Origin of the sequence: Saccharopolyspora oryzae, assembly GCF_027853915.1 — a bacterium.
Classification (GTDB): Bacteria; Actinomycetota; Actinomycetes; order Mycobacteriales; family Pseudonocardiaceae; genus Saccharopolyspora; species Saccharopolyspora oryzae.
On sequence record NZ_JAQGLA010000020.1, the window covers coordinates 1 to 56,976 of the forward strand.

The 56,976-nt window shown below is 69.6% G+C and carries 52 protein-coding genes (1 of these 52 only partly in view); 18 read left to right on the top strand and 34 right to left on the bottom strand.

The window, feature by feature from the left end:
* Positions 1-44 precede the first annotated feature (44 nt).
* The 6 genes from OU415_RS15260 to OU415_RS15285 all read right to left on the bottom strand — a co-directional run bounded on the left by OU415_RS15260 (position 45) and on the right by OU415_RS15285 (position 6,891).
* Positions 45-1,517, bottom strand: a complete 1,473-nt coding sequence (locus OU415_RS15260; RefSeq protein WP_270949418.1) for an MFS transporter — start codon at positions 1,515-1,517, stop codon at positions 45-47.
* Positions 1,518-1,844: 327 nt separating this feature from the next.
* Positions 1,845-2,870 (bottom strand): 6-phosphofructokinase, encoded by a 1,026-nt coding sequence (locus OU415_RS15265; protein ID WP_270949501.1) that lies wholly within the window; start codon positions 2,868-2,870, stop codon positions 1,845-1,847.
* Positions 2,871-3,082: 212 nt separating this feature from the next.
* Positions 3,083-3,565: a SitI3 family protein gene (locus OU415_RS15270; protein WP_270949419.1), complete on the bottom strand. Its 483-nt coding sequence runs from the start codon at positions 3,563-3,565 to the stop codon at positions 3,083-3,085.
* 24 nt (positions 3,566-3,589) lie between these two features.
* Positions 3,590-5,743 (bottom strand): CdiA C-terminal domain-containing protein, encoded by a 2,154-nt coding sequence (locus tag OU415_RS15275; protein ID WP_270949420.1) that lies wholly within the window; start codon positions 5,741-5,743, stop codon positions 3,590-3,592.
* Complete coding sequence (locus OU415_RS15280; RefSeq protein WP_270949421.1) at positions 5,736-6,404, bottom strand: hypothetical protein; 669 nt, start codon at positions 6,402-6,404, stop codon at positions 5,736-5,738. Before OU415_RS15280 ends, OU415_RS15275 begins: the two co-directional genes overlap by 8 nt.
* Positions 6,405-6,525: 121 nt before the next feature.
* Complete coding sequence (locus OU415_RS15285; RefSeq protein WP_270949423.1) at positions 6,526-6,891, bottom strand: hypothetical protein; 366 nt, start codon at positions 6,889-6,891, stop codon at positions 6,526-6,528.
* Positions 6,892-7,725: 834 nt separating this feature from the next.
* Between OU415_RS15285 and OU415_RS15290 the strand changes: the two genes are divergently transcribed.
* Together OU415_RS15290 and OU415_RS15295 are read left to right on the top strand one after the other, a co-directional pair.
* Entirely contained in the window at positions 7,726-9,426 is a 1,701-nt protein-coding gene (locus tag OU415_RS15290) for an RDD family protein (RefSeq protein ID WP_270949424.1), read from the top strand.
* 106 nt (positions 9,427-9,532) lie between these two features.
* Positions 9,533-10,261 (top strand): hypothetical protein, encoded by a 729-nt coding sequence (locus tag OU415_RS15295; RefSeq protein WP_270949425.1) that lies wholly within the window; start codon positions 9,533-9,535, stop codon positions 10,259-10,261.
* 42 nt (positions 10,262-10,303) lie between these two features.
* Here OU415_RS15295 and OU415_RS15300 read toward each other — a convergent pair whose 3' ends face one another.
* Positions 10,304-10,804, bottom strand: coding sequence for a polyadenylate-specific 3'-exoribonuclease AS (locus OU415_RS15300; RefSeq protein WP_270949427.1), 501 nt, complete (start codon positions 10,802-10,804; stop codon positions 10,304-10,306).
* 97 nt (positions 10,805-10,901) lie between these two features.
* Positions 10,902-11,651 (bottom strand): lysophospholipid acyltransferase family protein, encoded by a 750-nt coding sequence (locus OU415_RS15305; RefSeq protein ID WP_270949429.1) that lies wholly within the window; start codon positions 11,649-11,651, stop codon positions 10,902-10,904.
* Between the two features lie 183 nt (positions 11,652-11,834).
* On the opposite strand from OU415_RS15305, the gene OU415_RS15310 reads away from it, so the two are divergent.
* Together OU415_RS15310 and OU415_RS15315 are read left to right on the top strand one after the other, a co-directional pair.
* The gene (locus OU415_RS15310) at positions 11,835-12,602 is read left to right on the top strand and encodes an alpha/beta hydrolase (RefSeq protein WP_270949430.1); all 768 of its coding nucleotides are present in this window, start codon (positions 11,835-11,837) and stop codon (positions 12,600-12,602) included.
* The gene (locus OU415_RS15315; RefSeq protein ID WP_270949431.1) at positions 12,599-13,072 is read left to right on the top strand and encodes a DUF308 domain-containing protein; all 474 of its coding nucleotides are present in this window, start codon (positions 12,599-12,601) and stop codon (positions 13,070-13,072) included. The genes OU415_RS15310 and OU415_RS15315 overlap by 4 nt, the downstream gene beginning before the upstream one ends.
* Before the next feature lie 12 nt (positions 13,073-13,084).
* On the opposite strand, the gene OU415_RS15320 is transcribed toward OU415_RS15315, so the two are convergent.
* The 5 genes from OU415_RS15320 to OU415_RS15340 form a co-directional block, all read right to left on the bottom strand.
* Complete coding sequence (locus OU415_RS15320) at positions 13,085-14,038, bottom strand: ROK family protein (RefSeq protein ID WP_270949432.1); 954 nt, start codon at positions 14,036-14,038, stop codon at positions 13,085-13,087.
* Positions 14,032-14,406 carry a hypothetical protein gene (locus OU415_RS15325; RefSeq protein WP_270949433.1) on the bottom strand — a complete coding sequence of 125 codons (375 nt, stop codon included), beginning with the start codon at positions 14,404-14,406 and terminating at the stop codon, positions 14,032-14,034. The genes OU415_RS15320 and OU415_RS15325 overlap by 7 nt, the downstream gene beginning before the upstream one ends.
* Positions 14,403-15,620 carry an ArsA family ATPase gene (locus OU415_RS15330; RefSeq protein ID WP_270949434.1) on the bottom strand — a complete coding sequence of 406 codons (1,218 nt, stop codon included), beginning with the start codon at positions 15,618-15,620 and terminating at the stop codon, positions 14,403-14,405. The genes OU415_RS15325 and OU415_RS15330 overlap by 4 nt, the downstream gene beginning before the upstream one ends.
* Positions 15,621-15,624: 4 nt before the next feature.
* Positions 15,625-16,068 carry an SRPBCC family protein gene (locus tag OU415_RS15335; RefSeq protein ID WP_270949435.1) on the bottom strand — a complete coding sequence of 148 codons (444 nt, stop codon included), beginning with the start codon at positions 16,066-16,068 and terminating at the stop codon, positions 15,625-15,627.
* 257 nt (positions 16,069-16,325) lie between these two features.
* On the bottom strand, positions 16,326-17,114 hold the full coding sequence (locus tag OU415_RS15340) for a metallophosphoesterase family protein (protein WP_270949436.1): 789 nt from the start codon (positions 17,112-17,114) through the stop codon (positions 16,326-16,328).
* A gap of 232 nt (positions 17,115-17,346) precedes the next feature.
* Here OU415_RS15340 and OU415_RS15345 point away from each other — a divergent pair, with 232 nt between their 5' ends.
* Positions 17,347-19,155 carry an AMP-dependent synthetase/ligase gene (locus OU415_RS15345; RefSeq protein ID WP_270949437.1) on the top strand — a complete coding sequence of 603 codons (1,809 nt, stop codon included), beginning with the start codon at positions 17,347-17,349 and terminating at the stop codon, positions 19,153-19,155.
* 152 nt (positions 19,156-19,307) lie between these two features.
* Here the strand turns inward: OU415_RS15345 and OU415_RS15350 are convergent, their stop codons facing one another.
* From OU415_RS15350 to OU415_RS15360, 3 genes are all read right to left on the bottom strand, one after another.
* The gene (locus OU415_RS15350) at positions 19,308-20,585 is read right to left on the bottom strand and encodes a hypothetical protein (RefSeq protein WP_270949438.1); all 1,278 of its coding nucleotides are present in this window, start codon (positions 20,583-20,585) and stop codon (positions 19,308-19,310) included.
* A 97-nt stretch (positions 20,586-20,682) separates the two neighbouring features.
* Positions 20,683-21,654, bottom strand: coding sequence for a C40 family peptidase (locus OU415_RS15355; RefSeq protein WP_270949439.1), 972 nt, complete (start codon positions 21,652-21,654; stop codon positions 20,683-20,685).
* 452 nt (positions 21,655-22,106) lie between these two features.
* Complete coding sequence (locus tag OU415_RS15360; protein WP_408641851.1) at positions 22,107-23,465, bottom strand: NYN domain-containing protein; 1,359 nt, start codon at positions 23,463-23,465, stop codon at positions 22,107-22,109.
* A gap of 89 nt (positions 23,466-23,554) precedes the next feature.
* On the opposite strand from OU415_RS15360, the gene OU415_RS15365 reads away from it, so the two are divergent.
* Positions 23,555-25,273 carry a DEDD exonuclease domain-containing protein gene (locus tag OU415_RS15365; protein ID WP_270949441.1) on the top strand — a complete coding sequence of 573 codons (1,719 nt, stop codon included), beginning with the start codon at positions 23,555-23,557 and terminating at the stop codon, positions 25,271-25,273.
* Positions 25,274-25,443: 170 nt separating this feature from the next.
* Here OU415_RS15365 and OU415_RS15370 read toward each other — a convergent pair whose 3' ends face one another.
* The 5 genes from OU415_RS15370 to ctaE form a co-directional block, all read right to left on the bottom strand.
* Complete coding sequence (locus OU415_RS15370; protein WP_270949442.1) at positions 25,444-25,869, bottom strand: PPOX class F420-dependent oxidoreductase; 426 nt, start codon at positions 25,867-25,869, stop codon at positions 25,444-25,446.
* Between the two features lie 99 nt (positions 25,870-25,968).
* The gene (qcrB, locus tag OU415_RS15375) at positions 25,969-27,645 is read right to left on the bottom strand and encodes a cytochrome bc1 complex cytochrome b subunit (RefSeq protein WP_270949443.1); all 1,677 of its coding nucleotides are present in this window, start codon (positions 27,643-27,645) and stop codon (positions 25,969-25,971) included.
* On the bottom strand, positions 27,642-28,763 hold the full coding sequence (qcrA, locus tag OU415_RS15380; protein WP_270949444.1) for a cytochrome bc1 complex Rieske iron-sulfur subunit: 1,122 nt from the start codon (positions 28,761-28,763) through the stop codon (positions 27,642-27,644). The genes qcrB and qcrA overlap by 4 nt, the downstream gene beginning before the upstream one ends.
* Complete coding sequence (gene qcrC, locus OU415_RS15385) at positions 28,760-29,566, bottom strand: cytochrome bc1 complex diheme cytochrome c subunit (RefSeq protein WP_270949445.1); 807 nt, start codon at positions 29,564-29,566, stop codon at positions 28,760-28,762. The genes qcrA and qcrC overlap by 4 nt, the downstream gene beginning before the upstream one ends.
* A gap of 88 nt (positions 29,567-29,654) precedes the next feature.
* Positions 29,655-30,266: an aa3-type cytochrome oxidase subunit III gene (gene ctaE / locus OU415_RS15390; RefSeq protein WP_270949502.1), complete on the bottom strand. Its 612-nt coding sequence runs from the start codon at positions 30,264-30,266 to the stop codon at positions 29,655-29,657.
* 95 nt (positions 30,267-30,361) lie between these two features.
* Between ctaE and OU415_RS15395 the strand changes: the two genes are divergently transcribed.
* The 3 genes from OU415_RS15395 (at position 30,362) to trpD (ending at position 32,549) form a co-directional block, all read left to right on the top strand.
* Entirely contained in the window at positions 30,362-30,799 is a 438-nt protein-coding gene (locus OU415_RS15395) for a hypothetical protein (protein ID WP_408641853.1), read from the top strand.
* A 114-nt stretch (positions 30,800-30,913) separates the two neighbouring features.
* The gene (locus OU415_RS15400; protein WP_270949446.1) at positions 30,914-31,321 is read left to right on the top strand and encodes a response regulator; all 408 of its coding nucleotides are present in this window, start codon (positions 30,914-30,916) and stop codon (positions 31,319-31,321) included.
* Positions 31,322-31,502: 181 nt separating this feature from the next.
* A complete protein-coding gene (trpD, locus tag OU415_RS15405; protein ID WP_270949447.1) occupies positions 31,503-32,549 on the top strand; it encodes an anthranilate phosphoribosyltransferase in 1,047 nt (348 codons plus the stop codon).
* Positions 32,550-32,558: 9 nt separating this feature from the next.
* Here the strand turns inward: trpD and OU415_RS15410 are convergent, their stop codons facing one another.
* The 3 genes from OU415_RS15410 to ctaC form a co-directional block, all read right to left on the bottom strand.
* On the bottom strand, positions 32,559-32,843 hold the full coding sequence (locus OU415_RS15410; RefSeq protein ID WP_270949448.1) for an Lrp/AsnC family transcriptional regulator: 285 nt from the start codon (positions 32,841-32,843) through the stop codon (positions 32,559-32,561).
* Positions 32,844-32,937: 94 nt separating this feature from the next.
* Positions 32,938-33,336, bottom strand: coding sequence for a cytochrome c oxidase subunit 4 (locus tag OU415_RS15415; RefSeq protein ID WP_270949449.1), 399 nt, complete (start codon positions 33,334-33,336; stop codon positions 32,938-32,940).
* Positions 33,337-33,378: 42 nt separating this feature from the next.
* Positions 33,379-34,335: an aa3-type cytochrome oxidase subunit II gene (gene ctaC / locus OU415_RS15420; protein ID WP_270949450.1), complete on the bottom strand. Its 957-nt coding sequence runs from the start codon at positions 34,333-34,335 to the stop codon at positions 33,379-33,381.
* A gap of 394 nt (positions 34,336-34,729) precedes the next feature.
* Here ctaC and asnB point away from each other — a divergent pair, with 394 nt between their 5' ends.
* Positions 34,730-36,658 (top strand): asparagine synthase (glutamine-hydrolyzing), encoded by a 1,929-nt coding sequence (gene asnB / locus OU415_RS15425; protein ID WP_270949451.1) that lies wholly within the window; start codon positions 34,730-34,732, stop codon positions 36,656-36,658.
* 117 nt (positions 36,659-36,775) lie between these two features.
* Here asnB and OU415_RS15430 read toward each other — a convergent pair whose 3' ends face one another.
* Genes OU415_RS15430 through OU415_RS15440 form a run of 3 tightly spaced genes read right to left on the bottom strand, consistent with a single transcriptional unit; the run spans position 36,776 to position 40,324 of the window.
* A complete protein-coding gene (locus tag OU415_RS15430; protein ID WP_270949452.1) occupies positions 36,776-37,621 on the bottom strand; it encodes a M23 family metallopeptidase in 846 nt (281 codons plus the stop codon).
* Between the two features lie 59 nt (positions 37,622-37,680).
* Positions 37,681-39,261 carry a glycoside hydrolase family 13 protein gene (locus OU415_RS15435; RefSeq protein WP_270949453.1) on the bottom strand — a complete coding sequence of 527 codons (1,581 nt, stop codon included), beginning with the start codon at positions 39,259-39,261 and terminating at the stop codon, positions 37,681-37,683.
* A 40-nt stretch (positions 39,262-39,301) separates the two neighbouring features.
* On the bottom strand, positions 39,302-40,324 hold the full coding sequence (locus OU415_RS15440) for a LacI family DNA-binding transcriptional regulator (protein ID WP_270949454.1): 1,023 nt from the start codon (positions 40,322-40,324) through the stop codon (positions 39,302-39,304).
* Between the two features lie 193 nt (positions 40,325-40,517).
* Here OU415_RS15440 and OU415_RS15445 point away from each other — a divergent pair, with 193 nt between their 5' ends.
* The 5 genes from OU415_RS15445 to OU415_RS15465 all read left to right on the top strand — a co-directional run bounded on the left by OU415_RS15445 (position 40,518) and on the right by OU415_RS15465 (position 45,626).
* On the top strand, positions 40,518-41,747 hold the full coding sequence (locus OU415_RS15445; protein WP_270949455.1) for an extracellular solute-binding protein: 1,230 nt from the start codon (positions 40,518-40,520) through the stop codon (positions 41,745-41,747).
* Between the two features lie 7 nt (positions 41,748-41,754).
* Complete coding sequence (locus tag OU415_RS15450) at positions 41,755-42,678, top strand: carbohydrate ABC transporter permease (protein WP_270949456.1); 924 nt, start codon at positions 41,755-41,757, stop codon at positions 42,676-42,678.
* A 1-nt stretch (position 42,679) separates the two neighbouring features.
* Positions 42,680-43,576 (top strand): sugar ABC transporter permease, encoded by an 897-nt coding sequence (locus OU415_RS15455; protein ID WP_270949457.1) that lies wholly within the window; start codon positions 42,680-42,682, stop codon positions 43,574-43,576.
* A 360-nt stretch (positions 43,577-43,936) separates the two neighbouring features.
* A complete protein-coding gene (gene mmuM / locus OU415_RS15460; RefSeq protein ID WP_270949458.1) occupies positions 43,937-44,833 on the top strand; it encodes a homocysteine S-methyltransferase in 897 nt (298 codons plus the stop codon).
* A 58-nt stretch (positions 44,834-44,891) separates the two neighbouring features.
* Positions 44,892-45,626, top strand: coding sequence for an SAM-dependent methyltransferase (locus tag OU415_RS15465; RefSeq protein ID WP_270949459.1), 735 nt, complete (start codon positions 44,892-44,894; stop codon positions 45,624-45,626).
* Here OU415_RS15465 and OU415_RS15470 read toward each other — a convergent pair.
* The 3 genes from OU415_RS15470 to OU415_RS15480 form a co-directional block, all read right to left on the bottom strand.
* Positions 45,623-46,816, bottom strand: a complete 1,194-nt coding sequence (locus OU415_RS15470; RefSeq protein ID WP_270949460.1) for a YncE family protein — start codon at positions 46,814-46,816, stop codon at positions 45,623-45,625. The genes OU415_RS15465 and OU415_RS15470 overlap by 4 nt on opposite strands.
* A gap of 161 nt (positions 46,817-46,977) precedes the next feature.
* Positions 46,978-48,408: an alpha-amylase gene (locus tag OU415_RS15475; protein WP_270949461.1), complete on the bottom strand. Its 1,431-nt coding sequence runs from the start codon at positions 48,406-48,408 to the stop codon at positions 46,978-46,980.
* Between the two features lie 115 nt (positions 48,409-48,523).
* Positions 48,524-49,453 (bottom strand): carbohydrate kinase family protein, encoded by a 930-nt coding sequence (locus tag OU415_RS15480; protein ID WP_270949504.1) that lies wholly within the window; start codon positions 49,451-49,453, stop codon positions 48,524-48,526.
* Positions 49,454-49,590: 137 nt separating this feature from the next.
* Between OU415_RS15480 and OU415_RS15485 the strand changes: the two genes are divergently transcribed.
* A complete protein-coding gene (locus tag OU415_RS15485; RefSeq protein ID WP_270949462.1) occupies positions 49,591-49,806 on the top strand; it encodes an RNA-binding S4 domain-containing protein in 216 nt (71 codons plus the stop codon).
* A 52-nt stretch (positions 49,807-49,858) separates the two neighbouring features.
* Here OU415_RS15485 and OU415_RS15490 read toward each other — a convergent pair whose 3' ends face one another.
* Both OU415_RS15490 and OU415_RS15495 read right to left on the bottom strand, forming a co-directional pair.
* Positions 49,859-51,460: an amidohydrolase gene (locus OU415_RS15490; RefSeq protein WP_270949463.1), complete on the bottom strand. Its 1,602-nt coding sequence runs from the start codon at positions 51,458-51,460 to the stop codon at positions 49,859-49,861.
* Positions 51,457-52,959 (bottom strand): APC family permease, encoded by a 1,503-nt coding sequence (locus OU415_RS15495; protein ID WP_270949464.1) that lies wholly within the window; start codon positions 52,957-52,959, stop codon positions 51,457-51,459. The genes OU415_RS15490 and OU415_RS15495 overlap by 4 nt, the downstream gene beginning before the upstream one ends.
* Before the next feature lie 157 nt (positions 52,960-53,116).
* Between OU415_RS15495 and OU415_RS15500 the strand changes: the two genes are divergently transcribed.
* Entirely contained in the window at positions 53,117-53,719 is a 603-nt protein-coding gene (locus tag OU415_RS15500; protein WP_270949465.1) for a TetR/AcrR family transcriptional regulator, read from the top strand.
* A gap of 170 nt (positions 53,720-53,889) precedes the next feature.
* On the opposite strand, the gene OU415_RS15505 is transcribed toward OU415_RS15500, so the two are convergent.
* Entirely contained in the window at positions 53,890-54,255 is a 366-nt protein-coding gene (locus OU415_RS15505) for a HesB/IscA family protein (RefSeq protein WP_270949466.1), read from the bottom strand.
* A gap of 246 nt (positions 54,256-54,501) precedes the next feature.
* Here OU415_RS15505 and OU415_RS15510 point away from each other — a divergent pair, with 246 nt between their 5' ends.
* On the top strand, positions 54,502-55,140 hold the full coding sequence (locus OU415_RS15510; RefSeq protein ID WP_270949467.1) for a DUF3043 domain-containing protein: 639 nt from the start codon (positions 54,502-54,504) through the stop codon (positions 55,138-55,140).
* Positions 55,141-55,538: 398 nt separating this feature from the next.
* Here OU415_RS15510 and OU415_RS15515 read toward each other — a convergent pair whose 3' ends face one another.
* A protein-coding gene (locus tag OU415_RS15515) for an AfsR/SARP family transcriptional regulator (protein ID WP_270949468.1) crosses the window boundary here: on the bottom strand, positions 55,539-56,976 show its 3' portion. It continues 1,427 nt past the right edge of the window; 1,438 of the gene's 2,865 nt are visible here — the last part of the coding sequence; its start codon lies off the right edge, out of view; its stop codon occupies positions 55,539-55,541.

Below are 56,976 nucleotides of genomic sequence, written 5' to 3' on the forward strand. Positions count from 1 at the left end.
TCCTGACAGGACGAACCGCGGTCCGACCCGCCGGAACCCGATCTTCAGCCGCGCGACGGCGTCTCGTCAACGGCTTCCCGCTGCCACTCGGCCTCGACCGCGTCGGCGTCGTAGCCGACCGGTTCCCAGCGCTTGGCCAGCAGGGCCACCAGGCCCATCAGCGGGGCGAGGGCGATCACCCAGAACACCCCGCTGCCGAGGGCCGCGCTGAGCACCGGGAAGAAGAACAGCGCCATCGTGGAACCGACCCGCAGCGTGCCCTGGTTGAAGCCGATGCCGGTACCGCGCATCTCCGTCGGGTAGCTCAGCGAGGCGAAGCTCATGAAGTGCGCACCCGGGCCGGACGCCTGGGCGAACATGAACGCGCCCAGCGCGAAGATCGCGAACAGCACGTACGCGGTGGCCGAGGGCTTGCCGATCAGCGCGAGCACCACCAGCGAAGTCAGCTGCACCGCGAAGCCCAGGAACGTCAGCTTCCAGGCCCCGGTCTTGTTGGCCAGCCGGATGCCGAGCAGCCCGCCGGTGACCGCGAAGACCAGGTTGAGCACCAGCGATGCGGTGATCGTGTTGAGCGCGCCCTGGGCGAGGATGCTGGTGATGATGATCGGCAGGCCGTAGGCGACGGCGTTGTAGCCGAAGGTCTGGGCCAGGCCGATGGCCAGCGCCTGGAACGTCCGGCCGCGGTAGCGGCGCTCGAAGAGCCGCGCGAAGTCGCGCAGGCCGCTGCGCTCCGCCTTCGGAGCAGCCACCTCCGCGTCGGGGGCGACCGCGGCGTTGACGCCGTAGGACTTGCGCAGGATCTCCGCCGCCCGCTCGAGGTCGCCCTGGTTGGCCGCCCAGGACGGCGATTCGTTCATGTACTTGTTGCGCACCAGCAGGATGACCAGCGCAGGCACTGCGCCGAAGCCGACGGTGAACCGCCACAGCAGGTCGTGGTGCTGGTCGGGCAGCGCGAAGTACAGGCCCATGATCACCAGGTAGCAGGCGCTGGTGGCCACGTACCAGGCCGGTGACCAGGCGGCGGTGCGCGAGCCCTTGCTGCCCTTGCCCCGCAGCTGGGAGAACTCGGCCAGGAACGCCATGGCCACCGGGATGTCCATGCCGACGCCGAAGCCCATCAGGAACCGGAAGACGATCAGGACCTCCATGTTCGGCGCGAGCGCGCAGCCGAGCGCGGAGACCACGAAGAACAGCATGTCGGCCATGAACACGCGGTAGCGGCCGAGCCGGTCCACCAGGACGCCGCCGAGCCAGGCGCCGAGGATCGCGCCGACGCTGATCGAGGCGGTGACCGCGCCCGCCCCGACCGGGGACAGCCCGAACTGCTGCTTGATGTCGGTGATGCCGTAGGCCAGCGAGGTCAGGTCGTAGGCGTCGAGGAAGATGCCGCCGAGCGCCAGCAGCACGATCATCTTCGCGTGGCTGCCCCGCGCGGCGCCCGAGTTGACCAGATCGGTGACGTCCCGAGCCGAGCGGATGAGCACCTGCTCCCCGCTGGCGACCGGTTGCGTGGACACAGCATCCCCTTCGCGTTGGACGATCTTGCGCGGGCGCGGAGGGAGCACAGCGCACGGGCGTGGCCCGCGTGCGGCCCCAACGCCCAGTCGCGAGGGATCAGCCTAACTGGTGGAACAGATGCGTCCACATGCTGGAACCGGGCACCGCCGTGCGGCCGAGTCCGGTGCCGGGGTGCGCAAATTCAATGGAAATCGGACGTCCGATTTCCATTGAATTTGCGGGGAGTTGTCCACAGGTGTCGGCGTGTCGGGATCTGACACGCCGGTTGGGTCGCAGTTTCAATTGAAACTGCGGCCCAACCGGGGCGAGGTGAGGGTCGGACGGGCTCAGCCGAAGAGGACTTCGGCTTCGGCGTAGCGCTCGGGCGGGACCGTCTTGAGCTGGGCCGTCGCTTCGCGCAGCGGGACCCGGACGATGTCCGTGCCGCGGAGGGCGACCATCTTCCCGAAGTCGCCCTCGGTGATCGCGTCGATGGCGTGCAGGCCGAAGCGGGTGGCCAGGACCCTGTCGTAGGCCGTCGGGGTGCCGCCGCGCTGGACGTGGCCGAGCACCACCGCGCGGGACTCCTTGCCGGTCCGCTTGGCGATCTCGTCGGCCAGCCAGGTCCCGACCCCGCCCAACCGGACGTGCCCGAAGGCGTCGCGCTCGCCGGTGACCAGCAGTTCCTTGCCGCCCTCCGGGACCGCGCCCTCGGCGACCACGATGATCGGCGCGTACTGGCGCTCGAAGCGCTGCTCCACCCACTCGCAGACCTGATCGACGCTGAACGGCTGCTCCGGCACCAGGATCACGTTGGCCCCACCGGCCAGACCGGAGTGCAGGGCGATCCAGCCGGCGTGCCGACCCATCACCTCCACCACCAGCGCGCGGTGGTGCGACTCCGCCGTGGTGCGCAGCCGGTCGATGGCCTCGGTGGCGATGTGCACCGCCGTGTCGAAGCCGAAGGTGTAGTCGGTGGCGTCCAGGTCGTTGTCGATCGTCTTGGGCACCCCGACCACCGGAACCCCGTCGTGGGTGAGCTGCTCGGCGACGCCCAGGGTGTCCTCGCCGCCGATCGCGATCAGCGCGTCCACCCGGTGCTCGGCCAGGGTGGCCTTGAGCCTGGCGATGCCGTCGTCGACCTTGTACGGGTTGGTCCGCGAGGAGCCGAGGATGGTGCCGCCGCGGTTGAGGATGTCCTCCACGCGGTCCAGGGTGAGCGGCGCGACCAGGCCCTCCACCGGGCCCAGCCACCCGCTGCGGAATCCCAGGACCTCGTGCTGGTGCACGGAAATCCCCTTGCGGGTCACCGCCCGGAGCACCGCGTTGAGACCGGGGCAGTCGCCGCCACCGGTGAGCACTCCGACACGCATTCCTGCGGGCATGGTTCTCGCCGCCTCCTCAGTGAGCCAGGTGTGATCGAGGTCTCCCCTCGACCACCAGCCTGGCACGGACTGGATCGTTGCAGCAAGTAACCGCGTATTTACCGGGCAACGGACCAGCGGTGGGAACAGGCGAGCGACGTGGTCGCTTCCGGCAGGTGCACGAACCAAGATCAGATGCCCGCTCCTCCACCGTTCGGAAATCACTCCTCGGAGAAGGTGTGGGTGGCGTGGCGGTAGCGCTGGGATACCGCCGCCAAGCGGTGCGGTGGCCACAGGTCGGCCTGCTCGCTCAGGCTCAGGTCGTCACCGCGGCGCAGCAACCAGATCTCGTCGAAGTCCGAGTGCAGCACCGCGTCACCCGGGATCCGGTCGAGCAGGCCGGAGACCAGCCGGATCATGTCGTCCTGCTGATCGGAGACCTCGCCGTCCTTGTCGAGGCGGAACACCACCGTCACCGCAGGGGTGAATCCAAGATCGCTGCTCACCGCGTTCTGCGGCCTCGGCCTGGCCTCGACGACCCTGATCCACGTTCCAAGCCTGCTCACCGCTCCCTCAATAAGCAGCTGTTCGGGAGTGACCGGCGCATCGAACAGCCCGATGGCCCGAGCGAAGTCGTGCAATTCTCCGGCGACCGTCGCCACGGGGGTCGGCGTCGCCATATCGAGATTGTAGGAAACAGCCATGTGCGCCGTCCTTACTCCATGGGGCTAAGGAAAGAAGCGGAGCACGTTGCCCTGCTTGTCGATCAAGAGGATTTCCTTGAGCAGTTTGATCGGCGAGGCGCGCAGCTGGGCGCTCAACGCATTCAAGTCGAGGCTGCTATCGGTCAAGTTGAGCACTATTCGATCCGCTTGGCCGGAGTTGACCTTGTGCTGGATGGCGTCGACGACGTTGCGGGCGTTGCCGGTTTTGGGCGCGTAGCAGTCGAAAAGCTTACCTTCGATTCGGTAGTCGGGATTCTTGCCACCGGGAACGGTCGGGTTCTGCTCGACCTCATAGCCCGATTTGGCCAGTGTTCTGGCCGACTCGTTCTCGCGCTGCAGCGAGCGCTTGGTCGCATCGTCCATACCCTCGCGGATGCGGGACGGGCGACCGCTTGGCTCAGCGTTCGGGTCCGGGGCACGCGAGGGTTCGCTAGGTTCGGCTGGTTCTGCGGGTTCGGCGGGTTCGACTGGTTCACCGGGCTCGGCTGGTTCGAGGGGCTCAGCCGTTTCGAGGGGCTCAGCCGTCTCGAGAGACTCAGCCGTCTCCAGGGACTCGGCTGTCTCGAGAGACTCAGCCGTCTCGAGAGACTGGGCTGTCTCCAGCGACTGGGCTGTCTCCAGAGACTCAGCAGTTTCGAGGGACTCGGCTGTCTCTAAGACCTCGCCGATCTCGAGCCCCGCGGCGATTCTTTCGGCGATGAGGTCGCCGATGAGCGCGGCGCCGATCAGGACGAGGGCGATGGCGGCCAAGGCGAGCGCGATCTTTACGCCGGCCGAGCAATCGCTGAGCGTGGAGCAGTTGTCGGCGGCTGCCGACTGGACGTTCGTGGCCAGTGCGACGCCGGTGATGGTCACGGCGGTCACGGATCGGTACACCCAGCGGCGGACCGCCCTAGGAGGGTCGCTGCTCGTGTCCGTCCGTGCCGGCCCGGGCGGGTCGGCTGGTGTTTCCGGTCCGTAGCGCGGGGGCGTGACCGGTGGGGAGGTGCGCGGAGCTGTCGGGCTAGGTCCGGCCGGGGGTGCCGCCTTGGTGGTGGGCGCTGGTGGCGGTGCCGGCATCAGCAGGCTTGCCGCGGCGAGCGAGAGCAGCAGGACCACGATGGTGGAGACGAACGAGGTCGCTCCGCGCTCGGCGGCAGGCTCGACGAACAGGGCCGCGAGCAGATAGCTGATCGCCACGGTGGCTGCCAGGCGTGCCAGCAAGGGGACGCGCCGGATCAGGGCGGGGTAGACCGGGATTCGGGGGATCAGCAGCACGCGGGCGTAGAGGATGGCGCACAGCGCCAGCCAGACCAGCATGCCCTGGGCAGCGCTTGCTATGAGCCCTGCCATCAAGAGCGTCAGAAACGCCGCCTGGATCGGCACCGCAGCGATGCGCCGCATCGTGCGGGTGCCGCTCTGCCCGTGGTCTTGGCGGGGGGCCGTCGGCGTGATGGGCGCCCGGCCGACCGCGAGCATGGTCAGCACACCGCGGCAGAGACCGGCGCAGAAGGACGCGACGGCCAGCGCGGCCGCGTGTTGTTGCAGTGGTTCGATGGCGGCGGTGGCCGGGGTACCTCCGCTGAAGGTCCACAACGGACGGATCAGGAAGGCCGTTGCCTGCGCCCAGCCGTAGGTGAACACGGCCAACAGCACCGCGCTGAGCGCCAGTTCCGTCGTTCGCGCCACACCACGGCGCGCGCGCAAGGGAGCGGGGGTGCGCAGCGCCAATGCTCTGGCGAGCACAGGCACCATGATCAGGAGCAGCGCGAGCACGAGGTAGGACACGGCCAGCGGCAGGTAGCCCTGCACCAGGTGCTGCGCACCGGAGCCGGCGAACCCCGGCAGTGTCGAGCGATCTACCAGGGCGAAGTCCGCGAGCACGAATCCCAGCCATGCCCAGCAGCCCAGGCCGGAGCCGAGCCCGGCGACCACGGCGAGGACTCCGATCGCGATGGCCGAGTAGGTGTAGGTGGGTCCGGGGTGCACCGCGCCCAGCAAGGCGCCCACGAGAAGCGCCGCGGGGGGCATGACAACCGCCGCAGGCGGCCACGCACGCAGGTAATCACCGTCGCGCAGGGCGAAACCCAGCGTCATCGACATCCGGCTCACCGCGGCGGGCAGTCGGACCCACTCGAAGTCGGCGATTCTGGCGATCCCGGATCGAGGTTCACCCATGGTGGCCTCCCGACGGCGCCGAATCGAGCTGCGCCCGGCGGTCGAGCAGGCGTCGGGCGAGAACGCCGAGGACGGCGCCGTAGATCACGTGCCCCGCTGCGGACACGGCGAGGAACTCCTGGAGCACGGCGATCCGCAGCCACGCCGGGTACAGCAACGCCATGCACAGTTCGAGCGCGATGCCCCAGGCGATACCGGTGAGCGCACCTGGGCGCCAGAACACCAGCGCGTACACGATGCCGAAGCACACGCCGTTGGACAGGTGGTAGAGGAAACCGACGGCGACCGCGGCGCCGACGGGTGCGCCGCTGCCCAGGAACAGCTCGCCGAACAGGCGAATGACGTGGAACGGCTGGAATGACAGCGAGAAGATCGAGGCCGCCCCGTAACGGGCGAGGTCGTAGGCGACGGTGGCCACCGCACCGGACAGCGCGCCGACACCCACTCGCACTCCCACCTGCCGGCGAACCCGCGGTCGCAACCGGGGCAGGAGCAGCAGCCACACGCCAACGCCGAACAGCACGATCACCCCTGCGGCGAGGGGCAGCGAGATCCCGGCGAGGATGTGGACGGCCAGGCCTGCGCCACCGGCCAGCGGAAGCGAGGCCAGCAAGAACGCCCACCAGGACGTCGGCCGTTGTCGCAGGACCGGGCGAGGCACCAAAAGCCCACCTCCCACCGAGGCTTCACCCGTGATCGGCCAGAGCCGGTACCGCGCCCAGGACAAGACCAGGGTCAAGCGTCGTGCTGGGACGATCACAGATTGAAACGAGCCACGTTTCCTAACCCTTCGGCGTGGAACGGTGCTGTGCCTGCTTGGCCTTCATCTCCTCGCTCGTCGACGGCAACCACCACAGCACCAGAAGCGCGACTCCGACGAGCACGCCGAGCACGCCGGTCCCCACGCCGCTGACGGCGTTGAAAAGGCCACCGAGCACGCTCAGCGCTGCGAGTACGGTCAAGACCATGCGTCCCGCCGGCAGCCCTTGGGTGCCAGCCATCCAGGCGCAAACGGCAACTCCCGCCTCCAGCAGGATGATGAACAGGCCGCCGGCCGCGCCGAGCGCGAAGAACGAGAACAGCGAGATGATCACGGTGATCAGGCCGAGGACGATCCCGAGGCCAGCGGTGATGAGACTGACCCACATCGCCACTTCGAGCGTCGCCGGGTTCCCCGGCGGCCGCGGCGCAGCGGGCTGTGCGCCGTACTGACCAGGTGGGCCGTACTGACCAGGTGGGCCGTACTGACCAGGTGGGCCGTACTGCTGCCCACCGGCGTCGAACTCACTGCCAGGTCGTCCCTCCACGGGTTCGGACGGGGCTGGTCCTTCCAGGGGCTCGGACGGAGGCTGCGTCGCTGCGCCCGCTTCTGGCGGAAGGCCTGGTAACTGGTGCTCGACGTGCTGCAGCCGACGCCCGTCGACCCAACCCGGCCAGCCGTTCGAACACACGATGTGAGCCCACCCGTTGTCCTGCTGCTCCGAGACTTGAACCGGCAGCCCGGCATCGAGGCGGGCGACGGGACCTTTCGCGGGATCGGGTTCATCCCAGGCCGGCATGCCCCCGTCGGGGACGGTGTGGGTGGGGTTGAATGGTTCAGCCATCATGGCCTCGTTCGGTGTCCGGCCGGTGGCCTCGGGTGTGCTGAGGCAACCCGGCTCGAGCAGATGTCTTGACCATGCCTCAGCCCTCCTTTCCGGGCTCCTAAGCGCACTTTCCGTCCGGCACCCACCAGTTCCGCAAGGGTCGGAAGCCCTTTTCGCAGCCGTGTCCAACACACCGGCGCTTCAGATCGGATGCGCGCGAAATCAGACCCTCCGACGGTCCGCGGTACACCGAGACGGCGACGCTCTTCGCGTTCCCCGGGGAGTGACGTTCGGCCCTTCCTCCTCGCCTGGTCACGGCTTCACATGGAATCAGCCTGGTGAGAGCCGCTTCCGGTGGAGAAGACGTTTGCTCGGGGCGGCTCGTGAAGATCTTCGGTGGCGCGCTCCTACCAGGAATTCCGGGCCATGGACGAGGTGGCCGCCATGCAACTACCCGCAGAATTCCGACGCGCCGAAGCCGAATACGCCTCCCTGAAGCAACAGGTCGCCGCCGGACAGATGAGCACGGCGAAGTTCGAAGCCGCTCTGCTGGAAACGATGGTCAAGCACGAACACCGCTTCTGGATGCTGGGCGCGAACAGCGGCCGCTGGTACGTCCACGGCGACGCCGGATGGGCGGAGGCGGAGCCGCCGACGATTCCCTCCGCCCGCACCGCGGAACCACCGGCACAGCCGCCCGCGATGCCCGCCACTCGCACCGCGGAACCGGCGGCGACGCCGACTGCGGGCACCGCCATCGGCCCGCCACACCGCACTCCGAGCCCACCGCCCACCGGACCCCCGCCCGGCCCGGGTGCCCCGCCTTCGGAGCCCGCCGTCCACGCATTCGCCGAACCGAGCCCACCGTCCGTCCAGCCGCCGTTCTGGCCCCCTCCGGCGCAGGCGGGAGCGGGGGACGTGTGCGTCTCGTGCGGGATCCGGGCGGGTGCCGGGCCGACGTGCCCGGCCTGCCATCAGGTGCACGGACTGCCCGCCGGTGTCCGGCTTTCCAGCCGCGGCAAGCGGTTGGTGGCCTCGTTGCTGGAGCCGGTGTTGTTCGTCGTCACGCTCGGCATCGGTTGGTTCGTGTGGATGCTGATCGCGTGGGCGCGGGGAACCACTCCCGCGAAGCAGTTGCTGCGGATGAGGGTGATCTGGGTCGCCAACCGGCGCGCGGCCACGTGGGGGCGGATGTTCCTGCGCGACTTCTTCGCCCGCGGCGCCGTGCTGACGGTCATCGGCATCCTGACCCTCGGCATCGGCTGGCTGGTCGCCATCCTCATGATCTTCGGTCGCACCCGTCGGCCGCTGTGGGACCGGATGGCGTCGACGCTCGTCGTGGACGGTTACGTCGACAATCCGCCGCAAGCACCCCCCGCGCTGGCGGATGGGGAAGCCGCGTCGTACGCGCGCAAGGACCGCATCCTCGCCGTGGCCGGGGTCGCCTCGGTCGTCCTGCTGATCGCCGGGGACGCCCTGTTCCAGCAGATGCTGGCGAACCACTTCCTGCGCCCGTTCGGCCCGGCCTCGGGCTACGCCGGCCTCCAGGCCAACCCGGAGTTCACCCCGCCTGGCCCGGCCGCCCCGGTGCCCAATCCGCAACCGCCGCCCCCGAGCCCGACCGCGGTCGTCCCACCCGGGCCACCCCCGACCGGGCCTGCGGCAGTGCCACCGGTGCAGGCACCCGCGGATATGTCGGTGAGCGTCGCCCCCGAGGTCGCGGCGCAACCCGGGGCGATGGCGGCGGCGACCGGACTGGGCACCTACTTCGCCGGTATCGACACGGGGAACTTCGACCTGTCGTGGGCCACGTTGACCCCCGGCGAGCAGCACCGGCTCGGCGACAAGACCGCTTGGGTGAACGAGCTCCAGCAGACCCGGGACACCGATGTGACGGTCTACCGCCTGCAGCGAGCCCCGGACGGCACCCAGCAGGCTTCGGTGCGGTTCACCAGCCACCAACCGGCCCGGTACGGACCGGACGGCGACACCTGCGACCACTGGGACCTCACCTACACGCTGGTCCCGAGGGGGAACATCTCCCTGATCGACGAGGTCGCACCGACGCACGGAGGAAGCGGGCACACCACCTGCTGACCACGAACGCGCCCGGGGAGGTGCCGATCACGCAGCCGACTCGACCCGATGCGCTCTCGGGCACGCCCTGCCGCGACCGCGCATCGCGGGGAAGGAGGGGAGCACCATGGGAGCATTCGACGTTCGCTCGCGGCAGGTGGCCCCGAGTTCAGTGGCCTACCTCTACGGCGACCTGTTCATGGTCGACAGGTCGCGGAAGGGCCCCGGTACGGCGTACGAGGTCGAGGCTTCGGGCGTCAAGGTGCCGGAAGGCCCGTTCTCCACTGAGTTGATCACGATCGCCCTGTGGGCGCTGCAGGACGCGGGTGCTGTCCGCATCGAGGGCCACGAGCACCGAATGCTCGGGCTCGCCCTCAGCCGCCGGGTGCGCATCATCCGCACGACCCCGCCCGGCGAACAACCGGTGCACAACGGCCTCGAAGCGATCTTCATGCGTCGGTTGGCCTCCGCGAAGGCCGCCGAGAAGGGCGAAGAGCTCTCGGCGTTGATCCGGGATCTGATCCCCACCAAGCATCAGCGCCCCCACAGCGTCGTGTTCAGGATCATCAAGAAAGACCTGGCGGCACTGGGCCTCGAGACGCCCGTCGAATTCGAGTTCCAGCGGATGTGGGGCCTGCGCAGCAGCGAGAAGGCTGTCGCCTACCAGCCCGTCATGGAGCGGATCCACGAGCTCGAACCCGATGCGCGCGCCCTCGCCCAAGCGTGGCTCACCTTCCGGCGCAAGGAGCCCGCCCTGGTCGACCTGATCATCAACCGGCTCGAGGAGACCCTCGGCAGCCGGATGGTGGACGATCCCAGCTCGCTCACCAACAAGACCTGGGACGGCCTCACCTAACTAACGGGGCCGAGGAGACAAACCCAGCCCCGTGGCACTCGTCTACCAGATGAAACCGCGCTTGCGGCGGACGTCCTCGATGACCTTCCAGCGCTCCAGGTTGTGCTTGGCGTCGGCGAGGGCGTCGTGGGCGTTGTCCGGCGCTGCGGGCAGCTTCGGCTTGCCGACGTCCTCCCAGCGCTGCCGGAGGTCGCGGGTGAACTTGGGGATCCGGGAGGGCAGCATCGGCATCGCGCCCCACAGCTGGGCCAGCGCCACGTGGTCGTAGGCGGCGTACCAGGCCCACAGCTCGGGGTTCGAGCCGCGCGCGGTCATGAAGGCGTAGAGGTCTTCGCGGATCCGGGCGCGGGAGCGCCAGCTCTTGTCCGAGGGCGGCGGGAGCTGCGGCAGCACGTGCTGCCGGACCCAGGCGCCCGCGCGGGACGCGTCGAACTCGGTGGACACCGCGTAGAACTCGCGACCGTCCTCGCCGACCATGCCGATCGACACCAGCTCGATGGTCTGCCCGTCCTCGATGAACTCGCAGTCGTAGAAGAACCTCACCTGGTCAGCGTAGGTGGGCTCGCCCAGGGCGGATGTTGCGGGGCAGCGCAGTCGGCCGCGGTCGGGCGGATCTCGTTCGACAGCCCGGAAAAGCGGGTCAGCCCGCCTTCGACTCGGGCACCCGGCCGCTGGAGCCCGTCGGCTTCCAGCCCGCGACGTGCTTGCCCTGCGCGGTCAGCTCGTCCTTGACCTTGGCCGCGTAGACGTCGACGTACTCCTGGCCGGACAGCTCCATCAGCGCGTACATGATCTCGTCGGTGATCGAGCGCTCCACGAACCGGTCGCCGGCCATCCCCTCGTAGCGGGAGAAGTCCAGCGGCGGCCCGACCTTCACGACGACCTTGTGCGGGTACCACATCTTCGAGCCGATGGGGTTGACCTTGTCGGTGCCGAACATCGCGATCGGGATCACCGGCGCACCCGACTCCAGCGCCATCCGCGCCACGCCGGTCTTGCCCTTGTACAACCGGCCGTCCGGCGAGCGGGTGCCCTCCGGGTAGACGCCGAGCAGCTTGCCCTCGCGGAGCAGTCGAACACCGGTGTCCAGCGCGGCCTGCGCCGCGGCACCGCTGGAGCGGTCGATGGGCACCTGGCCGACACCGGAGAAGAAGTACTTCTTGAACTTGCCCTTCACGCCCTTGCCGGTGAAGTACTCGCGCTTGGCCAGGAAGGTGACCCGCCGGGGCATCATCAGCGGCATGAAGAACGAGTCGGCGACCGCGACGTGGTTGCTGACCAGGATCGCGCTGCCCTCGGCGGGAACGTGCTCGACGCCTTCGACCTTCGGACGGCAGAACAGCTTCATCAAGGGCCCGAGCAGAATGTGCTTCATCACCCAGTACATCACCGCGCGGCCGCCTCCCCTGCCAGCAAGATATCGCTGCTCAGCGTACGGAGCGCGCGCGAGCAGCACAATGCGATCTCGCTGATGGTGATCTACCGGACTCCGAGATCGGCGAGGCCGTCCCGTTCGTCGGTCTCGCATGCGACCATGAACCGTACTGGCACGCCGATGCTTTGGGAGGCTGCAGTGCCCGTGCTCTCCGGCGCCGAGCCGTTCTCGCACGACGGATCGGACGACATCGGCGTCCTGCTCTGCCACGGTTTCACCAGCACCCCGCAGAGCATGCGGGCCTGGGGCGAGCACTTGGCCGCGGAGGGCTTGACCGTCCGATGCCCGCTGTTACCCGGGCACGGAACCCGCTGGCAGGACCTGAACCGGACCACCTGGCAGGACTGGTACCGGGCCGTCGAGGACGAGTTGGCCGAGCTGCGCGGGCGCTGCTCGTCGGTGTTCGTGTTCGGCCAGTCGATGGGCGGCACGCTCACCCTGCGGCTGGCCCAGGAGCACCCGGACATCGCCGGGATCGTGCTGGTCAACCCCTCGGTTCTGACGGAGCGCAAAGCCGCTCGGATGCTGCCGCTGCTCAGCCGGGTGCTGCCGTCGCTCGGCGGCATCCCCGGCGACATCGCCAAGCCCGGCGGGTTCGAACTGGCCTACCAGCGGCTGCCGCTGCGGGCGATGGCGAGCCTGCAGCAGCTGTGGGGAGTCGTGCGCCCCGACCTCGGGCGGATCCGGCAACCGGTGCTGCTCTACCGCTCCGAGGTCGACCACATCGTCGAACCGGTCAACTCCTCGGTCGTGCTGGACGGGGTGCGCAGCGAGGACCTCACCGAGGTCGTGCTGACCGACAGCTTCCACGTAGTGACGTTGGACCACGACGCACCGCGGGTGTTCAGCGGTAGCGTCGAGTTCCTGCAACGGATCCACCGCGATCGGGTCGAGGAAGTCGTATGAGCACGCGCCGCGACAACGCCGACGGGCCGGAGGACATCGACGCCGCCTTCGCCGAGATCATCGCCGACCTGGAGCGCGACGAGAACTTCGCGCGCTGGCCCGAAGACCGCGAGCCGGCCGGGGAGGACGAGCGGCCGGACACCGCCACCGAGCCGAAGCCCGTCGAGCCGACCTCGATCGAGCCCGCGGACAGCGGTCCGCGCGACTGGACGCCGACCACCGCCGAAGAGGACGAGCACTACGTCCCGCCGGAGCCCCCGCCGCTGCCGACCCCGCGGGTGACGACCCTGGCCGGGATCGCGGTGATCGTGGTGGGCGTGCTGTTCGCCCTGGTACCCGGTCTCGCCGGGCTGTCCGGCACGGTCACCCTCCCGCTGGGCCTGGTCCTGATCAGCGGTGGCATCGGCTGGCTCCTCCTCCGCCTCCGCCAGCCTCCGCGGAGCTCCGACGACGACGGCGCCCAGGTCTGACCGGTCACCCCTTCAGCCTCCGGACGGAGCTTTCGGCGTGGCCAGGGCGTGTTCTCGGGCCAGTGTTGCGGCGCCGATCATGGCCGCCGGGTCACCGTGATGGGCGACGACCACCTCGGCCAGGGGCCGGTGGCCCGCTCCGGTCATCGTCGCCGCGTAGTGCTCGCGCGCCGCGTCGAGGTAGAGGTGCGCGGAGCTCGAGACGCCACCGGAGATGACCACGACTTCCGGGTCGTAGACGTCGGCGACCAGCGCCAAGCCCTCCCCCAGCCAGCACGCCAGGTCGTCCACCGCGCGCCGGGCCAGCGGGTCCCCGGCTTCCGCCGCGCGTGCGACGTCCACACCGGTCAGCTCGGCCAGCTCCCGCAATGCGCTCGGCTCGCTGCTGTCGCGCAGCATCTCGCCCGCCGTGGCCGCCAGCGCGGTGCCGCTGCAGTAGCGCTCCAGGCAGCCGCGCTTGCCGCACGAGCACTGCCGACCGCCCGGGACCACCCGCAGGTGCCCCAGCTCGGGCGCCACGCCGTGGGCGCCGCGGAAGACCTGGCCGTCGATCACCAGCGCCGCACCGATGCCCGTGCCGATGGCCACCAGCGCGGCCACCCGCGCACCGGTGGCCGCCCCGAAGCGCTGCTCGGCGATGGCCGCCGCGTTGGCGTCGTGCTCGAGCACGACCGGGAGCCCGAGTTGTTCGGCGAGCTCGTCGGCAACGGCGACCTGCCGCCACGCCAGGTGCGGCGCGAAGCGAACGACACGGCGGTCCTCGCTGACGAACCCCGCCACGGCGAGCCCGACCCCGGCCACCGGGTACCGGTCGGACAGGGCGCGCACGGTCGCCGCGATCGCCGCGTTCAGCTCCGGGCCGCTCTTCGGCGTGGGAACCCGGCGGGTTTCCAGGATCTCGCCGTGCGGGTCGACGACGCTGGCGCGCACGCTGGTGCCGCCGACGTCCACTCCGATGGTCAGCACCGCGCCTCAGCTTCGTCCAGCACCGTTCCCCCGACCCGCTGCACGCGGATGCGCTGCACCTTGGCGGGCGCATCCGGTTCGGGTTCTGCTTCCGCGGGCTGCGGCGCCGGTTCGGCCACCGCCTGCCGCAGCAGCTGCACGATCCCGAGCAGCTGGTCGTTGAGCTCCGGGCGGTGTCCGCGCACCAGCGCCACCGCCGCGCACAGCGGGCACCAGCCGCAGCCGCGCTCGCCTGCTTCCGAAGGCGGTTCCGAGGCCTGGTCGCAGCCGCGCAGGTACTCCTCGGCCTTGCCGGCCACGGCGTCGAGCAGCAGCCGCAGCTCCTCGACCAGTTGCTCGTGCTTGCGCGTTTCGTCCACAGCTCTCACCGCATCCACTGTTCCGGATCGGGCCGGAACCGCACGGTCAGCCCGTCGTCGCCGGCGATCGCCGAGGTCACGACGCAGCGCCGGAGGACCGCCGGCAGCGCGACCAACCGGCGGCGACCGTCCACTGTGATCGCCAGTTCATCACCGATGCGGGCCAGGTCCAGCTCCGCCGCGGGGTGCAGCGGCAGCGCGATCTGCAGGGCGTACTCCGCGTCCAGCGACCGCCCACCACCGGTGACCCGCATGGCCGGCGCTGCCGCACCGCCCTCCAGCGGGTCCTCGTCGCCGTAGAGCTCGGCACCGAGTTCCGCCAGCGCGTCGGTGCCCACCGGCTCGGCGGCGCGGTGCTCCACGACGCGCAGGGGCAGGTCGGTCGCGGCGCGCACGGAGTCGAGGACGTCGTCCTGCTCGCGGCGCCGGGTGCGCAACCACTGCGCCGCCGCGCCGCGCGCCGATCCCGGGTGCGGCACCACGCGATTGGCGATCAGGCCGTCCACCCGGATCTGCTGCAGCGCCAGCGCGGTCACGGTCCGGCGGGTTTCCGCGGCGACCACCGATTCCGGGGTCAGCACCAGCCGCACGCCGGTGCCCGGATCGGTGAGCATTTTCTTGAGCGCGGCGAGGCGTTCGGCCAGCCGACCCAGTCCGTCGGCGACCGCGTCCCAGCGCTGCACCTGGTCGCTGCCCGCGATGCCGGCCAGCAGTCCGCGCACCGCGCGCCGGTGCGCCGGGAACAGCCGCTCCAGGTAACCGGCCAGCGATTCCGGCAGGGCGAGCAGCCGCAGGGTCTCCGCCGTCGGACCGCAGTCGACGAGCACGGTGTCCCAGATCCCGCTGGCGGCCAGCCGGTGCACTTCGGTGAGCGCGAGGAGGTCCTCCACCCCGGGCAGCACGGTCAGCTCTTCGGCGTCGACCTCGTCCACCCCGGCGCCCTGCAGCATCGTCCGCAGGTGCTCGCGCAGCTCCCGCCAGGTGCCGTCGACGAGCGCGCGGGTCTGCACCTCGGCCGCGTGCAGCACGGCGCGGGAACCGTCCACCCGCACCTCCGCGGGCTCCGCGCCGAGCTCGACGCCGAGGGCGTCGCCCAGCGAGTGCGCCGGGTCGGTGGAGACCACGAGCACCTTCCCACCGGCCCCGGCCACGCGGGCGGCGGTGGCGGCGGCGAGGGTGGTCTTGCCCACCCCGCCCTTTCCGGTGAACAGCAGGATCCGCAACGGCTTACTCGGCGTGCTCCACCCGGCGCTTGAGCTCCTTGAGCGCCGTGTCCATGATCATCTTCTCCGCCTTGCGCTTGAACAGCCCGATCATCGGGATGGCCAGGTCCACCGCGAGGCTGTAGGTGACCTCGGTGCGGTCTTCGGCCAGCGGGTTGAGCCGGTAGCTGCCGCGCTGCGCCTTCTGCACCTGTCCTTCGGTGAGCTCCCAGCTGACCGACAACCCGTCGGCCGCCCAGTCGTAGACGTTGACGTAGGTGTCCTTGACCACTCCCGCGTCCAGGACGAAGCGCACCTGCCCGGCCTTGCCGTCCGAGGTCTGGGAGAGCACCTCGGTCTCCTTCACCGCCGCCGCCCACTCCGGGTAGGCGGCGAAATCCCCGATGACGTCCATGATCCGCGCAGCGGGGGCCTCGATCACGATGGACTGGGTGGACTGATCGACCATGCGCTGCAGGTTACCGGTCGAGGCAGACCTCAGTGCCCCCGAGGAGGCAGGTTGTCCCGGAGAAGTGTTCTCCGCACTCCTTTTGCGTGGCGGTGCGGGTAGCGGAACCTCAGACGCCGTCTGAGCTGCGGGATCCCCGACTCATGTATGACCAATGCACAGCGCTGGGGCTGTCCTCGTCAGACGACGCCTGAGAACCCGCGGCGGCGCAAGCGCCGAGGGCGGGCTAAACGCCTCCGGCGTTTCAAAAAATTTCTTCACCACTGGATGACGTACGGGCGGCCGGTGCGCTTGAAGTGCCCGACGTTGACGCATTCGGTGCGGCCGATGCGGACCCGCTGCGCCAGCGGCTGGTGGACGTGCCCGAACAGCGACCAGCGCGGCTGGTCGGTGGCGATCCGCTCGGCCAACGCCGCCGAGCCCAGCTCCGGCCGGCGGGCCATCACGTCGTAGGTCAGTTCCGGTACCGCGGGCGGCAGGTGGGTGCAGAGGACGTCCACTTCGGGCAGCTTCGCCAACGCGGCGTCGTAGTCCTCGGCGGTCCGCAGGTACGGCGTCCAGGCCGCGTTCTTGCGCAGGACCGCGCCCGGCGGGAGCACGGTGCCGCCGACGAAACCGAAGGTCAGGCCGTCGATCTGCACGCTGTCGCCGTCGAGCACCTGCACCCCGGCCCCGGCGAACTCCGGCCACAGGTGCGGCGCGTCGACGTTGCCGGGCGTGGCGTAGGTGGGGGCGGGCAGCGCGCCGAACAGCTCGGCGTACTGCTCGCGCACGGCCTCCTCGACCACCTTCGCCGGGTCGTCCAGACTCCCCCAGAGGGAGCGCACGTAGGCGCCGAACTCCGCGAGCTGCGGGCCGCGCCGCAGCTCGGCGAACCGGGCCACCTTCTCCGCGCCGAACACGCGGCCCAGGATCCCCCGGCCGTGGTCGTGGTAGTCCACGAAGTCGATCAGGTCGCCGAGCACCACGAGCGCATCGGCTCCATCACCCGCTCGCTTGAGCGCCTCGACGTTGCCGTGGACATCCGAAACGACGTGGACGCGCATCCAACTCCCATTCCCCGGCGGCTGCTGACCGAATCTAGACCGTTCTGAAACCTCCGCCCACCACCCGTGGCCCGAACAGCGCAATGCGGATCACCGACCGGAGTCGCTGGACCGATTCGGGTGGGTTCTAGTCTGTGCTGGCTGCTGCGGCGGGGACAAAGGGGACTACCGCTCAGTAACTATCAGCGTTAGGTTGTGCCCCACGGACTGGCGTGTTTTCGGAGGTTTCGACGTGCGAGAGTTCAGCGCACCAGCCACCACGGCGGTGGCCGATGACGAGAACCTCACCGACATGGTGTGGGCCAACGCGGAGCGCTTCGGGAGCACGGTGAGCTTCCGGCGCCGAGTGGACGGCACCTGGGTCGACGTCACCGCCGCTGACTTCGCCGCGCAGGTCCTGGCCGTGGCGAAGGGCCTGATGGCCAGCGGCTTGCAGCCGGGCGACCGGGTCGGGCTGATGTCCCGGACCCGATACGAGTGGAGCCTCCTGGACTTCGCGATCTGGACCGCGGGCTGCGTCACGGTCCCGATCTACGAGACCTCCTCGGCCGACCAGGCCGAGTGGATCCTCACCGACTCCGGCGCCAAGGCCGTCTTCGTGGAGACCGAAGCGCACCGCACCGAGGTGGACAGCGTCGTGGACCGGCTGCCCGAGGTCTCCCACGTGTGGCAGATCGAGGGGCCGAGCAGCGGCGGCGCGGCGGCCGCGGTGGACGAGCTCACCGCGCTCGGCGCCGAGGTGGAGGACCGCGACGTGCACCTGCGCCGTCGCGCCGTGGCGGCCGACGACCTGGCCACCCTGATCTACACCTCGGGCACCACCGGCCGCCCCAAGGGCTGCGTGCTGACCCACCGCAACGTGCTCGCCGAGGTGCGGGCCGACATCGAGGCGTTCCCGCAGCTGACCAAGCCGGGCAACTCGATGCTGATGTTCCTGCCGATGGCGCACGTGCTCGCCCGCGCGATCACCGTGATGTGCGTCTACGGCCGCGTCACCCTCGGGCACACCGGCGACGTCAAGGACCTGGTCAACGACCTCGGTTCGTTCCGGCCGACGTTCGTGCTCGCGGTGCCGCGGGTGTTCGAGAAGGTCTACAACACCGCCAAGCAGAAGGCGCACGGCAGCGGCAAGGGCAAGATCTTCGACGCCGCCGAGGACACCGCGGTCGCCTACAGCCGCGCCATGGACGCCGGCAACGCCGGGCTGGCGCTGAAGCTCAAGCACCTGGTGTTCGACAAGCTGGTCTACGGCAAGCTGCGGGCCGCGCTCGGCGGCCGGTGCATCGCGGCGGTCTCCGGCGGGGCTCCGCTCGGCGAGCGGCTGGCGCACTTCTTCCGCGGCATCGGCGTACCGGTGCTGGAGGGCTACGGGCTCACCGAGACCACCGCGGCGGCCGCGGTCAACGTGGAGACCGCGTTCAAGGTCGGCACCGTCGGCAAGCCGATCGCCGGGACCACGGTCCGCATCGCCGACGACGGCGAGGTGCTGGTCAAGGGCGACGTGGTGTTCCGCGAGTACTGGAACAACCCGCAGGCCACCAAGGAATCCCTCGAGGACGGCTGGTTCCACACCGGTGACCTGGGCTCGCTCGACGAGGACGGGTTCCTGCGGATCACCGGCCGCAAGAAGGAGATCATCGTCACCGCGGGCGGCAAGAACGTCGCCCCGGCGGTGCTCGAGGACGCGCTGCGGTCGCACCCGCTGATCAGCCAGTGCATGGTGGTCGGCGACAAGAAGCCGTTCATCGGCGCGCTGATCACCCTCGACCAGGAGTTCCTGCCGTCCTGGCTGGCCAACAACTCCCGCCCGGAGAACACCTCCCCGGCCGACCTGGTGGACGACCCGGACGTGCGCGCGGAAGTGCAGAAGGCGGTGGACGAGGCGAACAAGTCGGTGTCCCGGGCCGAGCAGATCAAGCAGTTCCGCATCCTGCCGACCGACTTCACCGAGGCCAGCGGCGAGATGACCCCGAGCCTCAAGCTCAAGCGCAACAAGGTGGCCCAGAACCACGCGGCCACCATCGAGGCCATCTACTCCTGATCCCTGCGCCTGTCTGAAGCACTCATTTTGCTTATCGGTGCGGGTGGCGGAACCTCAGCGCCCGCCCGGACTCCGGGTGCCCGACTTGGCTCCAAGACCCGTGAGCGTTTTGGGTTGCTATGGCGACCCGAAGTGCTCACGGGTCTTTTGCGTCAGCCGAAGGTTCCGGGGAGGGACTCGGCCCAGTCGGCTTGGAGCTGAGCCGTCGTCTGGCCGGTTTCCTCGCGGAGGGCGGCGTCCACTTCGGCCGGTGAGCTGAGGGCCGCTATCCGGTGGTACAGGCGCACCACGTGCTGTTCGCCGAAGCGCTCGACCAGGTGGCGGACGAACGACCAGGACTGCTGGTAGGCCAGGTCCCGGCCGCGGTCGGCGTGGTGGAACTCGTCGTCGTCCGGCAGCTGCTCGGGCAGTCCACCGGCGCGCACCTGGCGGACCAGCTCCGGCGCCACCTCGCGCGGCGGCACCCCGCTGCTCCGGTAGCCGACGTAGTCGGCGAAGCCCTCCCGCATCCACATCGGCGAACCGTCCACTGTGTACGCCCGCGCGGCGATGTGGGTGATCTCGTGGCGCAGCAGCGCCTTCAGCGCGGCGTCGGACAACTCGTCGGCGGCGCGCGGGTCCAGCACCACGCGCGGCCCCTCCACCCGGCGCGCCGCGGTGTCCACCCGATCCGCCACGGCGACCGCCGCGATGCCGTTCAGCGCGAACCCGGGCCCCACCACCGCCCTCAGCTCCTCGCGCGAGTCCGCGATCAGCACCCCCACCCGCTGGGACCAGCCTGTCCCCCACACCTCGGTCACATCGCGGATCACGGCGTCGAGCTGCCGCGCCACCCGCTCGACCGGTTCCCGGCGGTGCCCGATCACCAGCCCGCCAGGGGTCCGCACGGCGTGGCACGGGCCGAAGTCCCAAGGACCGCGCCACCGGTGCGCACCCGCGTCATCGGCCACGTACCAGGAACCGCCCCGGCGCACGAAGGACTGCTCGACCGGCTGCTCGGTCGGCACGCTGTCCACCCCGGCCAGCGCGTAGCGCAGCGAAACGCCCGGCGCCCAGGTCTCGCCGGTTCCGGTGGCCGGCGGCTCGGTCTCCGCCTCCAGCCGGTACGACCACTCGGTGAACGGGATCGCCGCCAGGTTCCGGAACCACTGCAGCTGCCGCTGCCGGAAGTCCGCCGGGGCCTGCGGGTCCACTGTGGCCGCGAACGCCGACTCGTCCCGGGCCCGGATCGCGGCCGCGCGCTGCGCCAGCAGCTGCCGCACCGCGGATTCGTGCGAAGGCACGGGATTCGCCAGCCGGACCTGCCCCAGGACGTGGGTCGTCCCCGGTGTCGCGGGCAGTCCGATCGCCATCACCCCGGCCAGCACCGCACCGGAGGCGGTGGCCGCCAGCCACCCGCGGAAGCTCCCCGAGCCCAGCACGGAGCGCATGTTAGAACCGAGGACATTTCGGACATCGCCCGGGTCCGCGGAAAAGCAGTCGGGGCCGACGCGCAGTGCGCGCCGGCCCCGATCAGGTCAGCGAATCTCAGCCCGCGACACGGCGGATCGAGTTCACCGGACCGATGCTCTGGTAGCTCGACACCTTGACGACGTCGCCCTCGGTCGGGGCGTGCACCGCCTTGCCGTTGCCGATGTAGATCGCCACGTGGCTGACCGGGCTGTAGTAGAAGATCAGGTCGCCCGGCTTCAGGTCGCCGGCGGACACCGCCCGACCCTGGTTCACCTGGGTCTTGGTCGAGCCGCCGAGGCTGACGCCGGCCTGCTTGTACGCCCAGTAGGTCAGCCCGGAGCAGTCGAAGCTCGACGGCCCCTTGGCACCCCACACGTACGGCGAGCCCTGCTTGCCCAGCGCCGCGTTGACGGCCTGGATCGCGGCACCAGCACCCGCGATCGAGCCGACGCCGGTCTCGCCGTCGGACTTCAGCGAGTCCTGCTCCGCGCCGGAGAGCTCCTTGTAGCGCGCCTGGACCTTCTTGATCTGCGCGTCCATCTCCTTGGACTTGTTCTGGAAGTCCTGGAAGATGCGAGCGGAGTCGATCTCGGCCTGCGCAGCCCGGTTGCGGGCGTCCTGCGCGGCGCGCTCAGCGGCCTCGGCCTGGCTGCGGGCCGAGGAGAGGGCCTTGACCGCGTCGTTGTTGTCCTTCGCCAGCGCGTCCAGAGCGGAAGCGCGGTTGAGGAAGTCCTCCGGCGTCTCGCTCACCAGCAGCGCGGACAGCTTGTTCAGCCGGGCGCCCTGGTAGGAGGCGTGGGTCAGCTGGTCGACCTGGCCGCGGAACTTCTCCTCGTCGAGCCGGGCCTGGTTGGCGACCTGCTCGGCCTGCGCCGCCTCGTCGTTGGCGCGCTTGAGCTCGTCTTCCTTGGCCTGGTGGTCGTCCTCGGCCTTCTTCGTGTCCTCGGTGAGCTGCTCCGCTTGGTGCTGCAGCTCGCGGACCTGCTTGGCCGCGTCCGAGGCGTTGTCGGGAAGTGGTGGGTCTGCGAGAGCCGGTCCGGAGGACATACCAACGACGGCGACGACCGCGGTCGCGGTCAGTGCTCCTCGCAGAGATCGCTTAAGTCGGTGCGACGCCACGTCGCGCACTGCTCCTTCTGCTTCTCCACCCGCTTACCTTCCGGATGCCCCCGTATCCGGCTTGGCCGACTCCCCGACAAGTCGTTCAGCGGTGCCCCGCGGGCCGCCCGTTCTGGGCAACTGATCGCCGCGAGGTCCCGAGTAGGTTACGAAAGGTGAGGCCGGAGGTCCAGAAGCGGGGTCCAAATTTTGTGCATGTCGGCACAAGACCTCTAACGGAGGAGAGTCGCTTGCTCACTGTGACGAACATTCCAGTCGCATAAGCTGGAATTGTGAAGATCACCGTCACCCGATCGAGAGATCCACTTCACCGACGTGATCGATTATGAGATCGGCCACTCCCGCCCGATCGCCGAGCGGTCGATCCGGTCGCCGAAGGGTCAAACCCTGTTCAACCGCGCCAACAACATCGCCGAGGGGACCGCGTAGGCACCGCGCCGCTGCACCGAGGTGACCACTGCCCGGTCCGAGGTCGCCACCACCACCTGGCGCCCCTTCGGCTCGGCCGAGACCAGGTCCCGGATCACGTCGTCGGCCTGCACGCCGGGTTCGCTGAACAGCACCCGCACCCCGCGCGGCCCAGCGGTCGGCACGGCCAGCACGTCAGCGCCGTCGAAGACGACCGTGACCTCCGCACCGGTCCGCGCGGACAGCGCCGCGAGCTGGTGCGCCAGCCGGTCGCGCTGATCGGACAGCGGCAGCTCCGGATACCCGGTCTTGGTCACGTTGTAGCCGTCCACGATGAGGTGCACGGCGGGCAACCCCAGCAACCGGTCCAGCGCGGCCACGTCCGGAACATCACCGGTCGCCCCCGAATGCGCCCGCACCCGCTGCACGACGTCCGCGGGCCGCGGCCCGCTCCCGCTCGCGCCGAGCTCCCGCCGCAGGCCGCCCACGGCGCCCTCCAGCGTCTCCAGCAGCAGCGCCAAGCGCACCTCGTCGCCCTGACGGGCTTCTCGGGCGCTCTGCCGCGCCACCTCGACCTCGGCGCTCGCGCGCTCCGCGCGCCGCCGCTCCTCCTGCGCTCGCGCCCGCTCCCGATCGCGCTCCGCGGCGATCTCCGCGATCGCCGCCTCGCGCTCCGCGCGCATCGCGGTCAGCTCGCCGTCCGCCCGCTCCGCGGCGTCCTTGGCCTCCTTGAGCCGCACGCCCTGCTCGCGGAGCCGCTTGCGCAGCCGGTCGGCTTCGGAGCTGGTCTCCTCCCCCACCCGGTCCGCTGCTCGGCGGGCTTCGGCGAGCTCGCCGCGCAGCCGGTCCGCTTCGGCCGTCAGGCGTTCGACCCGCGCCACCGCGGAGTCGCGCTCGCTGCGCAGCTGTCCCTGCTCGGTGCGGAACGAGATCAGCTCCGCGTAGTGCGGCGCGATCGGCGAGCCCTGCAGCGCCGCCGCAGCGGCCACCACGATCGGGTCCGGGTCGTCGAGGGCGAGCGCTCCCGGGCGGTGGTTGTGGCACCAGTCCACCACCGCGGTGCGGAACACCCCGGAGTCCCGCAGTGCGGCGAGCAGGGCTGGTTGCCCGAGCTTGGCGCGCTTGGCCGGGGCGAACTTGACCACCGGGCGCAGCTGCGCGGGGACGTCGGTGTGCCGCATCTCCCCCAGCGCTCCCGCGGCCAGTTCGGCGAGCCGGGCGCGCAGCGGCGCGGCCAGCTCGTCCCACTCCACGGGCGACCCGACACCGGTCTGCTGTGCACTGTCCACAGCAGACTCCTCAGGTTCTGGGGTCTCTCCCGACCCCGGCATCGGTGGCGCCACCCCCACAGGCTAATGGCCGGGTGCCCAGGTGCCCGCATCCACCGCGCTGTCGGTAGCGGGACGTAACGTGACCGCCGATGTCCGCGCACCCGCAGTTGTCCTTCGACGAGATCTTGACCAGCGAGGAAGTCCCGCTGCACGAGGTGACCTTCGTCGTCGTCGACCTGGAGACCACCGGTGGTGATCGCGGGCAGGACGCGGTGACCGAGATCGGTGCGGTCAAGATCCGCGGCGGCGAGGTGCTCGGCGAGTTCGCCACCCTGGTCAACCCGGAGCGCGGCATCCCGCCCGCGGTCGTGACGATCACCGGCATCACCGAGGCGATGGTCGTCGACGCGCCCCGCATGGATTCGGTGCTGCCCGCGTTCCTGGAGTTCAGCCGCGGCTGCGTGCTGGTGGCGCACAACGCGCCGTTCGACGTGGGGTTCCTGCGGGCCAACTGCGAACGGCTCGGCCTGCGCTGGCCGAAACCGCAGGTCGTGGACACCGTCCGGCTGGCCCGCCGGGTGCTGACCAGGGACGAGACGCCCAACTACAAGCTCGGCACGCTCGCCCGCGTCCTCAACGCCCGGACCGAACCGGTGCACCGGGCGCTGGACGACGCCCGCGCCACCGTCGACGTGCTGCACTCCCTGCTTGAACGCGTCGGCGCGCTCGGCCTGCGGACGCTGGACGACCTGCTCAGCCACCTGCCCGACGTCACCCCGCAGCAGCGCGGCAAGCGCGGGCTCGCCGACGGGCTGCCGAACTCGCCCGGGGTGTACCTGTTCCGCGGTCCCAAGGACGAGGTGCTCTACGTGGGCACCGCGACCGATCTGCGGCGCCGGGTCCGCCAGTACTTCACCGCGGGTGAGCGGCGCAGCCGCGTCAAGGAGATGGTGGCGATCGCCGAGCGCGTCGACCACGTCGAATGCGCGCACCCGCTGGAGGCCGAAGTCCGCGAGCTCCGGCTGCTCGCCGCGCACCAACCGCGCTACAACCGCCGTTCGAAGAACCCTCAGCGCGCCTGGTGGGTGGTGCTGACCGACGAGCCGTTCCCGCGCCTGTCGATCGTGCGCACCCCGAAACCGGACGCCCTGGGCCCGTTCAACTCCCGCAACGCCGCCAGCGACGCCGTCGAAGCGCTCCAGGAGGCGACTGCGGTGCGCCGGTGCACGGAACGCATCTCCGCGCGCGACCCGCGAGGACGGCCGTGCGCCTTGTACGAACTGGGACGCTGCGGTGCGCCCTGCGCGGGCCGGCAGAGCGCTGAGGAGTACGAGCCCGAGGTGATCTCCATCCGGGAGGTCATCGGCGGCCGCAGCTCCGTTCTGCTCGAACGCCTGCGGGACGAGCTCGACCGCCTCTCGACCGCCCAGCGCTTCGAGGACGCCGCCGCCCACCGCGACCAGCTAGCCGCACTGGTGCGCTCGCTGGACCGCGGACAGCGGCTGTCCGCGCTGACGGCCGTCGAGGAGCTGATCGCGGCCCGGCCGGACGGTCGCGGCGGCTGGCACCTGTCGGTGATCCGCCACGGCAAGCTGGCGGCAGCGGGCAACGCCCGGCGCGGCGTGCGCCCGATGCCCGTCGTCGACCTGCTGCGGGCATCGGCGGAAACCGTCATCCCGGGTGCAGGACCACTGCGCGGCACCACCGCCGACGAAGCACGGATCGTCTACCGCTGGCTGACCACCGGCGGCACCCGCATGGTCCGATGCTCCACCCCGTGGCACGAACCCGCGGGTGCGGCAGGCTCCTGGCAGACCTGGCTGGACAAGGCCATCAACGGCCGAACCGCCTACGCCGCCATCGACTGATCCGCCGACCGGCACGACGCAATTTCAATGGAAATCAGACGTCCGATTTCCATTGAAATTGCGGAAGAACTCCACAGACCGGGCGAGTTGTCCACATCCATCGGCGTGTCCGGCGCCCGACACGCCGTGGGAGCACAGTTTCAATTGAAACTGCGGAACTCCGGGACGGGTCAGGCGGTCATGTCGAGGCTGGCGATGACCTTGGTCGGGCGGATGCGGACCACCAGCTCGCCCGGCACGCCGTTGCGGCGGCCGAACTCCTCGGCCCGGTCCTCACCCATGTAGCGGCCGCCGAGGCGGGTCGCGGTCCGCAGCAGCTCCGCCGGGTCCTCGGAGGTCTCCGCGATGCCCTGGACCTGGACGAAGCCGAACGGCGGCTCGGGCAGGTCCGCGCACAGCACCACCCGCGGATCCCGGGCGATCGCCCGCCCCTTTGCGGTGTCCTTGCCGGTGTTGAAGACGATCTCGTCGCCCTCCAGGAAGAACCACACCGGCGCCACCAGCGGACGTCCGTCGCTCGCGGTGAAACCGAGCATGCCGGTGCGGGTGCCTGCCTCGAGGAAGGCGCGGATCTCGGGATCGCTGATCGAAGTCACCCGGCCAAGGTAAGCGCCCGCTCCGACATCCGCGCAACGAAGAGACCCGGCACCCCATCGGGGCACCGGGTCTCGTTCGGTGACTCAGCAGCTACCGGCTCACTCGGTGGGCTGCTGCGGCTTGCCCGCCGTGAGCTCGCGCTCCTCGGCAGCCTCGGCCTCGGCCGCGGCCTGGCTCTCGACGGCTTCGTGCCGCGCGCGCTCCAGGGCCGTGGTCTCGTCGACCGGGTCCGGGCGGAGCAGGCTGCCCTCGACCGGGCTGCCGGCCGCGCCGAGCTTGTTCATCTTCTTCGGCACCGGAGCACCCTGGTAGGGCAGCGCCTCCGGGTGGCCGTGGTCGTCCACCGGGCCGAGCGGCTGGTGGACCTCGATGAACTCACCGTGCGGCAGACGCTTGATGATGCCGGTCTCGACGCCGTGGTCCAGCACCTCGCGGTCGCTGTGCTGCAAGCCCAGGCAGACCCGGTAGGTGATGTAGTAGGCGATCGGCGGCAGCACCAGCAGACCGATGCGGCCGGCCCAGGTCATCAGGTTCAGCGAGATGTTGAACTGGAACGCCACGATGTCGTTGGCACCCGAGATGAACAGCACGCCGAAGAAGGTCAGCGCCATCACGCCCAGGCTGGTGCGGACCGGCACGTCGCGCGGCCGCTGCAGCAGGTTGTGGTGCGCGTCGTCCTTGGTCAGCTTGCGCTCGATCGCCGGGTAGGCGAACAGCGTGGTGAACATGACGCCCATGCCGATGACACCGGCGAAGAACACCGGCGGCACGGTGTACGGACCCAGGTACAGCTCCCAGGCCGGCCAGACGCGCAGGATGCCGTCCGCCCACATCAGGTACCAGTCGGGCTGCGAAGCCGCCGAGACCTGCGAGGCGTTGTACGGCCCGATGTGCCAGATCGCGTTGATCTGGAAGACACCCGCCATGATCGCGCAGACGCCGGTGACCAGCGCGAAGAACGCGCCGCCCTTGAGGGCGAAGGTCGGCATGATGCGGACGCCGACGACGTTGCTCTCAGTGCGCCGCACGCCCGGGAACTGGGTGTGCTTCTGGTACCAGACCAGCGCCAGGTGCGCCGCGACCAGGCCGAGCATGACGCCCGGGATGATCAGCACGTGCAGCACGTACAGGCGCGGGATGATCTCGGTGCCGGGGAACTCCCCGCCGAACAGCGCCCAGTGCAGCCAGGTGCCGAGCACCGGGATCGACAGCACGATGCCCGACATGGTGGCGCGGATACCGGTACCGGACAGCACGTCGTCCGGCAGCGAGTAGCCGAAGAAGCCCTCGAACATGCCCAGCATCAGCAGCAGCGCGCCGATGGTCCAGTTGGCCTCACGCGGGCGCCGGAACGCACCGGTGAAGAACACCCGGAACATGTGCAGCATCATCGCGGCGACGAAGATCAGCGCCGCCCAGTGGTGCAGCTGCCGGACGAACAGACCGCCGCGCACCTCGAACGAGATGTCCAGGGTGCTCTCGAACGCGCGGGACATCGGGATGCCCTGCATGTTCTGGTACACGCCGTTGTAGACGACCTCCTCCATGGAGGGGTCGAAGAACAAGGTCAGGTAGACGCCCGTGACGATCAGGAGGATGAACGTGTAGAGGCAGATCTCCCCGAGCAGGAACGACCAGTGCGTGGGGAAGACCTTGTTCAGCTGCCGCCGCATGCCCTTGGCCATCCGGTAGCGCGAGTCGAGCTCGTCAGCCGCCGTGGCGATCTTGCGGTACGCGGCGCTCTCCGATTTCGTCGGTTGGGTGATCGAGCTCATGCGTTACGCTCCCAGTAAGCCGGACCCACCGGTTCGATGAAGTCGCCCTTGGCCACGAAGTAGCCGTTCTCGTCCACCGTGATCGGCAGCTGCGGCAGCGCCCGCGTCGCCGGACCGAAGACCGGCTTGGCGTAGGTGTTGACCACGTCGAACTGCGACTGGTGGCACGGGCAGAGCAGGCGCCCGGTCTGCTGCTCGAACAGCGAGGTCGGGCAACCGACGTGGGTGCAGATCTTCGAGTAGGCGTAGTAGTCGCCGTAGTTGAAGTCCTCTTGCCCCTTGCGCTTGATCGGCTTGCTGCCCGGGCGGAGCCGGATCAGCATGACCGGCGCGTCGCCCTTGCGCAGCGAGGTCTCCAGCTCCTCGGTGTCCCGCATGGACTCCCGGAACGGGTAGACCGTCTCGAAACCGCCCGCGTCGATGTCCTCGGGGCGCAGCAGCGAGACCTCGTGCTTGTTGCCGGTGTCGCGGCGCAGGTAGGTCTTCTCGCCGGTCTCCGACAGCCAGCCGGTGTGCTGCAGCGACTCCGGACCGGTGGTCGCCCACGGGTTGCGGACCAGGCCGCCGACCGCGAACACACCGGCGCCGAGGCCGAACGCGCCGACGCCGAAACCGGCGGTGCGCTTGATCATCGACCGGCGGGCGATGCCGCTCTTGTCGCCGGCGTCGGCCAGCAGGGCGGCGGTCGTCTGGCGGTCGACCTCGTCCGAGCCGTGCCCGTCGTGGCGCTGCTGGACGGCGACCTCGTGCGGGATGAACTTCTTCTGGTACTGCACGACGCCGATGCCGACGGCCAGGATCGCCAGGCCGAAGAAGAAACCGATCAGCGGGTTGTACAGCGAGTAGATGAAGTACCCGCGCTCGTCCGACGGAGCCACGTAGCTCCACGGCCAGAAGACGAAGACCGCGATGAACGCGAGCGCCGACAGGCCGGACAGGACGAACCAGCCCGCCACGTTGCGCTCCGCGCGGCGCTCCGCGCGGGTCCCCTTGACGGGGAACTGCTCCGTGTACTCGACGAGCTCGACGTCATCGAGCTTCAGGCCGAGCCGCATCTTCTCGTCGCGGCTCATCTCGGCCAGTTCGGCCTCTGTGTATTCGTTGTTCTGCTCACTCATGCCCTGGCTCCGATCCACAGGGTGAGGCCGATCAGCGCGCCGATGCCCACCACCCAGGCGATGACGCCTTCTGGTCCCGGACCATAACCACCCAGGTCGTTGCCGCCGGGATTGTTGTTCCCGTTGGTCACGGACTTGACGTAGGCGATGATGTCCTTCTTCTCCTCCGGGGTGAGCTGCCGGTCCGAGAACTTCGGCATGTTCTGCGGCCCGGTGAGCATCGCCTCGTAGATGTCCTGCTCGGTCGAGTCGTGCAGGTTCGGCGCGAACTTGCCGGACGACATCGCGATTCCGCGTCCGGTGAAGTTGTGGCACGAGGCGCAGTTGAGGCGGAACAGCTCCGCACCGCGGGCGGGGTTCTGGCCCCGCAGCGCCTCACCGGCCTGCTTCGGCGACTCGGGTCCGCCGCCGTAGGTCTGCACGAACGCGCCCAGCGCGTCGATCTCCTCCGGGCTGAACTTCGGCGGCTTGCGCATCGCCTGCGCTTCCTGGCGCACCATCGGCATCCGGCCGGTGGAGACCTGGAAGTGCACGGCGGCTTCGCCGACGCCGACCAGGCTCGGCCCGCGGTCCTTGACGCCCTGCAGGTTCGCGCCGTGGCAGGTGATGCAGGCGTTGTTGTAGAGCTGCTCGCCCTGCCTCACCAGAGCCGGCTCCGCAGCGGCGTGCGCGGTCTGCGGCTCGGGAGTCACGACGGTGTACAGCCCACCGGCACCCACCAGCGCGATGCCCAGCGCCAGCACACCGGAGATCCGCCGCTTGAGCTTCGAGCCCGCGCGGTTCCGTTTCTTGTTGGTGGTCATGAGAGCGGCAACCCTTGCTGTCCGGTTCGGGGTGTTCGGTTTCGTCCTCGTTCGGAGAAGCCGATCGTGGAGACTCGGCCCCTGGTCATCATGGGACGAGGTAGATCACGGCGAACAGGCCGATCCACACGATGTCCACGAAGTGCCAGTAGTACGACACGACGATGGCTGCGATGGCCTGCGCGGGCGTGAACTTGCTCAGCTTCGTCCGGATGATCAGGAAGACGAAGGCGATCAGCCCGCCGATGACGTGCAGGCCGTGGAAGCCGGTCGTCATGAAGAAGACCGTGCCGTAGGCCGACGACGCGATCGTGGTCGCGTGTTCGGTGACGAGCGTGTAGTACTCACCGGCCTGACCGAGCACGAAGATCGCACCCATGATCAGAGTGAGGACGTACCACCGTCGGAGACCGAACACGTCGCCCCGCTCTGCCGCGAACACGCCCCACTGGCAGGTGAACGAGGACAAGACCAGGATGACCGTGAACGGAAGGGCGTAAGCGAGGTTCAGCTCGGTGGGCGGTGGTGGCCACGGGCCCTCGTGCTGCGCCTTCACCGTGAAGAACATGGCGAAGAGCCCAGCGAAGAACATCAGCTCGCTGGCCAACCAAACGATGGTGCCTACGCTGACCATGTTCGGTCGGTTCAGCGAGTGCACGCGTTGACTGATTGAGGGCGCTGCCGTTGTCACGCGACGCATTATGTCTTGCAGCTTTTCCGCTCGCGCCTTCGGGTCCACCAGGTCTGCCGAGGGGTGATCGGATCGCAATCCGGAGGTGACGCACCGTGAAAGGCATCGGCGCCCGGCTGTCGGCTTTCCTGACCGCCCGACGCGACCGCCACAAGCCCGTGATCAGCGCCGATGACCCCGCCCTCCGGGTCGTGGTGGTCGCCTACGACGAGGCCGAGGCGGCCTCGGCGGCACTAGCCCGAGCGGATGAATGGCAACCCGGACTACCTGCGGTGCTGCGTCACCACCTGACCCTCCCCGATCGCACGATCGAGGAAGCCCGGGCGCTGCTGGCGGCTGACGGCTGGGAACTGCGCCCCGGCGGGCGCGGCGCCGAGGACGGCGGCACCGAGCTGACCGCGGTGGTCGCGCTGCGTGTTCAAGAACTCGACGCGTTGCATTGCTCACAGGAGAGCTCGCGGATGGCCGGGCTGGCCCAGCGGCACGGCGGGCAGGTCCACGGCTGGGACGCGCTGCAGCCCGGGCCGGGCGCGGCGAGCTGATCGATTTCGCCGGGCGACTACTGCTCGTCCCGGTCCGGCCGATAGCATCCGGGGAAGTTCGCGACCTCGCCAGGCCCACCGCCCGGGCGTCCCGCAGACACCGAGGAGTCGTCGATGAGCGCACCGACCACCAACGTTCTCGTGTTCAGCCACCGCCCCGAGGTCCGGGAGGCGATCATCACAGCGATCGGTCGGCGCCCGGCACCGGACCTGGGCCGGCTGAACTACGTGGAGGCGGGCACCGTCGCCGACGTGCTCAGCGAGGTCGACGCAGGCAACGCGGACCTGGTGATCCTGGACGGCGAAGCGCAGCCGACCGGCGGGATGGGCGTGTCCCGGCAGCTGAAGAACGAGATCGACAACTGCCCGCCGGTGGTCGTCGCGGTGCGCCGCAAGGACGACCGATGGCTCGCCACCTGGTCGCAGGCGGACGCGGTGCTGGTGCACCCCCTCGACCCGCTGGCCGCGGCCGAGACCGTCGCCGAGGTGCTGCGCACCCGCGGCAAGCCGGTCCCGGCCTGACCTCCCTCCCCCCGCGCGGCCGAGGCCCCGGAGGAGGACCGGACCGCTGGAAGCGCCGCCCGGATTACCGGCGGCCAGGTCCGGGTATCGAAACTCCAGACGACGACGTACCGGCGAGCCCCGGGCCCCGGCGCCGTTGGCGGTCGTCGCTGATCTAGCACGGAGAAGAAGCGTGGGAACCATGGCGGGAAACTGGGCGGGACTGCTGGGCCACCTGGTCGCGGGTGAGGACCTCTCCGCGGAGGACACCGCCTGGGCGATGGACCTGATCATGGCCGGGGAGGCGACCCCGGCCCGGGTCGCGGCGTTCGTCGTCGCGCTGCGCGCCAAGGGCGAGACGCCGACCGAGGTCCGCGGCATGGCCGACGCCATGCTCGCGCACGCCCGCCGGCTCGACATCGCCCAGCGGGCGGTGGACATCGTCGGCACCGGTGGCGACCGCTCCGGCAGCGTGAACATCTCCACCATGGCGTCGATCGTGCTCGCCGCCTCCGGCATCACCGTCGTCAAGCACGGCAACCGGGCGGCGTCCTCGAAGTGCGGCACGGCCGACGTGCTGGAGGAGCTGGGCGTGGCGATCGACCTGCCGCCGGAGGGCGTGCGGCGCTGCGTCGACGAGGTCGGCATCGGGTTCTGCTTCGCGCCGGTGTTCCACCCCGGCTTCAAGCACGCGGGCAGCGCGCGGCGCGAGATCGGCATCCCGACGGCGTTCAACCTGCTGGGTCCGCTGACCAACCCGGCCCGCCCGGTCGCCGGCCTGATCGGCTGCGCCGATCGGCGGATGGCCCCGGTGGTGGCCGAGGTGTTCGCCGCCCGCGGCAAGTCCGCCCTGGTGGTCCGCGGCGACGACGGCATGGACGAGATCACCACCACGGCGCCCAGCACGGTCTGGGTGGTCCACGACGGCACGGTCCGCGAGGAGCGGATCGATCCGCAGACCTTCGGCATCCCCTACGCCCGCCCGGAAGACCTCCAGGGCGGCGATGCGGCGGTGAACGCCAAGGCGGTCCACGACCTCCTGGCGGGCACCAAGGGCCCTGTGCGCGACGCTGTGCTGCTCAACGCCGCCGGGGCCATGGTTGCCTACGAAGGCCCCGGAGAGCGCCTGGACGAGCAGCTCAGCGCCGCGTTGAAGCGCGTCGGGGAATCGATCGACTCGGGCGCCGCAGCGGACCTCCTGGTCCGCTGGGCCGCCAGTTCGACGGCGCTGCGCGCCGAGCTCCGCTGACCGGAGCGGTCACTCCTCCTCGAGGCCGATGGAGAAGGCGGCCTCCGTGTCCCTGCGCGAGTAGGAGCGGAAGGCGATGTGGGTGTCGGTGTCCAGGACGCCCCGCACCTTGTTGATCCGGCCCGGGACGATGTCGGCCAGGTCCTCGTGGCGGCGGACGCGCAGCATGGCGATCAGGTCCACGTCACCGGCGCAGGAGTAGACCTCGTCAACCCCGTCCAGGTCGGCGATCTCCTGGGCCGCTTCGGCGAGGCGGTCGGCGGCGGTCTGGATCAGCACGATCGCGGTGATCACGGGAAGAACCTCCTGCTGCTGGGTGCGGGAACGATGCTAGACCGACGCAGGCCCCCGAGTCCGGGGACTCGGGGGCCTGCGTCGCAGTTGTCCGTCAGTGGTTGCTCTGGCCGGTGTGGTACTCGAACACCAGCCCGGCGACCATGATCAGGATGAAGCCGACGGCCAAGACGATCATCCACACGTGGAAGAACGCCAGCGCCACGGCGGCGAACCCGGCGGCAGCCGCCAAGCCGACCGGCCAGTAGCTGCCCGGGCTGAAGAAGCCCAGCTCACCGGCACCGTCGCTGATCTCCGCGTCCGGGTTGTCCTCCGGGCGGTCCTCGATCCGGCGCGCCACGAAGGAGAAGTAGCTGCCGATGATCAGCGAGAGACCGCCGACCAGGACCAGCGCCACGGTGCCCACCGGCTCCTTGGACCAGAGCCCGTACACGATCGCGGACAGGAAGAAGAAAACGGTGATGATGTTGAAGATCCGGGATTCGATCTTCATGGAGTCCTCGCTCTCACGCCGTACGCCCTGTCGAGGGCACCGCTACTTGGTCCCGACCTGCTGACCGGAGGGTGCTCCGCCGGTGCGTTCGGTGTTGAACGGAACGCCGGTCACCGCGTACGGCTCGCACAGCTCGCCGCAGTCCTGCCGCTCCTGGCCGAGCTTGGTCAGGGCCTCCGACGCGGTGTAGGGCTGGCCGGTCTGCGGGTTCACCTGCGTGCGCAGCTGCATGTACCGGTCGAACTTGTCCGGCGACAGCGCCCGGACCTCGAAGTTCATCATCGAGTGGTAGGTGCCGCACAGCTCGGCGCAGCGGCCGACGAACGAACCTTCCCGCTCGATGGTGTTCTGGAAGACGTCGTCCTGGTTGTTCTTGTCCGGGCGCGGGAAGGTGTCCCGCTTGAAGTGGAACTCCGGAACGAAGAACGAGTGGATGACGTCGGTGGCGCTCAGGTGGTACTCGACGCGCTGGTCGGTCGGCAGGACGAGCAACGGGATCTCGCTGCTGCTGCCGACGGTGCGCACCGGCTGGCCGTCCGGCGTCTTGTAACCGGGGTAGTTGAACTCCCAGTTCCACTGGAACGCGACCACGTTGACCGTCTGGTCCGGCTTCGCCGGCTTGGCCAACACGTAGTTCTGCGTGACCGCCGTGAAGTAGAACAGCACGACGACCAGCACGAACGGGATGGCCGTGTAGATCATCTCCAGCGGAAGGTTGTACTGGAACTGCCGGGGCAGCTCCTCGTCGCCCTTCTTCTTGCGGTGGAAGGCGACCGACCAGAAGATCAGCCCCCACACCAACACACCCACCACGAGTGCCGCGATGACCGACCAAGTCCACAGGGTCCGCATCGATTCGGCCTGCGGGGTGACACCCTCCGGCCAACCGAACCGCAAGACCTCGTCGGTCGTGCAACCCGTGGCCGCGACACCAACCAGGCCGATCAGCCCAGCGACTTTGACCAGCCGTGGCACTCGGGTCCCCTCCTTCAGGCCCACTGCGCGACGCCTCCTCGTGCAAAACTCACCGGTGCGGCCAGATGAAATGTGCCCAGCTCGGGAGCTGGACACCCGGATCGGCCGCCGGAATCCTGCGCAGAGCCTAGCCCAGGTGTAGCCGCGATACTGCTCCGGGGGCGTCGATCGCCGGACTCGTTCGCGCGAGCGGTCACGCAGCGGAACCCCGGCCACCGCCTCCGCTACGACCTCCGGCGCCCGCGCACGGCTCGTCCCTGCGGAAACCCGCCGGTGGTCGCGAGGCGGGCCCCACCGGTTCGTGCGCCCGTGCCCCGCGCGTGCAGCGCGCGGGCGAGCGGACGGCATACTGGGGCGAGCCTTCGGGGGGAGGCTTGGAGAAGACGACACCGCCGACTCGAAGAGGTGCACCAGACGCGTGTGCGGCCTGCTTGGACTGATCTGTCCCACAGAAGAGAACGCCGGATTCGCGGAGACCGCGGTGGCCAACGCGCTGCCGTGCCAGCGACACCGGGGACCGGACGAGAGCGACACCTGGCACGGCGGTGAGGTCGTCTTCGGCTTCAACCGGCTGTCGATCATCGACCTGGAGCACTCCCACCAGCCGCTGACCTGGGGCCCGCCGGAAACCCCGCAGCGCTACACCATCAACTTCAACGGTGAGATCTACAACTACCTGGAGTTGCGGGCCGAGCTGATCGAGCGGTTCGGGGCGCGGTTCGCCACCGACGGCGACACCGAGGTGATCGTCGCCGCCTACCACTACCTCGGCACGTCCGTGGTCGGCCGGCTGCGCGGCATGTTCGCGTTCCTGATCTGGGACAACGAGCGCAAGGTGGTCTTCGGCGCGCGCGACCCGTTCGGCATCAAGCCGCTGTTCTACGCCGCCGGCCCGGGCGGCACGGCCTTCGCCAGCGAGAAGAAGAGCCTGCTGAGCCTGGCCAGCACGCTGGGCATCGCCGAAGAGCTGGACCACAAGGCGATGCAGCACTACCTGCAGCTGCAGTACGTGCCGGAGCCGGAGACGCTGCACCGGCAGATCCGCCGCATCGAGTCGGGCACCTCGTTCACCGTGTCCCCCGGCGGCCACCTGGTCACCGAGCGGTACTTCCAGCCGAACTTCAGCTCCCGGCCGGTCAACACCGACGCCGACGCGCGGCGGCTGCACAACGAGATCGTCGACGTGATGCGCGACTCGGTGGCCAAGCACATGCGCGCGGACGTCACGGTCGGCGCGTTCCTGTCCGGCGGCATCGACTCCACCGCGATCGCGGCGCTGGCCAAGGAGCACAACCCGAACCTGATCACCTTCACCACCGGTTTCGAGCGGCAGGGCTACTCGGAGGTCGACGTGGCCGCCGAGTCGGCCGCGGCGATCGGGGTCAAGCACGTGGTCCGCACCGTCTCCGCCGAGGAGATGATGGAGGCGCTGCCGCTGATCGTCTGGTACCTGGACGACCCGGTGGCCGACCCGGCGCTGGTGCCGCTGTGGTTCATCGCCCGCGAGGCGCGCCAGCACGTCAAGGTGGTGCTCTCCGGTGAGGGCGCCGACGAGCTGTTCGGCGGCTACACCATCTACCGCGAGCCGCTGTCGCTGGCGCCGTTCGAGAAGGTGCCGGGCGCGCTGCGCAAGGCGATGGGCAAGGTCTCCAGCGCGATCCCGGAGGGCGTGCGGGGCAAGGACCTGCTGCGCCGCGGCGCGCTGAGCCTGGAGGACCGCTACTACGGCAACGCGCGGATCTTCCGCGACGACCAGCTGCGCAACGTGATGCGCAGCTTCGACCCGGGTGTGTCGCACCGCGACGTCACCGCGGGCCCGTACCGCCAGTCGGCGGGCTGGGACCCGGTGACCCGCATGCAGCACGTGGACCTGTTCACCTGGCTTCGCGGCGACATCCTGGTCAAGGCCGACAAGATGACCATGGCCAACTCGCTGGAGCTGCGGGTGCCGTTCCTGGACCCGGAGGTCTTCCGGGTCGCCAGCACGGTCCCGCTGGAGCAGAAGATCACCAGCGAGACCACGAAGTACGCGCTGCGGCAGGCGATGTACCAGGTCGTCCCGGCGCACGTGCTCAACCGCCGCAAGCTGGGCTTCCCGGTGCCGATCAAGCACTGGCTGCGCGACGAGATGCACGACTGGGCGCGCAACATCATCCAGCAGTCGCAGACCGACCACCTGCTCGACCGCACGGCGATCCTGCAGCTGCTCGAGGAGCACCGCTCCGGCGTGCTCGACCACAGCCGCCGCCTGTGGGCCCTGCTGGTGTTCATGCTCTGGCACGCCATCTTCATCGAAGGCCGCCTGTCCCCCGAGGTCCCGGAACCCCACTACCCGGTCCGCCTCTGACGACGTTTCGAAGCGAACGGCCCGTTCACCCCTACCCGAGGTGGACGGGCCGTTCGCTTTCCCCGGTCGTGAGTGCTGAGCCGTGCTCGAGCCCTGCTTCGCACTCACGACCGTTGGTCAGCCGCAGTGTTCGAAGGGGCTTTCGTAGGCGTTGGAGCCGACCGAGCCGCCCCACTTCACGCAGGTCGCTCCGGCCGCTTGGCGGACCGGGCCCGCGTAGTAGGTGAAGTTGCCGGAGTCCGTCGTCCTCGTCTTGCCCTGGACTTCCAGGAAGGCCGCCGTCGGGGACGCCGTGCCCAGCGAGGTCGACTTCAGCGTCACCACGCAGTTGTTCTGGTTCGAGGCGTTGTAGAGCAGGTAGACCGTGCCCGCTCCGGACAGGCCCTTCGAGTTGATCACGCTGTACCCCGAGCCGCACACCTCGGTCGGCGTGTACGGGTTGCCGCCGCAGTTGTTCTTGCTGGTGAACGACGTCTTGTCGTAGTAGGGCACCGCGACGCCGTTGAGCACCGCCTTGACCGCGACCCCGTCCTGGCGCTGCTCGTAGTGCAGGTGGGGGCCGGTCACGCCGCCGGTGGCGCCCGCCGTGCCGATCTTCGCGCCGAGGGGCACCTGCTGCCCCACCGAGACGTTCTGCGTGGACAGGTGGGCGTAGCGGGTGCGCCAGCCGCTGCCGTGGTCCAGCTCGATCCAGCGGCCGTAGCTGGTGCTGCCCTCGTCGGCGACCCGGGTGACCGTGCCCGCCGCCGAGGCGAGGACCGGCATGCCGGTGATGCCGGACTTCTGGAAGTCCACCGAGTTCGCCGGGTTGTGGCCGCTGAACGTCGCGGCCGTCACGGTGACGCCGCATTCGAAGGGGACCTGGAAGTTCGGCGCGGCGGACGCGGGCGCCTGCCCGAGTCCGACCACGCCCAGCGCTGCGAGCGCGAGTGCCGCCACGCCCGTGCCTAATCGTCGGAACATGAACCACCTCCAGCTGCAAGGGGATTCATGCGACCACGCCAGAACCGGGAAGAACAGACCTATTGGGCGGATTCTTCGTGAATCTTCCCCAACCACACCGCGGTCGCGCCCGGGAGCACGCCGTCCCAGGTCGTTTCGGCATCGCTGCGGCACAGGATGCGGCCGGGCAGGTCCAGGGCGACCGGTGCGGTGCCGAAGTTGGTGGCGCACAGGAAATCCGAGCCGCGGCGGAAGATCAGCACGTCCTCCGGGGCGTCGACCCACTCCAGCTCACCGTCGCCGAGCGCTGGGTCCTCGCGCCGCAGCGCCAAAGCATCGCGGTACGTGCGCAACACCGAGCCTTCGCTGCGAGCCTGCACTTCTGCGGTCAGCGCCGCCCAGCCCGCCGGCGCGGGCAACCAGCTCTCCCCCGCGCTGAAGCCGAAGGGCGGCTGATCGCCGGACCACGGGATCGGCACCCGGCACCCGTCGCGGCCCAGTTCCTCGCCACCGGAGCGCTTCCAGATCGGGTCCTGGCGCGCCTCCTCGGGCAGGTCCACCACCTCGGGCAGGCCGAGCTCCTCGCCCTGGTAGACGTAGACCGAGCCGGGCAGCGCGAAGCTGAGCAGCGCCGCCGCGCGGGCCCGCCGCGAGCCGAGTTCGCCGCCGCCGTAGCGGGTCACCGGGCGTTGGACGTCGTGGTTGCCCAGCACCCAGGTGGTGGTCGCGCCGACTTCCGCCGTGGTGGCCAGGGATTCCGCCACCACCTTCCGGAACTCCGCCGCCGACCAGGGCGCTTCCAGCAGCGCGAAGTTGAACGCCTGGTGCAGTTCGTCGGCGCGCACGTAGCGGGCCAGCCGCTCGCTGGTCGACGCCCAGGCCTCGGCCACCCCGATGCGCGCGCCCTGGTAGGAGTCGAAGAGCTGCCGCCAGTCGCGGTAGATCTCGTGCACCTCGTCCTGGTCGAAGTACGGCAGCTCCCCGCGTCCCAGCAGGGAGATCTGCCCGTCGCGGCCGGTGTCGGGCAGGTCCGGGTGTTTGATCATGCCGTGCGCCACGTCGATCCGGAACCCGTCCACGCCCCGGTCCAGCCAGAACGCCAGCACCTTGCGGAAGTCCGCGCGCACCTGCGAGTTCCGCCAGTTCAGGTCGGGCTGCTGCGGGTCGAACAGGTGCAGGTACCACTGGCCGTCGTCGATCCTGCTCCAGGCCGGGCCGCCGAAGATCGACTCCCAGTCGTTGGGCGGCAGTTCGCCGTGCTCGCCCCGGCCGTCGCGGAACAGGTAGCGGTCGCGCGCCGGGCTACCGGGCCCGGCGTCCAGCGCCTCGGCGAACCACGGGTGCTCGTCGGAGGTGTGGTTGGGCACCACGTCGACCAGGACCCGCAGGCCGAGCTCGTGCGCGCGGGCGAGCAGCGCGTCGAAGTCGGTGAGCGTGCCGAACATGGGGTCCACACCGCAGTAGTCGGCGACGTCGTAGCCGCCGTCGGCCATCGGCGAGGGGAAGAACGGGGTCAGCCAGACGGCGTCGACGCCGAGGTCCACCAAGTGCGGCAGCCGTTCCCGGATTCCGGTCAGATCACCGATGCCGTCGCCGTTGCTGTCGGCGAAGCTGCGCACGTAGACCTGGTAAACGACGGCGTCACGCCACCAACTCGACATTCGCTGCGCCTCCTGCGTGGGTGTTCGGGCCCGGCGCCGTTCAGAGCGACCGGGTGGACTCTCGGACGATCAGGTGGGGCCGGAACATCCGGCTGAAGTCGGTCGAGGCCCGCACCGGCTCGTCCGGGTCGAGCTGCCGGGTCAGCTCGTCGACCGCCGCGGCGGCCATGTCGTGGATCGGCTGGGCCAGCGTGGTCAGGGCGGGCTGGCAGTAGGCGGCCAGCGGGATGTCGTCGAAGCCGACCACCGAAAGGTCCTCCGGCGTGGCCGATCCGCGCCGCTTCGCCTCCCGCATCGCGCCGAGCGCCATGACGTCCGACGAGCACAGCACCGCCGTCGGCCGCGGTCCGTCGAGCAGTTCGCCCATCGCCTGCGCGCCGCCTTCAGCGCCGAACGGCGCGTGCGCGACCAGGTCCGCGCGCGGCTCCACACCGGCTTCTTCCAGCGCCGCCGCCCATCCGGCCCGCTTCATCCGGGACGGCAGCGCGCGGGCCGGACCGCTGACGAAACCGATGCGGCGGTGGCCGAGCTCCAGCAGGTGCCGCGCTGCGGCGTAGCCGGCCAGGTGCTCGTCGACGGTGATGTCCGGGACGTCGAGGCTCGGCGCGCTGCCGTTGACGAACACCATCCGGACGCCCTCGGCGCGCAACTCCTCGTAGTAGCCCCGGGTTCGGCGCTCGTCGTTGTCCGGGTTGGCGATCTCCGGCGACACGAAGATCATGCCCTCGACACCGCGGGCGACCAGCATCCGGACGTATTCCTTCTCGGTCATCGCCGCCCGCGTGTTGCACAGCAGCGACGAGTAACCCGCCAGCGAGGCACGGCTTTCCAGCGCTTCGGCGAACGCCGGGAAGATCGGGTTGGACAGCTCCGGCACCAGCAGGCCGATGACGCCGGTGCGGCGCAGCGCGCCGGTGCCGCGGGCGGTGTGCGGCATCTGGTTGAGCACTTCCAGGACGCGCTGGCGGGTCTCCTCCTTGATCCCCGCCTTGCGGTTGAGCACCCGGCTCACGGTGGAGACGCTCACCCCCGCCGCCTGGGCGATATCGGCCAGACCCGCCACTGCTCGACTCCCGTCGCGCCGGAACCACTGCTCCCGCAATCCTGCACACGATCGAAAGATTTTGCAAACACTTCGCGACATCGGCTCGCGTCCAGATCTCGCCAGATTACTGAACATCTTGACTTGCATCACATCTCGGGTATGCAATTTGACGCCGGATGTTCGCAAATTTTTGCAAACAGGAGGTGTGGGCATGAGATCGAGGGCCACGGTCGGCGTCGCTCTGGGCCTGATCGGTGCGATCGCAGCCGGGTGCGGCGGCAGCAGCGGCAACCCCGACGAGGTCGTCTTCTGGGACACCAGCGGATCGTCGGAGAGCGGCGTGTTCCGCGAGATCGCGGCCGACTGCGCCCGCACCGGCGGCTACCAGGTGCGCGTCGAGGCGGTCTCGTTCGACCAGACCCTGAACAACTACAAGACCGCAGCGCAGGGCGGGCAGGGCCCGGACGTGCTGCGCGCCGACGTCGGCTGGGTCGCCCAGCTCGCCAAGGCCGGGCTGATCAAGGACCTGTCGGACACCCCGCTGGCCGCCGATACCGCCGACTTCCTGCCCACACCGCTGGAATCGACCAAGCACGAGGGCAAGACCTACGCCGTCCCGCAGGTCACCGACGTGCTCGCGCTCTTCTACAACAAGGCGCAGCTGGCGCAGGCCGGCGTCCAGCCGCCGAAGGCATGGGACGAGCTCGAGGCGATCGCGCCGAAGCTCGGCGGCGATCGGGCTCTGTTCATCAACAACGACGAGTACTACGCACTGCCGTTCCTCTACAGCCACGGCGGCGACCTGGTCGACACCAGGACCCGGACCATCACGGTGAACTCCCCCGATGCGGTGCGCGGCCTGCAGACGGCCAAGGACCTGCTCGACGCCGGGGCGGCCCGCACCGCGCTCGACCAGCCGAACTCCTACACCACAATGAAGGCCGCCTTCACCTCCGGCGACGTCGCGATGGTCGTCGACGGGCCGTGGGCGGTCGCGGAATACACCCAGTCCGAGCAGTTCGCCGACCCGGGCAACCTCGGCATCGCGCCGGTCCCCGGCTCCGGCACCTCACCGGTCGGCGGCCACGACTACGTGATCCGGCAGGGCAGCGACGCCACCGAGAACTCGGTCAAGTTCATCCAGTGCATGAGCAGCACCGAGAACCAGGCGAAGATCGCCGCGCGGCTCGGCCTGCTGCCTACCCGCCAGTCCGCCTACGACGACCCCGCGGTGAAGCAGAACCCGGTGGTTTCGGCGTTCCGGCCGCTGGTGGCCGACACGCACGACCGGCCGTGGATCCCGGAGAACGCCGAACTGCTGGAACCGCTGCAGACCGCCTACGGCGACATCCTGTCCGGGCGCAAGGAGACCGGTGCCGCGCTCGACGAGCTCGCAGGCACCTACAAGACCTCAGTCCTCCCCGACTACACGCAGCGCTGAGGTCGCCATGCGGTTCACGAAAGTGCTCGCACGGCACTGGTTCGCCTACGCGATGGTCCTCCCGGTGGTCGCGGTCCTCGCGCTGCTGGTGGTGCTCCCCCTGGTCCAGGGGCTGTTCTTCGGGTTCACCGACATCAACGACACCAACATCGCCAACCCGGTGCTGGACCGGGATGCCAGTTACGAGTTCGTCGGGCTGGCCAACTTCCTCCACGTGCTGTCCGGGGATCCGGCCTACGGCTCGTTCTGGACGACGCTGGCGCGGACCGTCGTCTGGACCGCGACGTGCGTGTTCTGCCACTACGCGATCGGCCTGGGGCTGGCGATGCTGCTCAACCGGCAGCTGCGGTTCCGCGGGCTGTACCGGGTGCTGCTGATCCTGCCGTGGGCGGTTCCGGTGTTCATCAGCGCGTTCGCCTGGCGGTACCTGTTCAACTCCGAGTACGGGCTGATCAACTGGGCCCTGGAGTCGCTCGGGCTGCCGCCGCAGGTGTGGCTGGGGCAGTCCGACCTGGCGCTGGTGTCGGTGATCGTGGTGAACGTCTGGCTGGGCGTGCCGTTCATGATGGTGGCGCTGCTGGGCGGTCTGCAGTCCATCCCGTCCGACCTGCACGAAGCGGCCGAGATCGACGGGGCGACGCCGTGGCAGCGGTTCGTGCACGTGACGCTGCCCGGGCTGCGGCCGGTGTCGAGCTCGGTGGTGCTGCTCGGGGTGATCTGGACGTTCAACATGTTCCCGGTGATCTACCTGATCACCGAGAACAACCCGCACACCCGGATCCTGGTCACCTACGCCTTCGAGCGGTTCTTCTCCGGTGCGACCAGGGATTACGCGCTCGCCTCGACCTACGGCGTGCTGATCCTGTCGCTCCTGCTGGTGTTCGCCGCCATCTACCGCCGCGCCATGCGCCGGCAGGGGGAGGTGCTCTGAGATGTCCATCGACGCGGCCTCGCTGCGCGCCACGACCGCGACGACCCGGACCGCGGTGCGGCGCAAGCGATCCACAGCGGCCAGCATCGGGCTGCACGCGGCGCTCGTGGTGGCGTCGCTGATCGCGGTGTTCCCGGTGTTCTGGGTGCTGGTGGTGTCGTTCAAACCGGACGACAAGGCGATCGAGCCGACGCCGACGCTGTTCGCGGACTCCACAGTGGACAACTACTGGGACGTGCTCTCCGGCGCGAAGGGATCGTTCCTGAGCTGGTTCGGCAACTCGGTGCTGATCGCGGCGCTGACCACCGTGCTCGGGGTGCTGCTGGCAGCGACCACCGCCTACGCGGCCAGCCGCTTCCGCTTCCCCGGTCGCGGCTGGCTGCTGCTGTCGTTCCTGGTCGTGCAGATGTTCCCGTTCGCGGTGCTGATCGTGCCGCTGTACAACATCCTGCTGGCGCTGGGGCTGCAGGGCAGCGCGCTCGGGCTGGTGCTGGTGTACTGCAGCACCGCGATCCCGTTCTGCACCTACATGCTCAAGGGCTACTTCGACGGGATCCCCGGCGAGATCGACGAGGCGGGACGGGTGGACGGGCTCTCGCCGTTCGGCGTGTTCTGGCGCCTGGTGCTGCCGCTGGCCAGGCCGGGGCTGGCGGTGACGGCGTTCTACTCGTTCATCGTCGCGTGGAGCGAAGTCGCCTTCGCCTCGGCGTTCCTGTCCGCCGAGGACCGCTCGAAGACCCTGGCGGTCGGACTGCAGGTCTTCGTCCAGCAGAACCGGGCGGAGTGGGGCCACCTCGCCGCGGCATCGGTCCTGGTGGCGATCCCCGCGGTGGTCGTGTTCTACCTGGTCCAGCGCTTCCTCGTAGGAGGCCTCACCGCAGGCAGTGTCAAGTCCTGACCCGGAGTTCCGCAATTTCAATGGAAATCGGACCTCCGATTTCCATTGAAATTGCGGACGTTGTCCACAGGACCCGGAACCTGTCCACAGGTGTCGGCATGTCGGGACCCGACACACCGACGCACGTCGGTCGACCGCTCGAGCCCGTCCCCTCGCCCTGCCCGAGCACACCCGGCACACCGTTGTCCAGTGAATTTCACAGTTTCAATTGAAACTGCGATCCGCCGTGGGTGGGGTGCGCAGTTTCAATTGAAACTGCGGTTCGGGCGGCGGAACGCGAGGAACCTTCCGGTGGAGTCGGGCGGTGCGAGGTGGATCGCGTGGTCGTGCGGGGTGGGGAGTCGCACTACGCTGGGTGGCATGAACGCGTTCACGCTGGGTGGGGCGACCACGATCCTGGACGGCGGTCTGGCCACCGAGCTGGAGGCGCTCGGGCACGACCTGTCCGATTCGCTGTGGTCGGCCCGGCTGCTGGCCGACTCGCCGGAGGAGATCGTGGCCGCCCACGCCGCGTTCTTCCGCGCCGGGGCCGAGATCGCGACGACGGCCAGCTACCAGGCCAGCTTCGAGGGTTTCGCCGCGCGCGGCATCGAGCGCGAGGAGGCGGCGAAGCTGATGCGCCGCAGCGTGGAGCTGGCCCGGCTGGCCGGTGACGTCGAGCCGGGTCGGCACCGCTGGGTCGCGGCGTCGATCGGCCCGTACGGCGCGATGCTCGCCGACGGCTCGGAGTACCGCGGCCGCTACGGCCGCACCAAGCGCGAGCTGCGCGACTTCCACCGCCCGCGGATGGAGGTGCTGGCCGAGTCCGTCCCGGACGTCTTCGCCCTGGAGACGGTCCCGGACGTCGAGGAGGCCGAAGCGCTCGTCGACGCCCTCGACGGGCTCGACGTCCCGGCCTGGCTGTCGTTCACCACCAGCGGCGACCGCACGCGCGCCGGACAGCCGCTCGCGGAGGCCTTCGCGGTGGCCGAGCACGCGGGGATCATCGCGGTCGGCGTCAACTGCTCGGCCCCCGAGGACGTCCTGACCGCGATCGAAATCGCTTGCGGGACAACGACGAAACCCGTCGTGGTCTACCCGAACAGCGGCGAGGACTGGGACGCGCAGAAGCGGAGCTGGACCGGACGCCCCCAGCTGTCGCCCGCCCTGGCGCGCACCTGGCGCGATGCCGGCGCCAGCGTGATCGGCGGCTGCTGCCGGGTCCGCCCGGAGGACATCTCCGCGATCGCCGAAGCCCTGATCGACCCGGAGCGCTGAAAACCGGTTGCCGTCGAACGGCAGCGCGCTCCAAGCTGGGATCGGCGAAGGAGCGCGCATGGAACCGGAATTCGATGCTGAAGGCCTGTTCGACGACGACTACCTGTACTTCTACCAGGACCTGATCGATCCGCGCAGCGATGCCGAAGCGGACCAGATCTGGGACCTGCTCGGCCTCGAACCGGGGGCGGAGCTGCTGGACCTGGCCTGCGGGCACGGCCGGCTGGCCAACCCGCTGGCCGCGCTCGGCTGCCGGGTGACCGGCCTGGACAGCGCCGGAACGTTCCTGGAGCACGCCCGCGCCGACGCCGCTGCCCGCGGTGTCGAGGTCGACTACCGGCTGGGCGACATGCGCGAACTGCCCTGGACCGACCGGTTCGACGCGGTCATCAACTGGTTCACCGCGTTCGGCTACTTCTCCGACGAGGGCAACCGCGAGGTCCTGGCCCAGGTCCACCGGGCGCTGCGCCCAGGCGGGAGGTTCGCGATGGAGCTCAACAACCTCGCGAACCTCCTCCCCCGCTACCAACGCGACGTCGTCCGCACCCGGGGCGAGGACATGGCGATCGACGAGCACCACCTGGACCCGGTCACCCTCCGCTCCCACGTGCGGCGAACGCTGATCCGGGGCAGCGAGCGGCGAACGGTCCGCTACTCGGTCCGCCTGCTCACCGCCCCGGAACTGCGAACCTGGCTGGCAGAAGCCGGTTTCCGCGAAATCGAGATCCTCGGCGAGGACGGCGAAAGGCTGACCACCGATCATCGCCGGATGATCGTCACCGCCCGCGCCTAGCCGGCCAGGACGTCGGTGGGGACGGCGTAGCCGCGGACCCGTTGCGGGTGGTCGCCGACCGGGATGCGGGCCACTTCGGTGGATCTGTCGAAGTCGACCACGGTGATGTCGTCGCTGTCGCTGTTGGACAGCACGCAGTACTGGCCGTTCGGGGTGGCCGCCGCCCAGTAGGGCTTCTTGCCGGTGGGGATCAGGGCGTCGGTGGTCAGGCTCGGCACCGAGACTATGGCTGCGTAGTCCGACACCGTGCCCGCGTCGCACAGCTTCGTGCCGTCGCCGTTGAGCGCCAGCCCGTGGTGCGCGGAGTCCAGCGGGTACTCGTCGCGGCGGAGCTTCTTCGCGTCCTCGGACAGCGGCAGGTGCACGGTGCGGGTGATCCGCTTCTCGACCAGGTCGTACTCGACGAACCCGTGGTGGAAGGACAGCTGCGCGTACATGGTGCGCCCGTCGGGCATCACCAGGAACGGGCGGATCCCGACCCCGAAGTCGATCGTGTCGGTGACCTGGTTGGTCGCGGTGTCCACAATGGTCAGCCAGCGGTTGCCCTTGAGCGGGTCCAGCGCGGGATCGTCGGGCATGATCACCCGGCCGATGGTGGCGTTGTAGAGCGTCCGGCCGTCGGCGGAGTACCTGTTCTCGTGCGGGAAGTCGCCGGTCGGGAAGTTGCCGACGACGGTGCCGGTGGCGGGGTCGAGCAGCTCCACCTGGTTCGCGGTGGTGGCCGACACCGCCAGCTGGGAGCCGTCCGGCGACAGCGCCATGTGGTCGGAGCGGTAGCCGCTGACGTCGGTGCGCCACACCTGCCTGCCGGAGTCGATCTCGTAGGCCGCGACGTCGCCGAGGCTGGGCCGCGAGACGTACATGGTGCGGCCGTCCGGGGACACCGCGATGTCGTCGACCAGCTGGTCGTGGCCTTCGCCCGCGGTGTTGCGGATGACGGCCATCGCGGCGTGCTCGTCGGGCGTCATCTCGGCGAGCCGCTGCTGGAGGTCGGGGACGACGTCGATGCGCTGGTACTTGCCGAAGTGCTCGGCGTCGACCAGGTCGACCGTGCCGTCCCAGTTGTTGCCGACGAACATGACGTCCCGCTGCGGCTCGGCGGCCGCCGGTGGAACGGGAGCGAGCGCGATCAGCGCCGCGACGCCGATCGCGCTCAGCCTGGAAATCCTGACACCACGCGGAGTCCGCATCCGAACCGCCCTTCTGCCGCCAAGTGGACAACCCACCCAACGAATATGAGACCGATTCAGATATGGTCCGGCGCCAATTCGGCCGGTCAAAGCCGTGAGCACTTTCCGGGGCTATCACCCCACAAAGTGCTCACAGCCCCGCTGACCTGGCCGAACAGTCCTCAGAGCTTCGCGCCGACGTGCAGCGCGATGCCGGAGTTCGGCGCGACCGCGGCGTCGAACCGGCCGTCCTCCCCGACCTCGACGGTCGCGCCGGTGCACGACCCGTTCACCAGCTCCCCGCTCATCACGTCGCAGTAGGTCCCGGCCGGCAGCGAGCTCTGGAAGGTCTGCGACAACTCGCCGCCCTCCCGGTTGAGCGCCACGAATCCCTTGTCCCCGCGCCCGAAAGCGACCTGCCCGCCGCCGTTGTCCCACCAGTTCACCAGGTCGGTGCCCTGCACCGCGCCGTGGAACCCGGCCATCCCGGCGATGATCGGCCGCCGGTGCTCGCACACCCACGCGGAATCCTCGCAACTGGCAGCCTTCGTCGTCCCGTCCGCCTCGGCGGGCGGCCCGGCATCGGCGTCGTCGAAGGCGAAGCTGGAGATCAGCTGCGGAGTCCCGTACGGGTAGGCGAGCTCGAACGCGACCGACAGCTCGTAGGTGACGCCGTCCTTGTAGGTCAGGATCGGCGAGCTGCGCTGCGTGTCGTGGTTGTCGATGAACACCACGGCCTGATCGCTGGGCAGCGACATCCGCTCCGGCAGGTTCGCCAGCTGCGCCAGCGACCCGTCCCGGAAGGCGTTGGCGACCACGCCGTAGTAGCCGAACTCGGTGACATCACCGTTGCCGGTGTACTCCCCCGCCGTCGTCGTGCTGTCCCCGATCACCTCCTGGAAGACGTACGGCCGCGCGCCGGTGCCCGGAACGTTCTGCAGCGCACCGAAAACCGCGCCGACGTCCTCCGGCGGCATGTGCTTGACCCCGTCCACCCGGAACCCGGAAACCCCCATGCCCACCAGGTCGTTCAGGTAGGCGATCTGGGTGTTGCGCACGTGCTCGGACTCGGTGGCCAGGTCCGCCAGGCCGACCAGCTCGCAGTTGCGCACCTCCCACTTGTCCTCGTAGTTGCCGATGTCGCGGCGGCAACCGTGGAAGTCGGCGTCGGAGTACACGCCGGGGTAGTCGTACTTGTCGTAGGTCGAGCCACCGCTGCCCGGCCCGCTGGCGTCCGAACTGCCGGCGCTCATGTGGTTGACCACCGCGTCGACGTAGACCTCCACGCCCGCGTCGTTGCAGGTCCGCACCATCGAGGCGAACTGCTCGCGGTCGCCGCGGCGGCTCTTCAGCTGGTAGCTCACCGGCTGGTAGTCCTGGTACCAGGGATAACCCTTGTCGCCGAGCACCACGTGCTCCTGCGGCGGTGACACCTGGACGGCACCGAATCCCTTGGGGCCCAAGAAGTCCGCGCACTCCCGCGCGATGGATTCCCACGGCCACTGGAACATCTGGACGATCGGTCCGCGCACCGGAGCGGACTCGGCGGTCGCGGCGGGCACCATCGACGCTCCGCCGACCGCCGCGGCGAGCGCGAGCAACACCAATCGCATGACAACCTCCTCAGCGTGGAGCGGTCGTCATCGATCACATTTTCTTGCGCGAGTTAAGTCAACATTCCAGCAGAACCTGTCATGAACTGGTCAAATCCCTGCAAAATTTTGCAGACTAGGCCAGCAGCGATGCCACTTCCACCGCCGCCGCGGCCCCGTAGGCGTCGGTGAAGCGCCGCAGCGCGCGCCCGTGGTCGAGGCTCCACTCCTGCGTCCCGGTCACCTCCAGGACGTGCACCGCGATCAACGACCCCAGCTGCGCGGAACGCTCCCACGACAGTCCTGTTTGGACACCGGCGAGGAAGCCCGCCCGGAACCCGTCGCCCACCCCGGTCGGATCGACCCGGCCGCGGTCCGGAACCGCAGGCACCAGCAGCCGTTCGCCGTCGCGACCCACGACCTCCGCACCCGACGCGCCGAGCGTGGTGATCCGGACGCCGACCCGGTCCTGCACATCGGACTCTGTCCACCCGGTCTTCTGCAGCAGCAGACCCCACTCGTACTCGTTGGTGAACAGGTACTCCGCGCCGTCGACGACCCGCCGCACCTGCTCGCCGTCGAGCCGCGCCAGCTGCTGCGACGGGTCGCTGGCGAACGGGTAGCCGCGCTGGCGGCACTCGTCGGCGTGCCGCAGCATCGCCAGCGGATCGTTCGGGCTGATCAGCACCAGGTCGACGGCGGCGCGCGCGAGCACCGGCTCCAGCTCGACGTTGCGGGCCTCGGCCATCGCCCCGGCGTAGAAGGACGCGATCTGGTTGAACTCCTCGTCGGTGGTGCACACGAACCGCGCGGTGTGCGCGACCTCCGAGACGTGCACGCCCGAGCAGTCCACGCCGTTGCGCTCCAACCAGGAGCGGTAGTCGGCGAAGTCGTCGCCGACCGCGCCGATCAGCACCGGGCGTTGCCCCAGCAGGCCCAGCGCGAAGGCGATGTTGGCCGCCGCTCCACCCCGCCGCACCACGAGGTCGTCGACCAGGAAGCTCAGCGAGACCTGCGCCAGGTTGTCGGCGACGAGCTGGTCGGTGAACCGGCCGGGGAAGTGCATCAGGTGATCGGTGGCGATGCTGCCGGTGACGGCGACGGGCACGACGACCTCCCAGGTGTCGCAGCAGGTGAGCGCACGCCGAGGGTAACGCCGCCGGGGGCGCCCGGCCGCCGCGCGCGACGGCGGACAATGGGCGCATGCGCGATGTGGAGATCCGGGACGACATGATCCGGCTCGGTCAGCTGCTGAAGCTGGCGGGCCTGGTCGAGGACGGCGCGGAGGCGAAGGAGGTCCTCGAAGAGGGGCTGGTCGAGGTCAACGGCGCGGTGGAGACCCGCCGCGGCAAGCAGATCGTCGACGGCGACGAGGTCGTCCTCTGCCCCGAGATCATCCGGGTCGTCACCGCAGGCTGAATGCCCCTCGTGAGCGGCGATGGTCGTAAGCGCGACCATCGCCGCTCACGCCTCAGAGCGCTTCGTGCACGATCCGGCCGTCGACGATCGTGCAGGCCACCGGCAGTTCCGGCAGGTCCTCCGGGGCGCAGGTCAGCGGGTCGCCGTCGAACACCGCCAGGTCCGCCCGCATGCCGACCCGGATCCGCCCGGACACCTGCTCCTCACCCGCGCCGTAGGCGGCTTCGGTGGTGTACCCGGCGAGCACCTGCTGCGCGCTGAGCGCCTGTTCCGGCAGCACCGGCGCCCGGTCCGGCTCGGCGACCGGGCGGCGCAGCCGGGCCCCGGCCATGATCTCCCGCGGGTCGTAGCCGGCGATCGGCCAGTCCGAACCCAGCGCGACGTGCCCGCCCGCGGCGAGGACGTCCCGGTACCGCCAGGCCCGTCCGCAGCGTTCCTCGCCGATGCGCTCCGACCAGTTGTCGCTGTGGTCGGGCAACGTCCAGTCCATGTGCGTCGGCTGCATGGACGCCACCACGTCGAGCTCGGCGAACCTGGTGACGTCGGCGTCCTGGAGCAGTTCGACGTGCTCGATGCGGTGCCGACCGCCGGCAGCGCGCCCGGCCGCGGCGTAGGTGTCGAGCGCGTAGGACACCGCCTTGTCGCCGATGGCGTGGGTCCAGCACGGCAGCCCCAGGTCCACCGCCCGCTGCACGGCTTCGGCGTAGGCCCGCGCCTCGCGCCACACCGGGGCAGTGCCCTGGCCGTGCGAGTCCGGGTGGCACAGCCACGCGCTGCCGCCGTCGATGACGCCGTCGAGGAAGAACTTGATCGCGCCGGTGCGCCACATCCGACCGGGCCGGTTCCGCAGGTCCTGGACGATCTCCAGGGTGTCGTCGACCGTGCCCGGCAGGCACCACGGCGCCACCACGGTCCGCACGGTCAGGTCACCGCGGTCGTCGAGCAGCTCGAAGAGCTCGTCGGTGCCCGGCCAGATCGCCAGGTCCAGCATGTGCGCGCCGGTGATGCCGACCGCGTTCTGCGCGCGGTGCAGGTCGGTCACCCGCCGCGCGAGCTCGTCCATCTCCAGCGGGGGGACGGCGGAATCGCCGAGCCGCACCGCCAACGTCTCGTGCAGCTCGCCGGTGGGCGTGCCGTCCGGGTCGAGCACCACCTCAGAGCGGTCCGCGAACTCCACCGGGCCGGTGATGCCTGCCTGCTGCAGACCCCGGGTGTTCATCAGCGCGGTGTGCGCGTCGATCAGCGTCAGCAGTGCCGGATGATCGCCGATGGCGTCGTCGATGTGCTTGCGGTGCAACCAGTCCGGGCGGAAGGCGTTGTACTCCAGTCCGTAGGCGATCAGCCATTCGTCGCGCGCCAGGCGGGCGCTCTCCGCACGCAGCTTCGCCTGGAGCTCACCGAGGTCCACCACGCCGGTCAGGTCGAGACCGCGCATGTCGGCGACGCCGTGCACCGGGTGCTGGTGGGAGTCGACCAGACCCGGCGTGACCGTGCGCCCCGATCCGTCGATCACCTGGGTGCGCCGTCCGATGTGGTCGCCGACGTCGTCGCCGACCGCGCAGATCCGGCCGTCCCGCACCGCCACCGCACTGGCCGGCCGTCCGTCCATCGTGATCACCCGAGCACCGGTGATGACGAGGTCCGCAATGGTCACGATGCACTCCGATCTGCGAAGGAACTGCTGCTGACGACCCGGTCCCGCGGCTTGGCCGTCACGAAGTAGACGAGTCCGATGAGGAGGATCAGCGCGGTGCCCAGCGGTGCCGCCCAGACCTGGTACCAGGGGGCGCCCACCGGTGCGAGCAGCTCGCGGGGCCAGGTGATGTTGACGAATTCGAACCCCAGCCACAGCACGGCGCCGAAGTTCAGGACGGTGCCCATCCGCCCCAGCTGGACGTGCCCGCCCGGCACCCACGCCCCGCGCAGCCGCGCCACCAGAGCGGCGACGGCGACCAGCAGGAAGGTCAGGTAGAAGGCGGAGGTGCCGAAGGTGATGACGCTGCCGATGGCGGCGCTGTTCAGCACCAGCAGCAGTCCGACGCAGGCCACCGCGGTCACCGCGATCGCACCGCCGATGGGTGCCTGGTTCTTCCGGCTCACCACCCGCAGGAACTTCGACAACGGCAGCACGTCGTCCCGCGCGACCGAGTACAGCGCCCGCGCCGTCGACCCCTGCGCCGCCATCCCGCAGGCCAGGAACGCGATGATCACCACGACGACGAAGGGCTTGGCCGACCAGTCGCCGAAGGACGCCACGACCGCGGTGGTCACCGGGTCGGCATCGGCCCCGGCCACCACGCTCGCCGGATCCGGGTGGGTGAGCACCACCGCGAAGGCGTTGAGGATCACCAGCAGACCGACGCTGAGCAGCGCGATCCAGACCGCGCGCGGCACGTGCCGGGTGGCGTTGCGGGTCTCCTCCGAGGTCGACACGCAGGCGTCGAAACCGATGAACGCCCAGCCGCCGACGGCCACCGCCGCGACGAACGCGGCGAGCCCGGAGCCGTCGAAGAGGGCCTCGGTGCCGAAGCTCTCGGTCAGGATCGACCACGGCTGCGTCCGGAACACCAGCAGCAGCGCGACCCCGACCAGCACCGAGGCGATGGCCTCGGCCACCACGCCCATCGCCAGCGCGCGGCGCAGCACGTCCACGCCGAGCACGTTGGTCAGCGAGCACACCACGACGAACACCGCCGCCGCCACGACCAGCTGGTTCGGCGTCGGGGCGACGCCGACGAGGGTGAAGACCCACGGCGCGGCCAGGTAGGCGATCGTGGTGTTGGCCAGCAGGCTGGAGCACATCGAGATCCAGCCGGTGAACCAGGCGTAGGACGGGCCGAGCAGCCGCCGGGTCCACTGGTAGGCGCCGCCGGAGATCGGGAACTCCGAGGAGAGCTCGGCGTAGAGCGCCAGCAGCAGGCACTGCCCGACCAGGCAGACCGGCAGCGCCCACACCCACCGGGGTCCGGCGATCGTCGCGCCGACCAGCACCACCGCGTAGAGCCCGACGACCGGGGAGATCGTCGCGAAGCCCATCGTGACGTTGCCGAGCACGCCCAGACCGCGCTTCAGCTGGGGTTCGTATCCGAGCTCGCGCAACCGCGCGGAATCGTCGTCGGTGTCCGAATCGTTCCTGGTAGCTGGGGTTTTCACGCCTTCGCCCTCCCTTGGACGGGGCCAACCTAACTAAGTTAGGCAGGGACTGTAGGCGGCCGCGAGGAGTTTGGGAAGACCTCGGTCGCGGCGGGATCCCGGCACCCGCCCCGGCTCGGGAAGAATGGGCGCGTCCGACGATCGCGGAGGAGGACCGGTGACCCAGACCAGGCGCGGCTCGCTGACGAGGCACGACATCGGCCTGGCCGCGCTCGCGGTCGTCGACGAGGAGGGCGCCGAAGCGCTGACCGTCCGGCGCATCGCGGCCAAGCTCGGCGTCCAGGCGCCGTCGCTGTACTCGCACGTCGACGGCAAGGACGACATCCTCGAGCTGATCACCGAGATCATCACCGCGGACATCCCGGCCCTGGAGCTGAACGCCGCGAACTGGCGCGACGGCCTGCTGAGGTGGGCCCGCACGTACCACGCGGCGTTCGCCAAGCACCCCAACGCGGTGGGGATCATCGCCCGCCGCGCGGTGACCATCACCGAATCGCGACAGGCCTACGAAGACGTCGTCGCTATGCTCGTCGAGGCGGGCTTCGCCCCGGCGGCAGCGCTGCGGGTGGTGCTCGGCATCGACTACGTGATGCTGGGCTCGATCCTCGCGCCGTTCTCCCCCGCCTTCGACCAGCCCCTCGGCGAGGACTACCCGGCCCTGCGCAACGCGATCCGCGCCACCGAGCCGTCCGAGGTCGACGGCACCGCCTTCGGCGAATCGGTCCAGGCCTACGTCTCAGGCCTCCCGAACCCCGCCTGACGACCAGCCCACCGGCCCCCGCCAGACCGCAGTTTCAATTGAAACTGCAAATCCCACCCACGGCAGATCGCAGTTTCAATTGAAACTGCGGGCATCCGCCCTCCCCCGAACAGCAGGAAGGCCGGCACCCGCGCTGGGGTGCCGGCCTCGTGCCAGATCGGCTCGTTCGGTCAGTGGAACGAGTCGCCGCAGGCGCACGACCCGCCCGCGTTCGGGTTGTCGATCGTGAAGCCCTGCTTCTCGATGGAGTCGACGAAGTCGATCGTCGCGCCCTGCAGGTACGGGGCGCTCATCCGGTCGACGACGACGCCCAGGCCCTCGAAGTCCCGGCGCGCGTCACCGTCGAGGGTGCGCTCGTCGAAGAAGAGCTGGTAGCGCAACCCCGCGCAGCCACCGGGCTGGACGGCGATGCGCAGGTGCATGTCGTCGCGGCCCTCCTGGTCCAGCAGGGCCTTGGCCTTCTGGGCCGCCGCGTCGGTCAGCGTGACACCGTGGGCGGGCGCCTCGCTCTCGGTCGTGCTGTTCGGGGCGGTCATGGACTCTCCCTTGAGGTCTCGCTCTGTCCGATTCCGGCGTGTGGTGCAACCACCGGCCGGACCGGCCTATTCCCGCGGGCTGCCCCGGGGACGTGTCACCTCCATGGTGGCACAGCCGAGAGGCGAGCTGGTGTGACGTGGCTTCGGACCGGCAGGTGGCGGTGTTCACTCCGGACGCCCCCGGGAGGACGACCTTTCGCCCGGTCTGCTGCAACAACGCTGAGTGGCGTCGAATACCCTGTTGGAGTGAGGTTCCTTCGTCGCAACAACGCTGAGCAGGCCGCCAACCCGGAGTCCGAGAACGAGACTGCCCAGTCCGCGGCGGAGCATGCCCCCAACCACACGCCCAAGAAGGGCCGTCCCACGCCGAAGCGCCGGGAGGCCGAGGGCAAGCGGCGCGGCCCGGTCCCGCCGCCGCCGAAGACGCAGCGCGAGGCGGTCAAGCGCGCCCGCGGCAACAAGGAAGAGCGCCGCAACGCGGCCCGCGAGCGCCGCGAGCGGATGATGCAGGGCGACGACCGCTACCTGATGCCCCGCGACAAGGGCCCGGTGCGCGCCTACGTCCGCGACCTGGTGGACACCCGCCGCCACCTGATGGGCATGTTCATGCCGCTGGTGCTGATCGTGTTCGCCAGCACCCTGTCGCAGAACCTGGTGATCCAGCAGTACGCGACCCTGTTCTGCATGGCCCTGCTGGTGATGATGGTCATCGAGGGCACCCTGCTGGGCCGCTACATCAACAAGCGGGTCCGCGCGAAGTTCCCGGACTCCCAGGACAAGGCCTTCTCCCTGGGCTGGTACGCCTTCACCCGCGCGATGCAGATCCGCAAGCTCCGCGTCCCGCGCCCCCGCTACACCCCCAAGGACATCGCCAAGGTCAGCTGACCGATGCCCGCAGTGCGCGCCGACCAGCAAGTTCGCCGACCGGCGATGGCAAATTGAATCATTCGCAGACCAGCGAACTGCAGAAATCAGTTCCGACGGCCGATCAGAGCTACAGCTGATCGGCCGTCGTCCACTTTGCGGGCAGGTCACGCTATGAAATTCGCAACGGCCGAGTAGATACTCACCCAGCTCGGAACAACCGCTGCAGCCGCAACTGCCGCCAACCGGGTGTAACGCCTCACGTCCACGCAACCCCTTTCGGGTTAACCGTTTAAATGTGAAGCGCAGCCTAAACCACTCTATTCAGCGACCCTCACTGGGGGATGCGCACACGACCGCAGGATAACTCGAGTACTATCTGTACTGATCGATGACACGAAAAAAGTACGCGCGTTCTGCTATGGGTCGATCGCAGTCAACCCGAGATTCCTTCGGATTTCTTTTGCCCGCGCGCGCCCTTCCGCCGCGCCTTGGGCCTCACCTGTCGATTCGAGCGCAGCGGCAACCACATCCCAGGCATCCGCCTCTCCATGCGCGTCGCGAAGCCACTGGTACCGGGCAACAGCCTGCTTCCCGTACCGCAGAGCATCGGTGTACCGCCCGGAATCGAGCGCGACACCCGCGATCAAGCCCGCTGCTATCGCCGCTGAATCGACATCGTGCGCAGCCTCGGTCACCGACAAGGATTGACATGCGTAGGCATAGGCCGATTCGGAATCCCCGATCTTGCGGTAGATCATCGCCAGCTCCGCAAGCGCGTCGCCGAACCCCCGCGGGTCGTCGATGGTCTGGTAAATCCAGATCGCGTCTCGACAGTTCACCATCGCTTCGTCGTGGCGCCCTTGCCGGCGCAACACCTCGGCAATCCGACGCAGCGTACCCGCCTTGCGAAAGGGCTCTCCCCCGTTCGACACCAGCTGCAGGGCAGAGTTGTATATGTCTAGAGCGGCCGCGAGATTTCCGCCTTTCATCTCGCAGGATGCGAGGTTGTGCAGGCAACTGTGAACGCCGAACGACTTACCTATCGAATCGAACATGTGCGACGCTTCGTTCACATGGCGTCGAGCTCCCGCAAGGTCGCCCAACAGCATTCGGCAAACCCCGAGGTTGTTGAGGGAACCCGCCAAGCCGAGCAAATCTTCCTCCGCCCTCGCAGCATCCACCGCGGCCGCGAGCATGTCCTCCGCCTCGGCGTAGAAGCCCTGCAAGCGAAAGATCTCCCACGCGCAGTTCCCGATCCGCCAACAGTGTCCGTCCAACCCGTGCACGCGGGTGGCCGCGCTCACCGCGACCAGGTCGTGGCGTCGCTGCTCGCACCACTGCATGGCAGCTTCGTAGTCCCCGAACGAGCGCGGAAGAACTCGCGTTTCGAAGCCCTCCATCGGGACCGGGTCCCGGCTGGGGAAGATCACGGACGCGGCGTTGTGGACAGTCCAGACCGCCCAATCCGCCATTCGCCGCAGGGCCGCATCCGAAACGTCGGCAGGCTCCGGAAGCTGCGCCGCGTACTCGCGCACCAGGTCGTGAAGCTGGTAGCGCTCGCCATCCACTCGATCGATCAGATGCAGCGCAACCAGCACATCCAGCGCCCGGCTCACCACCTCGGCGGGTCGGTCGGACAGTGCCGCCGCACAACCGATCTCCAGATCACGACCGGGGTACCGTCCGAGCAGTCTCAGCAGTTCCTGCTGATCGGTTTCCAGGGCCCGATACGAGGAGTTGAGCACCGCCTCGATCGTCGCTTCCTCATCATCCGCCCCTCCGAGCTTCAGCAGCACGCGTCTGTCCTGCAGCTCCAACGCCAGACTCGTCAGGGATTGAGAAGCCCTGGTCGCG

What these genes read in the sequence shown, in the direction of transcription:
- OU415_RS15335 (WP_270949435.1), bottom strand. Translation starts at nt 16,068, where the DNA reads ATGGTCGATCAGTCCACCCAGTCCATCGTGATCGAGGCCCCCGCTGCG.
- OU415_RS15450 (WP_270949456.1), top strand. Translation starts at nt 41,755, where the DNA reads ATGCGGTTCACGAAAGTGCTCGCACGGCACTGGTTCGCCTACGCGATG.
- OU415_RS15470 (WP_270949460.1), bottom strand. Translation starts at nt 46,816, where the DNA reads ATGCGGACTCCGCGTGGTGTCAGGATTTCCAGGCTGAGCGCGATCGGC.
- OU415_RS15505 (WP_270949466.1), bottom strand. Translation starts at nt 54,255, where the DNA reads ATGACCGCCCCGAACAGCACGACCGAGAGCGAGGCGCCCGCCCACGGT.
- OU415_RS15480 (WP_270949504.1), bottom strand. Translation starts at nt 49,453, where the DNA reads ATGCACTTCCCCGGCCGGTTCACCGACCAGCTCGTCGCCGACAACCTG.
- OU415_RS15315 (WP_270949431.1), top strand. Translation starts at nt 12,599, where the DNA reads ATGAGCACGCGCCGCGACAACGCCGACGGGCCGGAGGACATCGACGCC.
- OU415_RS15485 (WP_270949462.1), top strand. Translation starts at nt 49,591, where the DNA reads ATGCGCGATGTGGAGATCCGGGACGACATGATCCGGCTCGGTCAGCTG.
- OU415_RS15350 (WP_270949438.1), bottom strand. Translation starts at nt 20,585, where the DNA reads ATGCGCTCCGTGCTGGGCTCGGGGAGCTTCCGCGGGTGGCTGGCGGCC.
- OU415_RS15455 (WP_270949457.1), top strand. Translation starts at nt 42,680, where the DNA reads ATGTCCATCGACGCGGCCTCGCTGCGCGCCACGACCGCGACGACCCGG.
- mmuM (WP_270949458.1), top strand. Translation starts at nt 43,937, where the DNA reads ATGAACGCGTTCACGCTGGGTGGGGCGACCACGATCCTGGACGGCGGT.
- OU415_RS15285 (WP_270949423.1), bottom strand. Translation starts at nt 6,891, where the DNA reads ATGTGGGTCAGTCTCATCACCGCTGGCCTCGGGATCGTCCTCGGCCTG.
- OU415_RS15270 (WP_270949419.1), bottom strand. Translation starts at nt 3,565, where the DNA reads ATGGCTGTTTCCTACAATCTCGATATGGCGACGCCGACCCCCGTGGCG.
- OU415_RS15435 (WP_270949453.1), bottom strand. Translation starts at nt 39,261, where the DNA reads ATGTCGAGTTGGTGGCGTGACGCCGTCGTTTACCAGGTCTACGTGCGC.
- OU415_RS15465 (WP_270949459.1), top strand. Translation starts at nt 44,892, where the DNA reads ATGGAACCGGAATTCGATGCTGAAGGCCTGTTCGACGACGACTACCTG.
- qcrA (WP_270949444.1), bottom strand. Translation starts at nt 28,763, where the DNA reads ATGAGTGAGCAGAACAACGAATACACAGAGGCCGAACTGGCCGAGATG.
- OU415_RS15445 (WP_270949455.1), top strand. Translation starts at nt 40,518, where the DNA reads ATGAGATCGAGGGCCACGGTCGGCGTCGCTCTGGGCCTGATCGGTGCG.
- OU415_RS15275 (WP_270949420.1), bottom strand. Translation starts at nt 5,743, where the DNA reads ATGGGTGAACCTCGATCCGGGATCGCCAGAATCGCCGACTTCGAGTGG.
- OU415_RS15415 (WP_270949449.1), bottom strand. Translation starts at nt 33,336, where the DNA reads ATGAAGATCGAATCCCGGATCTTCAACATCATCACCGTTTTCTTCTTC.
- OU415_RS15295 (WP_270949425.1), top strand. Translation starts at nt 9,533, where the DNA reads ATGGGAGCATTCGACGTTCGCTCGCGGCAGGTGGCCCCGAGTTCAGTG.
- qcrC (WP_270949445.1), bottom strand. Translation starts at nt 29,566, where the DNA reads ATGACCACCAACAAGAAACGGAACCGCGCGGGCTCGAAGCTCAAGCGG.
- OU415_RS15400 (WP_270949446.1), top strand. Translation starts at nt 30,914, where the DNA reads ATGAGCGCACCGACCACCAACGTTCTCGTGTTCAGCCACCGCCCCGAG.
- qcrB (WP_270949443.1), bottom strand. Translation starts at nt 27,645, where the DNA reads ATGAGCTCGATCACCCAACCGACGAAATCGGAGAGCGCCGCGTACCGC.
- OU415_RS15475 (WP_270949461.1), bottom strand. Translation starts at nt 48,408, where the DNA reads ATGCGATTGGTGTTGCTCGCGCTCGCCGCGGCGGTCGGCGGAGCGTCG.
- trpD (WP_270949447.1), top strand. Translation starts at nt 31,503, where the DNA reads ATGGCGGGAAACTGGGCGGGACTGCTGGGCCACCTGGTCGCGGGTGAG.
- OU415_RS15365 (WP_270949441.1), top strand. Translation starts at nt 23,555, where the DNA reads ATGTCCGCGCACCCGCAGTTGTCCTTCGACGAGATCTTGACCAGCGAG.
- OU415_RS15360 (WP_408641851.1), bottom strand. Translation starts at nt 23,465, where the DNA reads ATGCCGGGGTCGGGAGAGACCCCAGAACCTGAGGAGTCTGCTGTGGAC.
- OU415_RS15340 (WP_270949436.1), bottom strand. Translation starts at nt 17,114, where the DNA reads ATGCGCGTCCACGTCGTTTCGGATGTCCACGGCAACGTCGAGGCGCTC.
- OU415_RS15265 (WP_270949501.1), bottom strand. Translation starts at nt 2,870, where the DNA reads ATGCGTGTCGGAGTGCTCACCGGTGGCGGCGACTGCCCCGGTCTCAAC.
- OU415_RS15355 (WP_270949439.1), bottom strand. Translation starts at nt 21,654, where the DNA reads ATGTCCTCCGGACCGGCTCTCGCAGACCCACCACTTCCCGACAACGCC.
- ctaE (WP_270949502.1), bottom strand. Translation starts at nt 30,266, where the DNA reads ATGCGTCGCGTGACAACGGCAGCGCCCTCAATCAGTCAACGCGTGCAC.
- OU415_RS15430 (WP_270949452.1), bottom strand. Translation starts at nt 37,621, where the DNA reads ATGTTCCGACGATTAGGCACGGGCGTGGCGGCACTCGCGCTCGCAGCG.